The organism is Rhodanobacter sp. GW835-FHT13D09 (genome assembly GCF_058793995.1).
The window spans coordinates 1-55,697 of sequence record NZ_JBXAGL010000002.1 but is presented as its reverse complement, the minus strand read 5'-3'; the positions used below and the strand labels follow the sequence as shown (position 1 = coordinate 55,697).

Sequence of the window (55,697 nt, the reverse complement as noted above, 5' to 3'; positions counted from 1 at the left end):
ATACAGGTTCGCCGCGTAGAAGTCGAACCAGCGGCCGTGGTTGTAGCCGATGCCGCGGCTGGCGCCCTGCTCCGGGTTGCGGTTGTCGTCATGGCCGTAGAACGTCGCCCATTCGCCACTGTCCGGCGGCAGGTCGCGGAACATGAACTCGCGGCCCTCGACATAGCTGCGCCCGCCGTCGGTGATCACCGCGTTGACGCCGAGCGAGAAGAACGCATGGCCGTCAGGCGTCACCAGATGCCAGCGGCCATCCTGCTTCTGCGTGTGGAACCAGCCGGTGCGATCGAAGTCTTGGACGTCCAGACGGCCGCCATACGCATCCAGCCCGGCGCGCTGAAGCGCGGCCGGCTTCGCCTGCACCGCCGCACGCAGCGCGGCATCGGAACCGACCTTCTCCGGCCAGCGGCCGCGGGTGTATTGCCCGTAGCGGTCGACGATGCCGGCGTACGCGTCACGCAACGTGGCCGCACCCGGCGCCACGTCGACGCGGCCGAGCAGCAAGGTCTGCACGGCCTGCGGCGCGGGTACGCCGAGCCGGATCGCGCCGACCTTGCGCAGGTCCAGCGTGCCCTGCACCGTGGTTGCCAGCAGGGTCGGCCGGCCGCGGTCGTCGAACGGCATCGGCGGTCCCACCTGCATGCCTTCGCCGCGCGGCGAGGTCGCCTGCAGCGGAACCACCAACGTCTGCGCCGGCCCGGCCGGCACGCCGACCGTCGCCTGCAGGCGCTGGTCCGCCACACCGTCGATCTCAACCATGAGCGTCACCGCCCACGGCATCGCGTTCTGCACGCGCAGGCGAAACTCGCCCTGGCCCGACCAGTCCCATGCACCGCTCGCCGGCGCGATCACAACCTGCGGCTGCGCCGCCGGCTGGAACGCGTAGCGCTGCTGCGCCACGCCATCGCCGGCGCGTTCGGTACCGCCGATGCGCTGCACATGGTCGAGGCTGATGCGGACCCTGGCATCGGGCGCCGCCAGGTCAGCCACGCCCGGCGCGGTCGAAGCGTGGCAGGCGCCGACGCCGCACACGCAAAGCCAGATCCATACGTGACGTTTCATCATCATCTTCCTCGCGCCAATCAGCTTCGTAGGGCGGACACCGTCCGCCGGTTTCGGGCTTCATGATGCAAGAGCGGCGGACGGTGTCCGCCCTACGAAGCGTAATGCCTTACGCCGGCTGGCGGCGCGCCCAGCGCTGCCAGCCGTAGTACACCGGCACGCCCAGCGCGATGATCAGCAGGCTCATGCCGGCGTCGCCGGGCGCGTGGATCGCGCTGGCCACGATCACGCCGAACACGGTGATCACGAAGATCAGCGGCAGCAGTGGGTAGAACGGGACCCGGTACGGCGCCGGGTCGTCGATGAAGTGCTTGCGGTACCAGAACAGCGTGCCGATGCCGAACACGTGACCCAGCCACTCGCCGACCGTGGTGTAGTTGAGCAGTTGGTTGAAGCTACCCGACAGGGTCAGCACCACCGCCCAGGCACCGAGCAGGGCCAGTGCGATCTGCGGCGCGCGCGTGCGCGCATCGACGCGGCCCGCGGCGCGGAAGAACACGCCGTCCGCGCCCATCGTCTGCAGCACGCGCGCGCCGCCGGCGATCGCGATGCTGCAGTAGCCGAAGGTGGAACAGGCGATGCCCACCGCGATCACGGTGGCACCGTGCGCGCCGAACAGCCGGCGCATCAGGTCCGCCGCCGGCGCCTGGCTGGCGGCGAGGCCGGCGTGGCCCAGGCCCGCCAGGTAGGCGAAGTTGGCCAGCAGGTAGCAGAGCACCACGCCGGCCATGCCCAGGCCCAGCGCGCGCGGCAGCGTGCGCTGCGGGTCGCGCACCTCGCCGGCGAGATCGTTGAGGTAGTGGAAGCCGCCGTAGGTGAACAGCACCGGCAGCAAGGCGCCGACGAACGACCATGGCGACGCCGGGTGGCTGGCCTCCGCCACCGGCGCCAGGCCGAGGCGGCCGTGCGCCAGCACCAGCCCGGCAACCACCAGCAGCGCGATCGCCGCCAGCTTCAGCACGGTGAACACGTTCTGCATCCACGCGCCGGCACGGATGCCAAACAGGTTCACGCCGACGATGAACACGATCGCGCCCACCGCCGCCGGCTTCACGTACAGCTGCGGCAGGCCGACCGCCGTGCAGAAATACTCGGCGAACATGGTGGCCACCGCGGCGACGCTGCCGGGGTAGTTGATCAGCGCCATAGTCCAGCCGAACAGGAACGCCGGCAGCAGCCCGAACGCCTCGCGCAGGTAGACGTAGATGCCGCCCGCCTGCGGCCGCCGCGCGCCCAGCTCGGCGTAGCACAGCACGCCGGCCAGGGTCAGCAGGCCGCCGATCGCCCACAGCATCAGCACCTCCGTGCCCGACGACGTGTTGCGCGCTACCGTGGCCGGGGTGAGGAAGATGCCTGCCCCGATCACGCCGCCGATGACGATCATCGCGGCGTCCCAGGTGTTCAGGCGGCGGGCATAGGCATTGGCGGGTTCGATAGGCATGGCGGCTACCTTGCCATCGTCCGTGCCGTTTCCACCAGTCCCGCCCGGCACATGCCCGGCATGCCGCGCCGCCGCCCGGCAAATTGACAAGCAGGCGACGCGCCGGAAGACTGTCGTGGTCGGCACGGCAGGTGCCACCAGTTTTTGGCGTTACGGCGATGCCGCCGCGCCATCGCCGTCGAGGGGTGCTGCAGCGGACGCCGTCCGCCACGCTCGATGTGCGAATCCGTCGCAAGGGCGCCCTTTCCGCACACTGGAGACGTCGCCATGCCCATTCCCGCCGCCCCTCGCCGGCTCGCCCTCGCCACTTCCGCGGACCATCCATCGGTCCAACCCGACGACGCGCATCTGGCCGCCACGCTGGAGCAGCTCGGCCTGCCGCCGACGGTCTGCGTGTGGAACGACCCGGCGGTGGACTGGTCGGCGTTCGACGCGGTACTGATCCGCACCATCTGGGATTACTTCAAGCACCACGCGGCGTTCCTGCATTGGCTGGACCGGCTCGATGCGCTGGGCGTCCCCACCATCAACGACAGCGCGCTGCTGCGCTGGAACAGCGACAAGCACTACCTGCTCGAACTGGCGCAGCACGGCGTCGCCATCATCCCCACCCGGCTGGCCGATGCCGCCGCGCTGCCTGGCGTGCTGGCGGCGATGCCGGGGCAGCCGGTGGTGATCAAGCCCAGCGTCAGCGGCAGCGCCTGGCACACGCTGCGCGGCACCGCCGGCGACGCGGCGTTCGCCGATGCCGTGGCGCAACTGCCGCACGAACACCACTACCTGGTGCAGCCTTTCGTGCCGGAAATCGTCAACGAGGGCGAATGGTCGCTGCTGTATTTCGCCGGCACATTCGGCCATGCGGTGATCAAGCGCCCGGCCGCGGGCGACTACCGCGTGCAGGGCGAGTACGGCGGCAGCGCCGAGCCGGCGCAGCCCGACGCCGCGATCCTGGCCGCCGCCGATCGAGCGCTGGCCGCGCTGGCGGCGCTCGGCCACGGCAACCACGCCTACCTGCGCGTGGATGGCGTGGTCAGCGGCGGCGACTTCCTGGTGATGGAGCTGGAACTGATCGAGCCGTTCCTGCACCTGGCCAGGCATCCGGCGGCGGCAGAGCGGCTGGCGCGGGAAGTGGCCGCGCGGATCGACCGCCCGCAGGCGACCATGGTGGCCCGTGCACGCTGAGCCGCCGCAGCGGCAAGACGACGCCGCGCGTTCGCCGCCGCACTGGCTGCGCCTGGCCTCGTGGGGCGGTTCGCTGGCGGCATTCGCGCTGGCGGCGTGGCTGCTGCAGCGCTACGTCACCGGGCTGTCGTGGCGCGAGGTGGTGGCCGCCTGGGCGCAGCTGCCGCCGCGGCACATCGCAGCCTCGGTCATCGCTGCGGCGGTCAGCCTGGCGATGCTGGCGCTGTTCGACGTGCTGGCGGCGCGCACGGCGGTGGGCGATCGTGTCTCCGCGCGGCTGGCGGCGTTCGCCGGCGCGGTCACCCAGGGCATCTCGAACACGCTGGGCTTCCATGCGATCACTGGCGCCGCGCTGCGCTACCGCATCTATGCGGCGGTCGGGTTGGGCGCCGGCGACATCGCGCGCATCGTGGCCCTGGCCGGGCTCGGCGTGGGGTTGGGTTTCGCCGTGGTGATCGCCGGCGCGCTGTGCTGGCAGCCGCAGATCACGCAAGGCTGGGGCCGCTGGCCGGGCATGGCGCTGATCCTGCTGCTGCTCGCCCTGCTGGGCTGGCTGGCGCGACCGCGCACGCTCGCGCTGGGGCGGCTGACACTGCCGCTGCCGGGCGCCGCCACCGCGGCGGCGCAGATGCTGATCGGCGGCGTGGAGATGCTGGCCGCGATCAGCGCGCTGTACGTGCTGCTGCCGGCCGGCGCGGCGCCGCCGTTCGTCGATTTCCTGCCGATCTACGTCGGCGCGGTGCTGGCCGGCATCGTGAGTCACGCCCCGGGCGGCCTGGGCGTGTTCGAGACGATCATGCTGGCCTCGTTTCCGCCCGAGGCGCGCGCCGACCTGCTCGCCGCGATGCTGTGCTACCGGCTGACCTACAACCTGCTGCCGTTCGCGCTGGCCAGCGCGGCGCTGGCCGGCTTCGAATGGCGCCTGCGGCGATCGGCGCGGCATCACTGCTGACATCCGCCGACGGCGCACGCCTCTAGAATCGACGCATCGCCCCCATGGTTGTCCGCGTGTCCGCCTCGCCGCGCAAGATCCTCCACGTCGACATGGACGCGTTCTACGCGTCGGTGGAGCAGCGCGACGACCCCTCGCTGCGCGGCAAGCCGGTGGCGGTGGCATGGCGTGGCGCTCGCTCGGTGGTGTGCGCGGCCAGTTACGAGGCGCGCGTGTTCGGCGTGCGCTCGGCGATGCCGGCGATCCGTGCCGAGCGGCTGTGCCCGCAGCTGATCTTCGTGCCGCCGGATTTCACGCGCTACAAGGCGGTGTCGCGGCAGGTACGCGAGATCTTCGCACGGCACACCGGGCTGATCGAGCCGCTGTCGCTGGACGAGGCCTACCTCGACGTCACCGTGACGCGGAGCGGCCTGGGTTCGGCCACCGCCACCGCCGAGGCGATCCGCGCGGCGATCCGCGAGGAGACGCAGTTGACCGCCTCGGCCGGGGTGGCGCCGAACAAGTTCCTGGCCAAGATCGCCTCGGACTTCCGCAAGCCCGACGGCCTGTTCGTGATCCGGCCGCACCAGGTCGAGGCCTTCCTCACCCCGCTGCCGGTGGGCCGCCTGCCCGGCGTGGGCAAAGTGATGGAGGCGAAGCTGGCCGCGCTCGGCATCGCCACCGTGGGCGAACTGCGCGCGTACGCGCAGGCCGAACTGGAGCAGCGCTTCGGCCGCTGGGGCCGCCGCCTGCACGAACTGGCACGCGGCATCGACGAGCATCCGGTGCAGCCAGAACGACCCACCCTGTAGATCTCCGCCGAAGACACCTTCGAGCACGATCTGCTGCTGGAGGAACTCGAACCGCATATCCGCCGGCTGGCCCAGAAGGCCTGGGCGGGTTATCAGCACGAACACGCTCGCGTCGCACGCACGGTGGTGCTGAAACTGAAGACCTCGGACTTCCATACCCTGACCCGCAGCCTCACGCCGGCGCAACGCCCGCAATCCGCCGCCGAACTGGCCGGCATCGCCTGCAGCCTGCGCGAACGCGTCGAACGGCCGGCCGAAAGCCGCTACCGCCTGGTCGGCGTGGGCCTGGCCGGTTTCGTCGATCGCGACAGTTACCAGGCGCAGGCGGACCTGTTCGGCGACGGCTGACGCGATGCACGCGCCGGCGGCGGCTCAGCCGGGCACCGCCGGCGTGACGCGGGTCTCACGCAGCTTCTTGCGCATATCCGCCATTCATCCTGCCGGGCGGACACGGCCCTATCGTGGGCACGCCATGCGCCGCATGGCCATATCAAACAGAGGATACGCCATGACCAAGACCATCACCGCCGTCCTGATTGCCGCCGCGTTTGCCCTGCCGATCTCGTTTGCCGTTGCCGCTCCGCAACACGGTGCAGGTGGCCACACTCCCCCCAGCGCCCCGTCCACGCACATGAACCAGGATATGCATGGCGACGCGGTATCCGATGCAGCGAAGGCGGCGAAGGCCGACGACACCAATGTCGGCAAGGCCGTCAGCCAGGTCGCCAGCGACAAGAACCAGGACGCGCATGGTGATGCCGTGTCCAATGCCGCGCACGAAGCGAAGGCGAACGACACCAACGTCGGCAAGGCCGTCAGCCCGGTCGCCAACGACAAGAACAAGGGCAAGCACGAAGCCAAGGGCCACTCGAAGACCCACCACCACCATCACTGAGCATCCCGCGCTGCTACGCACAGCGAGGGGCCGGATCGCACGATCCAGCCCCTCGGTCTCCTGTCCCATCGTCACGCCATCGCTTCGGCGGCGTGTTCACCCGGAAGGGTGCGGGACGCATCACGCCTGGCGGTCGCGGCCGAAGCGCGGCAGGTTCCAGTGGTAGTGCAACGACGCGAAGCGCAGCCCGAAGCAGAACAGGATCGGCAGCCAGGTCGCCCATACCGCGGGCCATCGCAGGTACTCGCCGACCACCGCCAGCGCCGCGCCGGCGAGTGCGGCCAGCGCGTAGATCTCCTTCTGCAACACGACCGACACACGCGCCAGCAGCATGTCGCGCGCCATGCCGCCGCCGACCGCAGTGACCATGCCTAGCAGGATCGCCACCTCCGCGTTGTGGCCGAACGCCAGCGCCTTGTGCGCGCCGTACACCGCGAACAGGCCCAGCCCCATCGCGTCGAACAGGCGCACCGGGTAAGTCAGCCGTTCCACCCAGCGGTATGCCACGATGGTGAGCACGGCCGCCACGACCGCGGTAAGCAGGTAGCGCCAGTCGGTGAGACCCGCTGGCGGGATCGCGCCGATGCACAGGTCGCGCACGATGCCACCGCCGCAGGCGGTGATATAGGCGATCACCAGGATGCCGAACACGTCGAGGTTGCAGCGCCGCGCCGCGGTCGCGCCGCTGATCGCGAACGCGAACGTGCCGGCCAGGTCCACCACGTTGAACAGCAGTTGCTCGTTCATGCTGCCGACCCGCTTCCTTCATGGCTCGCCGACCCGACGGCGGGCAACCGCCGTCAAATCTAGCCGATCCGCCGCGAGATCGCGAAGAACGCCAGGTTGCCCAACCCGGTCGCGCCGGCCAGCACGGCGATCAGGCCGGGGCTGACCTCGTGCCAGCCGAACCACTGGATCAGGCCGAAGCCGATCGCCAGCGCCACCAGCACGATGCCCCAGCGCAGCGAGGAGTGGCGCCGGCGCTGGTCCTCGTCGCGCAGGATCGAATTGACCAGGTCTTCCGAACCGCCGGCATTGACCATGTGCCGGCGCACCATGGCGTCGACGCAGACCTTGATCGAATAGGCGATGCAGACAAACAGGCTGATCGGGATGAGTTCGCCGAAATTCATGGTGCTCTCCTGGTGAAGGGATGTGATGGTGGCTGTCGGAAAGATGGATACAGCCGCCGCCGCGCCGGTTGCAGCCGTCCACTTGCAACCGCCCGCCGTCTGCGCGTATCCCTTGCCCATGGATGACATCCGCAGCAGCCCCGACCGCGAGCTGGTCGACGCCGTGCTGGCCCACCGGCCGGGCGCGTTCGAACGCCTCGTACGCGAGTACCAGGGGCTGTGCTGGCACATCATCCAGCGCATGGTGCGCAATCCGGAGGACACGCGCGAGCTGTGCCAGGACACCTTCCTGCGCGTGCACCAGTGCCTGCACCAGTACCGCCACGAGTGCGCGTTGAAATCCTGGATCGGGCGCGTGGCGTACACCATCGCGTTGCGCCACCTGCAGCACAAGCGCATTGCGCTGGTCGAACCAGCCGGCGCCGATGACGACTGTTCGCTGGTGGACAACATCGGCGACGGCTTCGACCTGGAAGCCGCCTGCGCGGACGCGGAAACGGCGCGGCACCTGCACGCGGCGATCGAGACGTTGCCGCCGTTGCAGCGCACGCTGTTGACCTTGTACTACCTTGAAGAAATGACCATCCCGGAGATCGCCCGGATCACCGGACTGGCCAGCGGCACCATCAAGAGCCACTTGTTCCGCTCACGTTTGCGCCTGCGCGGCGCGCTCGAAGCGCGGACCGGAGTTGCAGCATGAACCAGCACACCGACGACCCCATCCCTGCCTTCGACGACGACGCGCACGAGCGCGAATGGCTGGCACAGGAACGCGCGATGCGGCGCGAGCGCCTGCAGCTCGACCCCGCCGGCGACGATGCGCGCGGCCGGCGCTACCGCCTGCTCGCACGGGCGCTGCGCGAACCGCTGCCGGAGACGCTGCCGACAGATTTCGCGCAGCAGCTGGCCGCGCGGGTCGCGGCCGCTCCGGCCCGGCGGCCTGTCACCGGCGGTTCGTTCGAATCCGTGCTGACGCTGGCACTGGCCATCGCCCTGGCCGTTGCCGCAGGCGCAGTGGTGGCGATGTACGGCAGCACGTGGCTGCCATCGTTCGCCGCGCTCCTGCCGACCCCGCACGCACCGGCCATCCGCTGGCTGCTGGCGCTGACCGGCTGCCTCGGTGCGTCGTGGCTGCTGGGGCAGTGGCAACGGCACGTGCTGCACGGAAGGACGGACTGAAACGCCTGTTCCTGCGCACGAAACACGAGCCGGCTGCGTAGGGCGGACACTGTCCGCCGGCTCTTCGGGAAGCGACGGGAGCGGCGGGCGGTGCCCGCCCCACGGAGAACCTGCGTTACAGGTCCAGCACGGCATCGAGCCCGCGGTGCAGGCCGAGCAGGCCGGGTACCTTGCGGATCGCCAGCAGCGCGCCGTCCACGTAGGGCTTCGCGCTGCTGCCGGCGTTGTGGCGGATCGTCAGCGTCTGGTCCGGCATGCCGAAGACCGCCTCGGCGCCGATCACGAAACCCGGCAGGCGCAGCGCGTGCACCTGGCTGCCGGCCAGGGTGCCGCCGCGCGTCTCGCGCAGGCCGACGGTGCGCTCCAGCGGCACCTCCAGCTGTGGCTGGCGCACCTTGCCCATGCGCGTGGCCAGCTCGCGCACGGTGCCGCTGGGCGCATCCGGCTTGCCCGCGCTGGCGTAGTCGACGAGCTCCCACTGCGGGATCAGCTTCGCCGCCATCTCGGCGAACTTGATCAGCAGCACCGCGGTGAGCGCGAAGTTGCCGCAGGCCAGCACGCCGCGTTGCCGCTCGCGCGCCAGCGCGTCGATCTGCGCGTAGTCCTCATCGGTGAGGCCCGAGGTGCCGACCACCACGTGCGCGCCGCGTTCCAGCGCGGCGAGGATGTTCGCCTTCGCGCTGTCCGGATGGGTGTACTCGACGAACACGTCGCAGGGCTGCGCCAATGCTTCGGCGGCCGTGGCGAACACCGGCGCCGCCAGCCGCGGTTCGCCCAGCACGTCGCCGAGCAGTTGTCCGGCATGGCGACGCGACACCGCGCCGACCAGGCCGAGATCGTCGGTGGCGACGATACCGCGGGCCAGCTCGGAGCCGGCCCAGCCGGTGGCGCCGGCAAGGCATACCTTCAGCGACATGGCCACCTCCCCGTCAGGCGCACGCCGCACCGGAGCGCGACAGTGCGTTCACTTCTTCTTCGGCAGGTACAGGTCGGTGATGGTGCCTTCGTAGATTTCCGCCGCCATACCGACCGACTCGCCCAGGGTCGGATGCGGGTGGACGGTGAGCGCGATGTCGGCCGCCTCGCTGCCCATCTCGATCGCCAGCGCCAGTTCGGAGATCAGGTCGCCGGCGTGCACGCCGACGATGCCGGCGCCGACGATGCGGTGGGTTTCCTCGTCGAAGATCAGCTTGGTGAAACCCTCGGTGCGGTCGATGCCGATGGCGCGGCCCGAGGCCGCCCACGGGAACTTGCCCACGCCGACCTTCAGCCCCTTTTCCTTCGCCTCGCGCTCGGTCACGCCGACCCAGGCGATTTCCGGGTCGGTGAACGCCACCGACGGGATCACCCGCGCGTCGAAGTGGCGCTTGAGTCCCGCCACCGCTTCGGCGGCGACGTGCGCCTCGTGGGTGGCCTTGTGCGCCAGCATCGGCTGGCCGACCAGGTCGCCGATGGCGAAGATGTGCGGCACGTTGGTGCGCAGCTGCGTGTCGACGTTGATGAAGCCGCGCTCGGTCACCGCCACGCCGGCCTTGTCCGCGCCGATCTTGTTGCCGTTCGGCGAGCGGCCCACCGCGACCAGCACGCGGTCGAACAGCGTGGTCTCGGGAATGCTGTCGCCTTCGTAGCCGACCTCGATGCCCTTCTTGGTGGCCTTTGCGCTGACTACCTTGGTCTTCAGGTGCACGCCCTTGAGCTTGCCGCCCAGGCGCTTGGCCAGCGGCTTGATCAGGTCGGCGTCGGCGCCCGGGATCAGCTGGTCCATGAACTCGACCACGGTCACCGCGCTGCCCAGTGCGGCGTACACGGTGGCCATTTCCAGGCCGATGATGCCGCCGCCGACGACCAGCAGGTTCTTCGGCACGTCCTTCAGTTCCAGTGCGCCGGTGGAATCCATCACGCGCTCGTCGTCCCACGGGAACGCCGGCAGCTTCACCGACTGCGAGCCGGCGGCGATGATCGCGTGCTCGAAGCGGAGCAGCTTCACGCCGTCCTTCGTCTGGACCTCCATCTCATGCGGCGACACGAACGTGCCGCTGCCTTCGACCGTGCGCACCTTGCGCGCCTTGGCCATGCCGGCAAGGCCGCCGGTGAGCTGGCCGACCACCTTGCTCTTGAAGCTGCGCAGCTTGTCGATGTCGATTTTCGGTGCACCGAACGTGACGCCGTGCGCGGCCATCGCTTCGGCCTCGTCGATCACCGCCGCGGCATGCAGCAGCGCCTTGGACGGGATGCAGCCCACGTTGAGGCAGACGCCGCCGAGGCTGGCATAGCGCTCCACCAGCACGGTGTCGACGCCGAGGTCGGCGGCGCGGAACGCGGCGCTGTAGCCGCCGGGGCCGGAGCCGAGCACGACCAGCTTGCATTCGATGTCGGCCTTGCGGCCGGTGCCAGCCGCCGCCTGCGGCATCACATCGCGCCCTCCCCTGCTGGCAGGGGAGGGCGGGGGAGGGGTGGCCGCCGGAACGGCGGCCGTCGTCGGTGCAGCGGCCTTGGGCGCTTCCGCTTTCGCGGCTTCCGCCGGTGCCGCAGCAGCCTCGCCGGCAACCTCCAGCACGGCAATCAGCGCCCCCTCGGAAACCTCATCGCCCACCTTGAGCTTCATTTCCCTGATCACGCCGGCGGCGCTGGAGGGAATCTCCATGGTCGCCTTGTCCGACTCCAGGGTGATCAGGCTCTGCTCCTTCGCCACCGTGTCGCCGGCTTTCACCAGCACCTCGATCACCGGCACGTTGTCGTGGCCGCCGATATCGGGAACCTTGATCTCGATCGTGTTCGCCATCGTCGTCGCCTCCGGTCAGAGCAGCAGCCGGCGGATGTCGCCGAGCTGGTTGGCGAGGAAGCTGGCGAAGCGCGCGGCGAGCGCGCCGTCGATCACCCGGTGGTCGTACGACAGCGACAAGGGCAGGATCAGCCGCGGCGCGAACTCCTTGCCGTTCCACACCGGCCTGGTCACCGACTTGGAGACGCCGAGGATGGCCACTTCCGGCGCGTTGACGATCGGCGTGAAGTAGGTGCCGCCGATGCCGCCGAGCGAGCTGATCGAGAAGCAGCCGCCGGACATCTCGGCCGGGCCGAGCTTCTTGTCGCGTGCCTTCTTCGAGATCTCGGCGAGATCACGGGCCAGGTCGAGCAGGCCCTTCTTGTCGCAATCGCGGATCACCGGCACCACCAGGCCGTCGGGCGTGTCCACCGCGATGCCGATGTGGAAGTACTTCTTCAGGATCAGCTTCTCGCCCGACTCGTCGAGCGAGGCGTTGAACTGCGGGAACGCCTTCAGCGCGGCCACCACCGCCTTGATCTGGAACACCAGCGGGCTGATCTTGAGGTCCCCGCCCTTGTCGGACTTCTGCTCGGCGCCTAGCTGCTTGCGGAACGCCTCCATCTCGGTGATGTCGGCGTCCTCGTGCTGGGTGACGTGCGGGATCATCGCCCAGTTGCGCGCCAGGTTCGCGCCGGAGATCTTCTGGATGCGGGTGAGCGGTTTTTCCTCGATCTCGCCGAACTTGGCGAAGTCGACCTTCGGCCACGGCAGCAGGTTCAGGCCGCCCACCGAGGCGGCGGCGCCGGCCACCGGACGCGCGCCGGAAGCGAGCGCGTGCTTGACGTAGGCGCTGACGTCCTCGCGCTGGATGCGGCCGCCGCGGCCGCTGCCCTTGACCTGCTGGATGTCCACGCCCAGCTCGCGCGCGAAGGCGCGGATCGCCGGGCTGGCGTACGGCGCGTCGCCGGGCATCACGATGCTGGCGTCCATCGGCGGGCGCGCCCGAGGCGGCATGTCGCCCTCGGGCGCGTTGCCCGGCTGCGCGCCCTGGCCGGCGATCGGCGCGGGCTTCGGTTCGGCAGGTACTGGTGCAGGCGCGGGAGCGACCTGGGTCGAAGCTGGGGTCAGGGTCGGGGCGGGCGCCGCTGCGGCGGGCTTGGTGGCGACAGCTTCGGCGGCTGCACCATCGGCCTCGATGACCGCGATCACCGCGCCCTCGGAAACCTCGTCGCCCACCTTCAGCTTCATTTCCTTCACCGTGCCAGCGAACGGCGAAGGCACTTCCATGGTCGCCTTGTCCGATTCCAGCGTGATCAGGCTCTGTTCCTTCTCCACCCGGTCGCCGGCCTTGACCAGCACTTCGATGACGGGAACGTCCGCATGCCCGATATCGGGAACGCGGGCTTCTTTGAGGTCGGCCATGGTGACTCCTGCGGGCGATGGCGTGCCGCTCGGGGATGGCGGCCGCATACAAGAGTTCAATCATAACGAAGGCAGGGCCGATCCGTATGCCCGGATCGTGGGTCGCTGTGCCATTTACCATGCGCATACGTATGCATGACCTTGAGCGCACGCACGAAGCCGCCCCCTTCCCGTAACCTGACCCGCACGACCATGCCGCGCGGCGGCGCAGGAAAACCCCCATGCTGACCATTCGCGACCTGTCGAAGACCTACGCCAACGGCGTGCGGGCGCTGCGCGGCGTGTCGCTGGACATCCCCAGCGGCATGTTCGGCCTGCTCGGCCCGAACGGCGCCGGCAAGTCGTCGCTGATGCGCACGATCGCCACGCTGCAGGATCCGGACGAGGGCACGATCCGGCTGGGCGGGACGGACCTGCTGGCCGACAAGCAGGCCACCCGCCGCCTGCTCGGCTACCTGCCGCAGGAATTCGGCGTCTACCCGAAGGTGTCGGCCGAGGCGATGCTGGAGCACTTCGCCGTGCTCAAGGGCGTCACCGCGAAGGCCGAGCGGCGCGAGCTGGTGGAATCGCTGCTGCGCCAGGTGAACCTGTGGGACGTGCGCAAGCGCAAGCTCGGCACCTACTCCGGCGGCATGCGCCAGCGCTTCGGCATCGCCCAGGCGCTGATCGGCGACCCGCGGCTGGTGATCGTGGACGAACCCACCGCCGGACTCGACCCGGAGGAACGCAACCGCTTCCTCAACCTGCTGGCCGAGATCGGCGAGCGGGTGGTGGTGATCCTGTCCACCCACATCGTGGAGGACGTCACCGGTCTTTGCCCGCGCATGGCGATCATCGGCCAGGGCCAGCTGCTGCTCGCCGGCGAGCCGGTCGAGGCGATCCGCTCGCTCGAAGGCCGCGTCTGGCGACGCACGATCGACAAGGCCGAACTGGATGGCTACCGCGCCCGCATGAACATCCTGTCCACCCGCCTCGCCGGCGGCCGCACCCTGCTGCACGTGCTGGCCGACGCGCTGCCGGAAGAAGGCTTCGAACCCGTCGCGCCCGACCTGGAGGACGTCTACTTCGGCCGCCTGCGCGCGCAGGCCACCGCTCGCGCCGCCTGACGCCATCTTCGAAACACGGACGGGAATGCCGATGTTCTTCGAGATACTTCGTTTCGAACTGCGCCAGCAGCTCAGGGCGCCGCTGTTCTGGATCGTCGCGGTGGTGTTCGGCGCGCTGGCGTTCGCGCTGGCCAGCACCGATGCGGTGATCGTCGGCGGCGCCAGCGGCAACGTGCTGCGCAACGCGCCGCTGGTGACCGCGCGGCTGCTCGGCGTGCTCACCGTGCTCAGCACCTTCCTGGTCACCGTGTTCGTGGCCGGTGCGGCGCTGCGCGATTTCGACCAGCGCACGTCCGAACTGTTCTTCGCCACGCCGATCAGCCGCGGCGCCTACCTCGGTGGCCGCTTCGCCGCCGGCTATCTCGCCGCACTGGCGGTCATGCTGGCCTGCGCGCTGGGCCTGGCCATCGGCGGCCTGATGCCGTGGATCGACGCGGCGCGGCTGGGCCCGGCGAGCTGGCACGGCTACGCGTGGGCGTTCGGCGTGATGGTGGTGCCGGACCTGCTGTTCATCGCCGCGCTGCTGTTCCTGCTCGCCACCACCACGCGCTCGCTGCTGGCCACCTACATCGGCCTGATCGTCTACTTCGTGCTGAACTCCGTGGTCGCCCTGCTGACCCGCGACGTCAACAACCACGTCATCGCCGCCATGCTCGACCCGTTCGGCGGCCGCACCCTGGCCCTGGTCACGCGCTACTGGTCGGCGGACCAGGCCAACCACGAGCTGCCGGCGCTGGGCGGCGTGCTGCTGTTCAACCGCGTGCTGTGGGGCGCGGTGGGCGTGGCCATGCTGGGTGCCGCCGTGGCGCTGTTCCGGCCGAACCGCGAAGGCCTGCAACTGCCGCGGCGCAGGAAGCGGACGGAGCCGCCGATGCTGCGCCCGCAGGCCGGCGCCGCCGCGCTGGCGCTGCCGAAGGTGCGGCTGGCCGACGACCTGCGCGCGCACCTGCTGCAACTGCGCACGCAGTCCGCGTTCGACACCCTGGGCGTGCTGCGCGGGGCGCCGTTCCTGATCATGCTGGCGCTCGGCTTGTTCAACCTGGTCTTCGCGCTGGCGCTGTCCAGCCGGATCTACGGCACCGCCACCTGGCCGGTGACGCACCAGGTGCTGGAGAACGTGCGCGGCGGCTTCCAGTGGCTGCTGTACATCATCATCACGTTCTACGCCGGCGAACTGGTGTGGCGCGAGCGCAGCCAGCGCTCGGCCGAGGTCACGGACGCGTTCCCGGCGCCGGACTGGGTACCGCTGACCGCCAAGCTGGGCGCGCTGCTGGCGGTGATCGCCGCGTTCCTGCTGGTCGGCGCCGTGGTGGGCATCGGCTGGCAGCTCGGCCACGGCTACACGCAGCTGGAACCGGGGCTGTACCTGGCCACGCTGGCGCTGAACGCGATCCCGTTCGTGCTGCTGGCGGTGCTGGCACTGTTCCTGCAGGTGGTCGCCAACAACAAGTTTCTCGGCTACCTGCTGACCATCGTGTGGCTGGTGCTGGGCACGATCGGCTTCGACCTGCTGCACTGGGAGCAGAACCTGTACAACTACGGCAGCGCGCCGGGCCTGCCGTACTCGGACATGAACGGCTTCGGCCATTTCCTCCCGGCCGTGCTGTGGTTTGATTTCTACTGGGGCTGCCTGGCTGTGGCGCTGCTGGTGCTGGCCGCGCTGCTCTGGGTGCGCGGCACGGAGCCTTCGTGGCGCGAACGCCTGCGCGAGGCGCGCGCGCGGCTGCGTGCGATGGCGAAGATCGTGCTGGCCACGGCGCTGCTCGCGTTCCTCGGCAGCGGCTCCTGGATCTACTACAACACCAACGTGCTGAACCGCTTCCAGAGCAGCGTGGCGAAGACGATCCGGCGTGCCGACTACGAGAAGAAGTACGCGAAGTACAAGGACCTGCCGCAGCCGCGCATCACCGCGGTGAAAGCCGACGTGGACATCTTCCCGTACCGGCGCCGGCTGGAGATCCGCGGGCGTTACACCCTGGTCAACAAGCACGACGACCCGATCAGCGAGCTGCACTTGAACTTCGCCGACGGGTTCACCGTGAAGTCGTTGGCGTTCGCGCCGCACGACACGGTCAGCGCGGACAAGGAGCTCGGCTACAGCATCTACCGGCTGAAGACGCCGCTGGCGCCGGGCGCGTCGATGAGCTTCGACTTCGCGCTGGAATATGCCCCGCAGGGCTTCACCAACAGCCCGGAAGGCCAGTTTCTCGCCCACAACGGCAGCTTCTTCAACAACACGGTAATGCCGCAGTTCGGCTACCAGACGCGGACGCAGCTCACCGACCGCAACGACCGCCGCAAGTACGGGCTTTCCGCCGAAGTGCCGCGGATGCCGAAGCTGGGCGACGAGAAGGCACGTGCGAACACCTACATCAGCAACGACGCGGACTGGATCAGCTTCGACACCACCGTCTCCACCGCATCCGACCAGATCGCCATCGCGCCGGGCACGCTGCAGAAGGAGTGGACGGCCAACGGCCGGCGCTATTTCCACTACACAATGACCCAGGACGGCAGGAACCAGCCGATGCTGCCGTTCTTCTCTTACCTGTCGGCGCGCTACACAGTGAAGCACGAGGTGTGGAAGGGCGTGGACATCGCGGTGTACTACAACCCCGCGCACGCCTGGAACGTGGAGCGGATGATCCAGGGCGCGAAGGACGCGCTGGACTACTACGACGCGAACTTCACGCCGTACCAGTTCAGGCAGCTGCGCATCCTGGAGTTCCCGAACTACGCCGGCTTCGCGCAGTCGTTCGCCAACACCATCCCGTACTCCGAGTCGATCGGCTTCATCGCCGACCTGCGCGACAAGAGCAAGATCGACTACGTCTACTACGTCACCGCGCACGAAGTGGCGCACCAGTGGTGGGCGCACCGGGTGATCGGCGCGAACATGCAGGGCTCGACCATGCTCAGCGAATCGCTGGCGCAGTATTCGGCGCTGATGGTGATGAAGCACAAGTACGGCGCCGACCAGATGCACAAGTTCCTGAAATACGAACTGGACGGCTATCTGGCTGGCCGCGCCACCGAGAGACTGGCCGAGGAGCCGCTGGCCAAGGTGGAGAACCAGCAGTACATCCACTACCGGAAAGGCTCGCTGGTGTTCTACGCGCTGCAGGACTACGTCGGCGAAGGCACGCTGAACGCGATGCTGAAGCAGTTCCTGCTCGACAAGGGTTTCCAGCAGCCGCCCTACACCACCTCGCGGGAGTTCATGGACGCACTGGCGAAGGCCGTCGATCCGAAGTGGAAGGGGCTGCTGGACGATTTCTTCTGGAAGATCACCCTGTTCGACAACCGCCTCATCGACGCCAGCGCGAAGCCGCTGCCGGGCGGCAGGTACGAGGTGACCCTGCAGGTGCACGCCGGCAAGGTCCATGTCGACGGCACCGGCAAGGAGACCGCGGCGAAGCCGGATATCCCGATCGAGGTCGGCGTATTCGCCGCCTCGCCCGGCGATGGCAGGGACGGCAAGCCGCTGTACCTGGAGAAGCGCCTGCTGCCCGACGGCGACAGCACGCTCACCGTCACCGTGGACGGCAGGCCCGCGCTGGCCGGCATCGACCCGTACAACGAGCTGATCGACAAGGTCTCCAGCGACAACCGCCGCGCGGTGACGGTGCCGTAGGCTCAGTCGGCCTTCGGCGCACCCCGCACCAGGGTGACTTCCTGCGGACCCGCCGGGACGCTGATCTGCCGCGCATCGATCTGCCGCTTGATCGCGTGCAGCAGGTCGGTCTGCGTGCTCCAGTTGTCGACACTGCGGGTCCAGCCGCGCAGCACCAGGTTCACCGTCTGCGGGACCAGGCCCTCGATCCACACGCCGGGGGCCGGCTCCTTCAGGATCCGCGCGTCCGCAGCCATCAGTTGCGTGATCATCGCCATCACCCGGTCGGTGTCGTCGCGGTAGGCGATGCCGAGCTTCAGCTCGAAGCGCCGCGAGCCCAGGCGGTTGTAGTTGAGGATGACATCGCCGCCGATCTTCGCGTTCGGCAGGATCGCCTCGCGATTGTCCGGCAGGATCAGCTGCGTATGCATCAGATTGATGGCATGCACCGTGCCTTCGCTGCCGCCGGCGCTCACGTAGTCGCCGACCCGGAACGGCCGGAACACCACCAGCAACACGCCCCAGGCCAGATTGCTGAGCGAACCCTGCAGGGCCAGGCCGATCGCCAGCCCGGCGGTGCCGAGCGCGGCGACCATCGGCGCCGAGGGCACACCCAGCACGCCCAGCGCGGTCACCAGCAGCAGCGCAACCAGCACACCGTAGGTGAGGTTGCGCAGGAAGCCGCTGAGCGTGGAATCGAAGTTGGCGCGACCCAGCGCACCCTGCACGACATTGGCCAGCCGGCGCGCCACCCACATGCCGACCAGCAGCACCAGCAGGGCAGCGAGCAGATGCAGACCGATCTGCATCGCCTGGTCGGAGTAGGCAGACATCGCACGAGCCACTGCCGGCGCGACGGAAACATCGGACATGGTCTCGCCTTCCGCAAAAAAACCGGAGGCCAGCCTAGCAGGAGAACCGCGACGACACTGCCGTCGCGGACGCCCCCATGGACGGCTAGAGCCGGCGATCCTCGATCTCGCTGACCCGACCGTCGACGATGGTCACCACCGTCGTGTGGTCGCCGCGGCGGTAACGCCACTGTTCGCCGCCCTGGTGCCTGTCCACCACGCGGACGCCGCCGCGGCGGCCGTGACGACGCGCCTTGGGTGCGTGCGATTTCGACGAGGGCTTGCCCAGCAGCTCGACCACCCGCTCGCGGCTGTCGCCGGCGGCAAGCACCTGGTTGCCGACGCGCAAGGTGCTGGAGGCGTGCGCGGCGGCACTGAACGCGAGCAACGCGATGACGAGACGAATGCGCATGACCTGCTCCCTGGCCTGATTGGAATGGACTGCCTGCAATCGCGGAACCCGCGGATCGCGCTGACGCTCAGAAGCCGGCGCCCGGCTGCGCCAGGTAGTGCATTTCCTCCGGCGTACCGCGGCGATCGAGTGCAGCGTTGCGGTGCGGAAAGCGGCCGAAGCGCGCGATCACCTCGGCATGGCGCCGAGCATAGTCCAGGAAATCCTCGAACAGCTGGCGCTGTTCCGCCGGCACGTCGGCGCACAACGCTTCGAACAGCGCCACCGATCGCTGCTGCAATGCCCGGTCTTCCGCGTGTTCCAGCGGCAGGTAGGCGAATACGCGCCGCAGGGGCGGCAGTTGCCGGTCGTCGCCGCGGGCCAGGCCCGACAGCGCGAGGCGCTGTGCCCTGACGTCCCGTGTCCACGCGCGCGCATCGCCGCGGTACAGGTTGCGCGGGCACTGGTCGAGCAGGATCAGCAGGGCCAACCAACCGGCCGGCGTGGCGGCCCAGTCGTCCAGCCCGCCGGCCGCGGCAGCTGCCGCGGCAGCGCCGAAGCGCATGCGGATCCGCGCGTCGAACGCGGCGTCGGCGGCAAACCAGTGCGCCTGGTTCGCTTCGTCGAACCAGAAATCGAGTACGTCCTGTGCGGTCGTGGGCATCATCGCTCGGATCAATAGCGGGCGGTGCCGGCCAGGCTGTGCATGTCCAGGTGGATGCCGAGCAGGCGCGGCAGTTGCCGCCGCAGGACCAGCGCCGGTGCCGGCGGGGCGATCGCGATGGCGTGTTCGAAACGGTGCAGCAGGTTGCTTTCGCCATGGGCCAGCACGCGCAGCCACGCCTGGTCGCGGCGGCCGGCGGCATGCACCAGCCAGCCGACCAGATGCCGGTGGACGACGCCACGCCAGCTGCCGCGCAGGCAGGCCCGGCCGCCAGCGCGCGACTGCGCCTGCAGGTCGGCGATCAGCAGGTCCAGCGTCCGTGCGTTGTCGCTCAGCACCATGCGCAGGCCCGGTTCGCACACCCTCGCGGCATGCCGGTACAGCTGGCGCAGGTCGATGCTGCGCCGGGTCAGTGCATGGCAGGTGGATGCTTGCGGGCGCCGCGGCATGGCCGCCTCCGGGCGGTGGGTGGCTGGTCGGCGGCCATCCTCGCTCCTGCCTACTTAGCGGGAGATTAACCTGGCACGTTTCGTCGCCGGCCAGTCAGCCGGGGTGGGCTGCGCCGGCACCGGCTCACGGCTGGATCTGCAGCAGATCCAGCGGCCGACCATTGCCGCCGCGCACGCCCTGCTGCAACGACGCCAGCTGCCGGATCGACGGGCACAGCGCCTCGATCTGCGGGCGAAGCGCCTGCAGACGGGCCTGCACGCGCGGCTGCAACCCGGTGGCCAGCGCCGCAGCGCGGTCACGCAGGCTGGCCGCGGCCTGCAGGTCGCCGGCCAGTGCCGCGTTGATCGCCTGCTGGCCGAGGTCGCCAGCCAGCAGCGGCAGCAGGTCGCCGGCGATCTGGTTCATCATCTGGTTGGCGGCATCGCCCTGCCAGTCGCGGGTGCTCTGGCTGACCGAAATGCGGCGTTTCAGCTCGCTCGCATGCGCCGCCAGCCGGCGCTCGAACTCGGCACGGGTGGCGGCATCCAGTTGCATGCCGTCGGCCTCGGCGCGCAGCGCCTGGGCCGCCATGTCCACACCGTTGCGCGCCACCGTGCGCACCCGCGGCGCCAGCGCGCGCAGGTCGCGCTCGAACAACGCCAGCCGGTCCTCGTTCTCCGCGTTCTGCGGCACCACGGCGCCGTCGGTGCGCAGCACCCCGCGCTGCAGCTCGACGTGGAACGGCGCCGGCGTGGTCCGGTCGAACAGCAGGCTGTCGGGTTTCAAGGTGACGTCGTAGCTGCTGCTGGCGTGACAGGTCGTCGCCAGGTCCTGCGCGTGCAGCGAGGTGGCGGCGAGCGGCAGGGCGAGTAGCAACAGCAATCGTGGCAGGCGCATGGATGGCTTCCGGATGAACTTGCCCAGCGATAGCCGACTCCGCCGCAACCGCCGCTGAACTGGCCGCTCAAGGGCGTCGCGGATGGAACTGCGCACGCACCGCCGGGCGGCCCAGCTGCCAGGCCAGCCACAGCAGCAGCGGCAGCGCGGCCGCCTTGAGCGCCAGGCCGACCCGCCAGGTGCGCTCGGCCCGCGCGATCATCCACAGCGCCACCTCGCCCAGCTGCGGTTGCGCCCGCGCATGCTGCCGCGCGATCTCGAAATCGCCGGTGTGCTGCAGCATCAGCACGCCGGTGACCAGCGTCCACGCCGCCAGCAACATGGCCAGCACCTGCATCGTCGGCCGCGCCCATGCCTGGTGCAGGATGCAGCCGGCGCACGCCGCGATCACCACCAGCGCGGCCGCCAGGCAGGCGTATTCGGCGTGCTGCAGGTACTGTACGAATCCCGTCGCGGCGAACAGCAACAGGATCCACACGGCGCTCGTCCACGCCGAGAAGCGCCGCGCCGGGGCGGGGCCGGTGCGCATCGCCAGCGGCATCAGCGGGCCGCCTTCAGGCCGGCCAGGTCGCCCAGCACCTGCGCCGAGTTCTTCTCCGGATCGACGTCCACGTAGACCTTCGCGACCTTGCCCTGCGGGCGGGTCGGGAAAGTGGCGCGCCAGGCGCAGTGCGCGCCCATGCGCGAGGCCGGAACGAGCAGGCAGGAAAGACGACGCATGGCGGTGGCGGCTCCAGTTCGGGGAAAGGAAAACCCAGGGGCAACCGCCGCATTCTACGCGTCGCGACGAAGGAGGGCGCCGGACAGGCACCCTCCCTCGTCGCACCGTGCGTGGATCAGTGCTTGCGAATAGTGAACTTGCCCACCGAAACGCCCAGGTTCACGCCTTCGCCGGTGCCGGACAGCGCCAGCGAGGTAGTGCCCTTGGTCAGCAGTTGCACGGTGCCGCTCTTCACCACACCGGCCTCGGCGCCGGCCTGCACGTAGTCGCCGTAGACGTCGGCGATGCCATGCACCTTGCTGATCTCGCCCTTGCCGTTGTCGATGTGGTACTTGCCGGCGGTGAGGCCGCCGCCGACCACGGCGATCTTCACGTCCGCGCGCTGGCCATTGTCGCAGGTGATCGTGCCACTGCCTTCGGCGTGCTTGTAGAGCAGCGACCAGCCGGACAGGTTGTAGACGAGATCGCATTTCACCGACGCTTCGGCAGCCTGTGCATTGCCCGCCGGCCACGCGGCCATCGCGCCGGCACAGGCCAGGACCAGGGCAGCGATTCCAAAAGTGCGCTTGATCATTGTTGTCTCCTTGAAATCCATGGGATGGCACATGTTGCATGGACAGTGTTCCCTGCACCAACTGAACGCAGCGGTCAGTCGGCGCCGTGTCATTCAGCATCAATACCCCTATGTGACGCATACGTGCACAAAATGGAAAGCGCCTCTTGAAAATCTTGATGTTCCGCTAACAAACTACCGCGCAAACTGAACCCGACCGAACCGCAACCAAGGTGACGCCATGAAATTCCCCATGCTGCTCGTTGCTGGTCTCTCCTTGCTGCTGGCCGGACCGGCCGTGTACGCGCAGGCAGCGGCCACGCCCACAACAACCACGCACCACACCACCAAGCATTCCACCAGGCATCATCCGCGCCATGCCACCTCGAAGTCGCATTCCGGCACGAATGCTGCGGGCAGCGGGGTCGCGCAACCGAAAACGCGCACCGTGTGCGAGGACGTGGTGGTGCAGGACACGCCGAAAGACTCGAACCAGATCGCCGGCATGGCGATCGGTGCGGTCGCCGGCGGCCTGCTCGGCAACCAGATCGGTGGCGGCAAGGGCAGGACGCTGGCCACCGTAGCCGGCGCCGTGGGCGGAGGCTATGCGGGCAAGAAGGTCGAAGAACATCAGCAGGCGAAGAACACCCATACCGAACACCGCTGCCACGAGGTCACCAACTGATTTCGAGCCGCCTGCCCATCCGATTCCCCATCCTGGTTGCAGAGGCCGCATGCCGAAGTACGCACTGGTCGGTTACGACGGCTCCGATGCGTCCCGGCGTGCGTTCCAGTTCGCGATGGAGCTGGCGCATGCCTGCGCCGGCCGGGTGCGAGTGGTGTCGGTACTGCAGGTGACTGAAGGCGGCGCCGATGCTTCCGCCCTGATGATGGCCGATTCCGGCACCCGGCGCATGCAGGAACTGCTGGACGAACTGGCCGCGATCGTGCCGGATACCGCAACCCTGGCCGATGTGGAGCTGATCTACGGCAGCCCCGGCGACGTGCTGCTCAGCCAGGTCGAGCAGCATGGGGTGGACCATATCGTGATCGGCCACACCGAGCGCGGCGCACTGGCGCGCTGGCTGCTCGGCTCGGTGTCCGGCAACGTACTGGCGCGTGCCCATGTGCCGGTGACGGTAGTGCGCTGAAGTGCGGCGGCGCCGTCGTGCGAGTCGGGCCGCGTTAACCCAACGCCGCGCCCGCGTCGTATCCTGTGTCATCTTTCTGTCATGCGGGAAATCCGCTTGAGTTATTCCACCGACCTGCCCTGGACCCTGGAAAGCATCGATCTGGACCGGATCGAGGTCGCGCGCATACGCCACGACGAGGATCTGTTTTTCCTGCTGTGCAGTTCGTCCTTCGTCGAGAGCGGTTCGGACCTGTACACGCAGAACCTGGTCCGCCACTTCGCCGACGACGAGGAACTGGGAACCTGGCTCAGCCAGCACTGGGAACAGGAGGAGCTGCAGCACGGCCGCGCGCTGGCCGCCTACGTCAGGAAGGTCTGGCCGGAATTCGACTGGGACAAGGGCTTCCGGGCGTTCTGGAACGAATACGGCGCGGTGTGCACCGCCGAGCAGCTGGAAACCTGCCGCGGGCTGGAACTGGCCGCGCGCTGCGTGGTGGAAACCGGCACCGCCAGCCTGTACCGCGCGCTCAACGAGATCACCGACGAGCCGGTGCTGAAGCAGCTGACCAACCACATCAAGAGCGACGAAGTCCGCCATTTCAAGTACTTCTACCAGCATTACCGGCTGTATCGCGAGCGCGAGGGCTTCGGCCGCTACAAGGTGTTCCGGGCGATCCTGCGCCGGGTCAACGAGATCAAGAGCGAGGACAGCGATATCGCGCTGCGCCACGTGTTCAACCAGTGCTACCCGCAGCACCAGGGCAACGAAGCCGAGTTCCGCCGCATCAGCGACCGCGCCCAGGGCCTGTTGCGCCGCCACCTTCCTGCCGCGATGACGGTAAAGATGCTGCTCAAGCCGCTGGACCTGCCCGCGCGCCTGCAAAACGCGCTGGAAAAGCCACTGGCGAAGATCACCGAGAAGCTGTTCCTGCACTGATGCTCATGGCGACCCGGCCGGCTGGTCCGTGCGCGCCTTGCTGTCGATCCGCCGCTGCTTCTGCTGCGCGAGCTTGAGACTCTTCACGTCGACCGGGCGGATCCGGGTGATCGTGCAGGGGAAATTGCGCGCCCCGGTGAGCACCTTGTCGAAGCCGACCACCACCTGGCCGACGCTGGAGGTGATCCCGATCGCGTTGACGAATTCCAGGTCATGGCAGCCGCCGAGGTCGAGCAGCCACGCCTCGTTCGGCCGCGTGTAGACGGCCAGCTCGGTATCGCCCAGCGGCTCCCACGTATACAGGTTGGAGAAGCGGAAGCTGCGCACCGGCGCGCCGGCCGCGGCGGCATACGCGGCCTGGCGCTCACCGATCCGCTGCGTGTAGGGCGCGCCGGCGCAGCCGCCGAGCATGGCGGTCAGGGCTGTCGCCAGCAGAACACGTGTCGTGGTGCCCATGTGGTCGGACTCCATCGGTGGGGAGGTACCTACCAGAACGCACGAGACGGCTTTCCGCGTACCGCGCTACTTCTTTTTCTGCTTGCCGACGGCAACCCACCTGGCCGGGTCGAAGCCGGCCACTTCGTAGACCAGCGCCTGCCTCTTCTCGCCGTCGACCAGGGTGACGTCCAGCTCGATCTTCTTGGCCTTGCGCAGCATTGCGATGAAGCCGTTGTCGTCGCGGATCATCAGCGCCGGCTCGCCGGTGGACGGCGCGAATGCCCTGATCCGCACCGGCTTGCCGTCGGCGGTGCCGGCGATGATGCAGTTGCCGCGGCAGACGAAGCCAGGCTTGCTGCCGTACAGGAACACGCTCTGGCCCCACTCGGTGTGCCGGCGCAGCACCAGCCGCACGCGGTCGCCGCTGGCGGGCTGGCTGTTCTCGATGGTGGCGGTGGACTGCGTGCCGCCGGCCATCGGCGCCACCTGGTACAGCCACAGCCCGGCCAGCCGGTTCTTCTCGCTGGCCTCGGTGTAGCGCTGCTCGATCGCCGGCAGGGTCTGCAGCACCTCCTTCGCCGCGGCGCTGTCCGGAAACCGCTTGACGATGTCCCTGCCCATCGACACCGCCATCTCGTCGTTGCGGATGCGCAGCAGCTGGCGGTAGGTGTCGAGGTTGCGCGCCGCGTCGGCCGTCTGGGCCTGGGCCAGCTGCTGCTCCGCCGTCGGTGCCGGCGCGCCGCCCTGTGGCGAGCAGCCGGCCAGCAGCCAGGCGGCGCAGAAAGCCAGCGGGACATAACGGAGAAAAGCGCGATTCATCGGCGACCTGCCAGGCGGGAACAGGCAGCTAGCTTGGAACGATCGGCCGTCTCCGTGCAACCACGCCGGTTCAATCCGTCTGCCCGAAACGTTCGCGCAGCGCAGCGCGCCGCAGTTGGCCGACGGCTTTCCCGAATTCAGTTTTCGCCGGCCATGCTCGAGTCCAGGTGCTCGACCCGTACGATCTGGTCGAGCCAGACGTGCTGGCTCCACTCCGGCACGTCGGGTCGTTCCAGCTGCACGGTGGCATTGATGCCTTCACGCTCGTCGGCATCACGAAACACCTGCACGCTCGGTCGCACGCAGACCACGCCGTCGCAGCTGCTGCCGTCCTTCAACAACAGCACGACATGCCCGTTGGACGGCAATTCGTCGACCAGCGATTCGATCTGCCGGATGCTGGCCGGGTCGGTGTAGACACGTTCCGCCTGTCTGCCCATGGGACTCGCCTCGAACGACGTGATCGGCCGCCACGCTAATCGGCAAGACGGCAAGCGCGCGTCAATCCGCCCGTCCACTGGCTGAACGGCAGGCAGCGTGCCGGACGCCATGCACCGCGCGGTAGCGGCTCCGATCGAGCTGGCTGCAGGGCGGCAGGCAGAAGCCGCCGCGCGGAGGGAACCGGCAGCGGATATGCTTTCACGCCCCGCACGGAGCCGCGCCATGATCGTCACTTCACCGACCGAATTCCTGGAAGCACTTGCCACGCTGGCGCCGTTGCCGGGAGCGGCAGCGACCGCGCGGGCCGCGTTCATGGTGGCGCCGGCCGAATTCGCCCTGGCGCAGGAATCGGCGCGCGACAACCGCTATATGGATCTGGGCCTGGCGGTCGACCCGCTGAAGGCGCTGGCCCAGCACGGCGCGCTGGCGCAGGCGCTACGCGCGGACGTGCCGGTGATCACCTTTCCCGGTGAGCCGGCAACGCCCGACGCGGTGTTTCCGAACAACGTGTTCGCCACCGCGCCGGGACGGCTGATCGTCGGCCGCATGCGCCACCCGGTACGCCAGCGCGAGGCCGCGCGCGCCGACATCCGCAGCTTCTTCGGCGACGTGCTGGGCTACGAGGAGATCGACCTGTCCGGCCGCAGCGACCTGGTCGCCGAACTGACCGGCTCGCTGGTCATCGACCGTGCCCGCGGCATCGGCTACTGCGGCCTCAGCGAGCGCTGCGACCCGGCCGGTGCCGAGGCGATGCACCAGGCGTTCGGCCTGCGCCTGACCTACTGCTTCGAACTGGCCGGGAGCGAGTACCACACCAACGTGGTGCTGACCCTGCTGGCCGGCCGCGCCGCGATCATCGCCGCCGACGGCTTCCGCGACCCGGCCGCGGCACGGGCGATCGCCACCGCCTGTGGCGACCGCGCGGTCTGGCTGAGCACGGCGCAGAAACAGGCCTTCGCCGGCAATGCGATCACCCTCTCCGACCACCGCGTGTGGATGAGCGCCCGCGCCGCCCGTTCGCTCACCGACGCCCAGCGCGAAGCGCTGGCCGGCTTCGGTTTCACGGTGGGCGCGGTGGAACTGGACGAGATCGAGAAGGCCGGCGGCAGCCTGCGTTGCTGCGTGGGCGAGATCTACTGAGATGGTCTGCGTTGCGCGGACGCCATCGCCGGGGCATGCTCGGCGCATGTCAGCGTCGATATCCTGCATACGCCTGTTCCGATTGATCGGACTTGCGATCCTCCTGGCCGCGGCCGGCGCGCGGGCCGCGCCCGTCGCCATGGGCGGGCGCACCTGGGCCAATCCGCTGGACATCGACTACCGCTACAACTACGAGCAGATGAACGAGGGCATCTCGTACCGCACCGGCGCGGACCCCGCGTTCGTGCGCTATGGCGATGCGTACTACCTGTTCCTGACCCTGGCCGACGGCTACTGGCGTTCGACCGACCTGGTGCACTGGCAGTTCGTGCAGCCGGACAGATGGCCGTTCGACGGCCCGGTGGCGCCGGCCACCCTGGTCGCCGACGGCAAGCTGTTCCTGATGTCGTCGGCGATGGAGCCGCGCCCGCTGCTGTACTCGACCGATCCTGCGCATGGCCGCTGGCGGTTCTGGACGCGCCTGCTGCCGGCGGTACCGGGCGCGGTATGGGCCGGGCACGAGAGCGAGATGAAACCGGGTGACCTGCCGCCCGGTCCGTGGGACCCGGGCCTGTTCCGCGACGAGGACGGCAGGACCTATCTGTATTGGGATTCCTCCAACGTCTTTCCGTTGTACGGTGCGCAGATCGACCTGGCGCTGGACCGCGCCGACGAAGGCGAAGGCAAGCGGATGGCCTTCGTCACCAAGCCGGCCGCACTGCTCAAGGCCGATCCCGCCGCGCACGGCTGGGAACGCTTCGGGCAGGATCACGCCAACACCCGCATCGCGCCCTTTGTCGAGGGCGCCTGGATGAACCGCCACGGCGACCGCTACTACCTGCAGTACGCCGCGCCGGGCACCGAGTACAACGTGTACGCCACCGGCGTTTACGTCGGCAGCAACCCGCTGGGACCGTTCACCTACGCGCCATACAACCCGGTCGGCTACAAGCCCGGCGGCTTCGCCACCGGCGCCGGGCACGGCTCCACTTTCCAGGACGCACACGGCAACTGGTGGAACAGCGGCACCATGTGGGTGGGCCTGAACTGGACGTTCGAGCGGCGCATCGAACTGTTCCCCGCCGGCTTCCACGCGGACGGCCAGATGTGGGTCGACACGCGCTTCGGCGATTTCCCGCAGCGCATGCCCGACCATGCGCTGCGCGAGGGCGAAAGCACCTTCACCGGCTGGATGCTGCTGTCGTACCGCAAGTCCGCGCACGCTTCGTCGCAACTGCCCGAGCACCCGCCCTCTGCCGTCACCGACGAGAACCCGCGCACGTTCTGGGCGGCGGCAAGCAACACTCCCGGACAGACGCTCACGCTCGACCTGGGCGGCCCGCGCACGGTGCGCGCCGTGCAGGTGGACTACGCCGACTACCGCTCCGGCCGCTACGGCGACGCACCCGACATCGTCACCCGGTTCCGCCTCGACGGCTCGGCGGACGGCAGGCGATGGACCACCCTGGCCGACCTCTCGCACGAAACCCGCGACCGGCCGAACGCCTATCTCGAACTCGACCATCCGGCACGCATCCGCTACCTGCGCTACGTGCACGGCCACGTCGGCGCACGCACGCTGGCGATCTCCGACCTGCGCGTGTTCGGCAACGCCGATGGCCCGCCGCCGCCGGCACCGGTGCTGGTTTCCGCCCGCCGCCTGGCCGACACCCGCGACGCCGAGATCGTCTGGCAGCCGGTGCCCGGTGCGGTCGGCTACAACGTGCGCTGGGGGCTGGCCGCCGACCGCCTGCACGAGACGTACCAGCGTTTCGCCGACCAGCCGACCCGGCTGACCTTGCGCGCGCTGAGCAAGGGCGTGACGTACGTCGTGGCGGTCGAGGCGTTCGACGAACGCGGAGTTTCGACGCTGTCGCGGGCCGCCACGCTGCAGCCCTGAGAGGTTGTGACTATTCAACCTCGAAGCCCGGCCATGGCGAGGGCATGGATGCCCGAGTTGAGGCAACGCAGGAGCAGTTGCCCGATGGCCGGACGCGGATCGGGCACGCAAGTGCCTGATTCGCGTGAGCGAGTCCGGACATGTGCCGGACTCGCGACGGAAGAAAACCACAGGACGTGGTTTTCTTCACAAGGCCTGAGCTTGCGTGCACCCGCGCAGTGCGCTCTGATGCGCGGATGCTCGTCGTCCATCACCTCAACAACTCGCGTTCGCAACGCATCCTGTGGCTGCTGGAAGAACTCGGCGTGCCATACGAGATCAGGCACTACCAGCGCGATCCGCAGACCATGCTGGCGCCGCCGGCATTGCGCGCGATCCATCCGCTGGGCAAGTCGCCGGTGATCACCGACGGCGAACTCACCCTGGCCGAGTCCGGCGCGATCGTGGAATACCTCGCCGACCGCTACGGTGCGGGCAGGTTGATCCCGGCGCCCGGCACGCCCGAGCGGCTGCGCTGCAATTACTGGCTGCACTACGCCGAAGGCTCGGCGATGCCGCCGCTGCTGCTGAAGCTGGTGTTCCGCAGGATCGAGACGACGCCGATGCCGTTCTTCGCGAAGCCCGTCGCGAAGGGCATCGCGCGCAAGGTACAGGACGGCTTCGTCGACCCGCAGCTGAAACTGCACCTGGATTACCTCGAGGGCGAGCTCGGCAAGAGCGAGTGGTTCGGCGGCGACACGTTCGGCGTCGCCGACATCCAGTTGAGCTTCCCGCTGGAAGCGTTCGCCGCGCGTGGCGGACTGGACGACCATTGCCCGCGGCTGGCCGCCTTCCTGCAGCGCATCCACGCGCGGCCGGCTTACCAGCGCGCGCTGCAGCAGGGCGGCGAATACCGGCTCGGCTGAACGGATCGCGCCGCCACGCGGCGCTGTTTACGCCTCGCTCACGAGGTCGCTGGCAGCCTCGGAAGCCCGCCGAGAGGAGCACACTCCATGCGCAACCACGATATCGAGAGCCGGCTCCACGACGCCGGCGAGCGCGCGGGCGAACAGGCGCGTCGCTACGCCGACGGCGCCGCCGAGCGCGCGCACAGCCTGTTCGAACGGGGCCGCGAGCTGGGTTCACGCTGGAACCGTCACGGCGATTCGTACGGTCGCCGGCTGTCACATGCGGCCGAGGATCTCGCCGACGAGGCGCACTACCAATACCGCCGCCTGCGCCGCCAGGTTAATCGCCACCCGCTGGCCACGGCGGCGATCGTGGCCGGTACGCTCGGGGCGTTCCTGCTGCTGCGCCGCGTGTTCCGCAGCGACGACGAGTGAGCGCCGCGCGCGCCTGAACGCGGTTCGCGCGAACCGGCGCCCTGCCCGCCGCGGTATGCTGGCCATCCGTACGTCAGGGTGGCCGATGCATGCATTCGAGGGACCTCACCTTCCACCACCCGGTGGCGTTCTGGCTCGGCTGCGCCATGGTGATCGCCGGTGTGCTGGCCCACCTGCCGATGCTGGCGATGGCCGCGCCGATGCACTATCGGCTTGCCGGGATGCCAATCGACGACGCCATGCTGGCAGGCATGCTGCTGGTACCGCTCGGCGTGCTGCTGGCCGGTTACGGCCTGATGCCGCGGCTGGAACAGATGCGGCGCACGCTGCATCCCGATCGCGACCCGCTGCCGTTCCACGCCGCCGATCACGTACCGCTCAACCGCGAGCACTGGAAGCTGGTCACCGTATTGACCATCGCGCTGGCGGTGGACGTGATGAAGCCGGCCACGATCGGCTTCGTGATGCCGGGCGTCTCGACGGAATACGGCATCGGCGCCTCGACCGCCGGCCTGCTGGCGCTGTCGGCGCTGACCGGTACCGTGATCGGCTCGGTGGTGTGGGGTCGCCTTGGCGACCTGTTCGGTCGCCGCGCGACGATCCTGCTGTCGGCGCTGATGTTCATGGGCACCTCGATCTGCGGCGCGATGCCGGCGTTCGGCTGGAACCTGGTGATGTGCTTCATGATGGGTGCCGCCGCCGGCGGCATGCTGCCGATCACCTTCACCCTGATGGCGGAGACCATCCCCACCCGGCACCGCGGCTGGCTGCTGGTGGCGCTGGGCGGGGTCGGCACCTCGGCCGGCTACCTGCTCGCCTCCGGCGCCGCGACCCTGATCGAACCCGACTTCGGCTGGCGCGCGCTGTGGCTGCTCAACCTGCCCACCGGCGCGCTGATCATCCTGCTCAACCACTACATTCCCGAATCGCCGCGCTTCCTCGCGCTGACCGGCCTGGAGGATCAGGCGCGCGCCGTGCTGCAGCGGTTCTCGGGCACGGCGGTATCGACGACACCTGCGGCTCCGTCTGTCCACCCCGCGGGCGAAGCGCCCCGGCCCGATCCGCATGCCTCCGCCCGGGTCGGCATGCGCCAGCTGCTGCGGGGAAGGCACGCGGCGATCAGCTGGGGGCTGATGGTATGCGCAGTGGCCTGGGGGCTGGCGAATTTCGGCTTCCTGCTGTGGCTGCCGGCCAACCTGGTCACGCTGGGCATCGACGCGCAGGCCAGCGCCGCGCTGCTGGCGCGCTCGGCGATCCTTGCGCTGCCCGGCATCGGCCTGGTGGTGTGGTTCTACCAGCGCTGGAGCAGCATTCGCACCCTGGTGCTGTTCATCGGACTGACCGCGCTGTCCCTGCTGTTCTTCTTCGCGATCGCGCTGGCCAACCTGCGCTCGGCGACGCTGACCATCGTTGGCACGGTAGCCCTGCTGCTGAGCATCAGCGGAGTGATCGCCACGCTGATCCCGTACGCGGCGGAGATCTACCCGGTGCACCTGCGCAGCACCGGCGCGGGGCTGATCGCCGGGGGCTCGAAGTTCGGCGGCATCCTCGGCGCGCTGATCGGCGTGGCCGGCCTGTTCGAACACTTCATGCTGTCCGCGCTGCTGATCGCGCTGCCGATGATCGCAGCCGCCTGGCTGCTGGCGCGCAGCGGCATCGAGACGCGCGGCCACGGGCTGGAAGCGATCCAGCACGCACTGTCGGAATAGCCGCAAGGGAAAGCCGCCTCACGGCGGCTTTCCCTGACCTTGACGCCGAGGGCCCGATCGCTCAGACCGTCAGCGGGTTCGGTTTGTCCGGGTCGAGCTTGTACTCGCGGATCGCGCGCGCCACGTCCTTGGCGTTGACCTTGCCTTCCTTCGCCAGCGCGGCCAGCGCGGCGTGGGCGATCCAGTAACGGCTGATCTCGAAGAACTCGCGCAGGTGCTCGCGGGTGTCCGAGCGGCCGTAGCCATCGGCGCCCAGCGCGGTGAAGGAGCGGCCCTCGGGCACGAAGGCGCGCACCTGGTCGACCACGCCGCGCACGTATTCGCTGGCGGCGATCACCGGGCCGTCGCGGTCGGCCAGGCACTGCGCGACGTGGGGCACACGCGGCGCCTTGGCTTCCGGGTGCAGGCGATTCCAGCGTTCGCAGTCGAAGCCGTCGCGCGACAACTCGCTGAAGCTGGGGCAGGACCACACGTCGGCCTTCACGCCGAAGTCGGCATCCAGCAGCTCCGCGGCGGCGACCGCCTCGAGCACGGAGCCGCCCGCGGCCATCAACTGCACGCGCGGCGCACTGCTCTTGCCCTTGCCCTTGGCGGCGCCGGCTCCCGAATCCCGGAACAGGTACATGCCCTTGACGATGCCGTCGTAGCAGCCCTCGGGCATGTCCGGGTGGGTGTAGTTCTCGTTGGTGGTGGTGATGTAGTAGAAGACGTCCTGCTGCTCCTCGTACATCTCCTGCACACCGCGATGCAGCAGCACCGCCACCTCGTAGGAGAAGGTGGGGTCGTAGGCGCGGCAGTTGGGCACGGTGCCGGCCATCAGCTGCGAGGCGCAGTCGGAGTGCTGCAGGCCCTCGCCGGGGAAGCTGGCGCCGGCGGTGGCGCCGATCAGGAAGCCGCGCGCGCGCTGGTCGCCGGCGGCCCAGATCAGGTCGCCCACGCGGCGGAAGCCGAAGAACGAGTAGTAGATGAAGAACGGCAGCATCGGCTGGTTGGACACCGAGTAGCTGGTGGCCGCGGCGATCCACGCCGACACGCCGCCGGCCTCGGAGATGCCTTCCTGCAGCACCTGGCCGTCCTGCGCCTCGCGGTAGTACAGCAACTGGTCGGCGTCCTGCGGACGGTACTTCTGGCCGAACGGCGCGTAGATGCCGATCTGGCGGAACATGCCTTCCATGCCGAAGGTGCGCGCCTCGTCGGCCACGATCGGCACCACGCGCGGGCCGAGCTGCTTGTCGCGCAGCAGCAGGTTCATGCCGCGCACCAGCGCCATGGTGTTGGAGATCTCGCGCTCGCCGGTGCCGGCGGTGATCTGCGCGAAGGCAGACAGCTCCGGCGCCTTGCACGGCACGTCGGTGCGGCGGCGGCGCTGCGGCAGGAAGCCGCCCAGCGCACGGCGGCGCTCCTGCATGTATTCCACCTCAGCCGAGTTCGCGCCGGGGTGGTAGTAGGGCACGCTGTCGAGCTTGTCGTCGGCGATCGGGATCTGGAAGCGATCGCGGAAATGGCGCACCGCATCGCCGGTCATCTTCTTCTGCTGGTGGGTGGGGTTCTCCGCCTCGCCCGAGCCGATGCCCATGCCGTAGCCCTTCACCGTCTTGGCCAGGATCACCGTGGGCATGCCCTTGGTGTTCACCGCGGCGTGGTAGGCCGCGTAGACCTTGTGCGGGTCGTGGCCGCCGCGGTTCAGACGCCAGATGTCGTCGTCGCTGAGGTTGGCGACCATCTCGCGGGTCTGCGGGTACTTGCCGAAGAAGTGCTCGCGCGTGTACGCGCCGCCGAACGCCTTGCACGCCTGGTACTCGCCGTCGACCGTTTCCATCATCAGCTTGCGCAGGATGCCGTCCTTGTCGCGCGCCAGCAGCGGATCCCAGTAGCTGCCCCAGATCACCTTGATCGCGTTCCAGCCGGCGCCGCGGAACACGCCTTCGAGCTCCTGGATGATCTTGCCGTTGCCGCGCACCGGACCGTCCAGGCGCTGCAGGTTGCAGTTGATCACGAAGATCAGGTTGTCCAGCCCCTCGCGGCCGGCCAGCGCGATGGCGCCCAGCGACTCGGGCTCGTCCACCTCGCCGTCGCCGAGGAAGCACCACACCTTGCGGTCGGACTTGGGAATCAGGCCGCGGTTTTCCAGATAGCGGAAGAACTGCGCCTGGTAGATCGCCTGGATCGGACCCAGGCCCATCGACACCGTGGGCATCTGCCAGTAGTCGGGCATCAGCCACGGGTGCGGGTAGGAGGTGAGCGAGCGTTCGCCGCCGATCACGTCGGCGCGGAACAGGTCGAGCCGGTCTTCGCTGATGCGGCCCTCGAGGAAGGAGCGCGCGTAGATGCCGGGACTGATGTGGCCCTGGTAGCCGATCAGGTCGCCGGGGTGCTCCGCGCTGGGCGCGCGCCAGAAGTGGTTGAAGCCCACGTCGTAGAGCGTGGCGCTTGAGGCGAAGCTGGCGATGTGGCCACCCAGCGAACCGGGTTTGCGGTTGGTGCGCACCACCATCGCCATCGCATTCCAGCGGATCAGCGAGCGGATGCGCCACTCCATCGCCGGGTCGCCCGGGCTCTTCGCCTCGTTCGCCGGCGCGATGGTGTTGACGTAGGCGGTGGTGGGGTCGAACGGCAGGTGGCCACCCGAGCGGCGGGTAGTGTCGACCATCTGCTCCAGCAGGAAATGCGCGCGCTCGGTGCCGTCGTGATGGATCACCGCGTCGAGCGAGTCGATCCACTCACGTGTTTCGGTGGGATCGATGTCCTGGTTGAGGATGTCGTCGAGTTGATCCATGAGTTTCTCCGCGGCGCCGTTGCAGCGCCCATGCTTGAGGGGGGATACCCCGCCGCCGGGGGATGACGGCGGGATCATTGTCCAAGTCTAGCGGCTGGCCCGGAGGGCCGCCAATGCTGACTCCATGCGGCGGCGCACGGCAACCGGGCCGCCGTCGCCGGACCGGCCACTCCTGACCGGTGACCGGGATGCTCAGCCAGACTGGCGGTTCAGCGCGCGGATCTGCGCCTCGACGCAGGCCACCGCGCTCATGTTCACCACCCGGCGCACGGTCGACTGCGGCATCAGGATGTGCGCCGGCTTGGCCACGCCCATCAGGATCGGCCCGATCACCACGCCGTCGGAGAGCATGCGGGTCATGTTGTAGGCGATGTTGGCCGCGTCCAGGTTGGGGAACACGAACACGTTCGCCTTGCCCTCCAGCCGCGAGTTCGGGAACAGCTTCTCGCGCAGCGAGGGCACCAGCGCCACGTCGGCCTGCATCTCGCCCTCCACCTCCAGTCGCGGTGCGCGGGCGCGGATCAGTTCCAGCGCCTTGCGCATCTTCTTGGCGCCGCAGGTGTCGCGGCTGCCGAAGTTGCCGCCGGACAGCAGCGCGATCTTCGGCGTGATGCCGAACAGCTTCAGCCGGATCGAAGCCTGCAGGGTCGCCTCGGCGATCTGCTCCGGGCAGGGATCGTCCTGCACGTGGGTGTCGAGGTAGAAGAACGTGCCCTTGTCGGTGGACACCGCGGCCATCGCCGACGGCTCGACCACGCCGGCATCCAGGCCGATGATGTCTCGGATGTAGCGCAGCTTGCCCTGGTACTGGCCGACCAGGCCGCAGATCATCGCGTCGGCCTCGCCGCGCTCGACCATCAGCGAGGCGATCGCGGTGGGTCGCGAGCGGACCACCGCCTTGGCCATCGACGGGGTCACCCCGCGGCGCTCCATCAGGCGGTGGTAGTGCTGCCAGTAGGCGTCGAAGCGCGGGTCGCTGTTGATGTTGCAGATCTCGATGTCCACGCCCGGCTTGATGCGCAGGCCGGCGCGCTGGATGCGCTTCTCGATCACTTCCGGGCGGCCGATCAGGATGGGTTTGGCCAGGCCTTCATCGACCACCACCTGCACCGCGCGCAGCACGGTCTCCTCCTCGCCCTCGGCGTAGACCAGCCGGCACGGCGCGGACTTGGCCCGCTCGAACACCGGCTTCATCAGCAGGCCGGTACGGAACACGAAGCTGGTCAGCTGGTCGAGGTAGGCGGCGAAGTCCGCGATCGGCCGCGTCGCCACGCCCGAGTCCATCGCCGCCCGCGCCACCGCCGGCGGCAGCTGCAGCAGCAGGCGCGGGTCGAACGGCTGCGGGATCAGGTAATCCGGGCCGAAGCTGGGCGGCTTGCCGCCGTAGGCACGCGCGCTGACGTCGGACGACTCGCGCCGCGCCAGCGCGGCGATCGCCTTCACGCAGGCGATCTTCATCGGCTCGTTGATCACCGTGGCGCCCACGTCCAGCGCGCCGCGGAACAGATACGGGAAGCACAGCGCGTTGTTGACCTGGTTCGGGTAGTCCGAGCGGCCGGTGGCCATGATGCAGTCCGGCCGCACCGCCTTCGCCTCTTCCGGGGTGATCTCCGGGTTCGGGTTGGCCAGCGCGAAGATGATCGGCCGCGCGGCCATGGTGGCGACCATCTCCGGCTTCAGGATGCCGCCGGCGGACAGGCCGAGGAACACGTCCGCGCCGTCGACGATCTCGGCCAGCGTGCGCGCCTTCGTTTGGCGCGCGTAGCGCTGCTTGTCCGGATCCAGGTCGGAGCGTCCGGTGTGGATCACGCCGTGGCGGTCGAACGCCAGGATATGCTCCGGCTTCACGCCCAGCGCCACCAGCATGTCCAGGCAGGAGATGCCCGCCGCGCCGGCGCCGGTGGTGGCCACGCGGATGTCCCCGATTTTCTTGCCGACCACCACCAGCGCGTTGAGCAGCGCCGCGCCGACGATGATCGAGGTGCCGTGCTGGTCGTCGTGGAACACCGGGATCTTCATCCGCTCGCGCAGCTTGCGTTCGACGATGAAGCACTCCGGCGCCTTGATGTCCTCCAGGTTGATGCCGCCGAAGGTCGGCTCCAGGCTGGCGATGATGTCGACCAGCTTGTCCGGGTCGTTCTCCTGGATCTCGATGTCGAACACGTCGATGCCGGCGAACTTCTGGAACAGCACGCCCTTGCCCTCCATCACCGGCTTGGCCGCCAGCGGCCCGATGTTGCCCAGGCCCAGCACCGCGGTGCCGTTGGTGATCACCGCGACCAGGTTCGAGCGCGCGGTGTACTCGGCCGCCGTGGTCGGGTCCTCGACGATCGCATCGCAGGCCGCGGCGACGCCGGGCGAATAGGCCAGCGACAGGTCGCGCTGGGTCAGCAGCGAGGTGGTCGGGGTGACCTTGATCTTGCCGGGGCGCGGCAGGCGGTGGTACTCGAGGGCGGCGAGGCGCAGTTCTTCGGGAAGGCTCATGGATGCTTTGTTTGCGGGTGGAGGGGGCGGCGAGCGCCTCGACGGGGAATGGCCTGTGATGTTAGCACCGGGGCGGACCTGCCCGGCCGGTGCCTGCGACGCGACGACGCGCCGTCAGCCGCCGTGCAGCAGTTCATCGCCCTGCACCCGGTTCATGTGGATGCCGTTGATGAACACCGAAAACGCCAGCTTGCCGGCCAGTCCGTGCACGTGCTGCATCCACGGCGGCAGCCAGCGCGGCGGCAGGATCGCGCCGGAGGCGAAGTGCGGCTGCAGCGCCACCACGTCGTGCAGGGTCAGCTTGCCGGCGAACAGGTGGCGCAGCAGGTCCATCCGCCGCTGCTTCAGCGCCCAGCGGAAGAACGTGTGCACGGTGAGCAGGCCGGAGAGGTAGACGTTGTCCTTGGCGAACGCCACGCCGCCGCCCGGCGGCACCCCGCGGAACACGCGCTGTGCCGAATGGAAACTGTCCGCCGCGCTCTGTCCGCAGGCGCTGAAATAGCGGTAGACCTCCACGAAATCGGCGCCGTTGAGCGCCATGTCGATCGCCAGGATGCGCAGGCTGATGCGCTTGAGCCGCGCGATGTCGATCGCGCCGGACATCAGTTCAGCGAACACCGCCAGCCCTTCCTGGGTGGCGGTGACCCGCGGCGAAGTGCGCGCCAGCGAGGCCAGCAGCGGCTGCCGGCGACCGTTCAAGGCGGTGAGCGAGTGCACGAACGCCTCGTGCGCCAGCAACTGGTGGCGGTCGTATTCGCTGAAGCAGGTACCACCACGCAGGCGGATGCGGGTGGCGCCGGCGGCCGCCTTCGCGGTCAGTTCGGGATCGACCTCGACCTTGATCGTGCCGGCGCCGAAGAACGCGTCCAGCGTGGCGGCCAGGTCCGCGCGCAGCTCGTCGGCCGGCACATTCACGCTGATGTCGTCGGCCAGCAGGTCCGCGCCGAGTTCGTCGGACAGCTCGACGAAGTAGCGCGCCGCGTCCAGGTTGCTGCGCTGGCTGCCCGGGATGGCGTCGTCCGGGCGTCCATACAGCACGATCGAGGGCGCGGCGAAGCCGCTGGTGCCGACCGACTCCAGCATTTCCGCGGCGATCCGCCACGACTCGGCGGTGCGCCGCAGGTAGTCGCCCAGCGGGTCGATGTCCGCCGCGTCGGCGCCGCCCGCGGCCGCCTCGATCGCCGCCAGTTCGGTGCGCGCCGCGGCCAGGTCCGGCCGCACGTACGCCACCTGCGGCAGCGCGAATCGGCCCTTGCTGTAATCCGCGATCATGCGGTCCTCCAGCGAGGCCGGCCACGCCACGGTCGGCAGGATGCGGATGCCGCGCACCGCCGCCAGCAGCCGCCGGTCGAGCTCGGCGTAGTGCTGCAGCGGCACGTCCGTCGTGGACGCGCTCATCGGCGCATGCCGCGCTTTGCCATGCCCATTCCCGCCGTCATCGCCCTCGATCTCCTGCCGTGCGCTGCCGGACCCGTTCGTTCCGGCAACACGTCGAAATCCCGTGTCTGCGGCCCTGCCGCCGGCTCACTCCCGTTCGTGCCGCCCGCGGTGCGGGTGCGGCCGCTCGATCGGTCGGCCGCCACGCTGGCGGCGCAAACGCGCCTCCAGCGTGGCGGCCTGCTCCTCGCGTTCGTCATGCAGCTTCAGGTAATTGCGCCAGCGCGCCGCGGTCAGCTCGCCATCGTCCAGCGCCGCCTGCACCGCGCAGCCCGGCTCGCTGCCGTGGCCGCAATCGGCGAAGCGGCATTGCTCGGCCAGCAGCTCGATGTCGGCGAACAGATCGAGGTTTTCCTCGCCGGTCAGCTTCAGCTCGCGCATCCCCGGGGTGTCGATCAGGCAACCGCCCGAGGGCAGCTGCAGCAGGGCGCGATGGGTGGTGGTGTGGCGGCCGCGGCTGTCGTGGCTGCGCACCTCGGCGGTGGCCATGCGCGCCGTGCCGAGCAGGGTGTTGGTCAGGGTCGACTTGCCGGCGCCGGAGGAACCCACCAGCACCGCACTGTCGCCCGGCTGCAGGTAGGCCGCCAGCGACGCCACACTGGCCGGGTCCTTGCCGTTCAGCGCATGGATCGGGGTACCCGCGGGCAGCCGCGCGCGCAGGGCCTCGACCTGTGCCGCGGCGTCCTCGCGCACATCCAGCTTGCTCAGCAGCACCACCGGCTGCGCGCCGGAATCCTCGGTCAGCGACAGGTAGCGCTCGATCCGCGCCGGGTTGAAGTCGCCGTCCAGCCCGGTCAGTACCAGCACGTAGTCGATGTTGGTGGCTATCAGCTGCCGTTCGTAGCGCTCGCCGGCGGCCCCCCGCGACAGCACCGTGCGCCGCGGCAGCACGCTGGCGATATGCGGCGGCGTGCCCTCGGCGACCTCGACGAAGTCGCCCACCACCGGCCTCTCGGCCGGGTCGAGGCCACGCTTGAGGAAACGTCCGTCCGGCTGCGCGCCGAACAGGCTCGCGCCGTCGTGCAGCTCGTAGCCGGCGCGATGCTGGGCCACCACCCGGGCCAGGCGCAGGCCGCCGGCCGGCAGGGCCTCGCCGCGCCAGCCGATGCGGCGCAGGCGTTCGATCGTTTCGGCGTCACTCATGGGGAGGGTCGGTCGGCACGGTCCGGTGATTATGCCCTGCCTGAAGATTGCCCGACGATGAACCGGGAACCGGCCCAATTGGTGCTCGCGCTGCACTGCACCACGCTGCTAGCATCAAGCCTCGGGCGGCGCGGCCGCCTGTCGACCTACCTCAAACTTGCAAAGGACACCGGCGTTGGCTCCCATCACCCCCAGTGCGCACCTGGCGGACGTGCGCTACGAAATCCGCGGCGCACTGACCCGGCGCGCGCGCGAGCTGGAGGCCGCCGGCCTCGACATCATCAAGCTCAACATCGGCAACCCCGGCCGCTACGGCTTCGCGGCGCCGGCGCACCTGCGCGAGGCGATCGCCGGCCACCTGCACGACAGCGAGGCCTACGGCCACGAGCAGGGCTTGGAACTGGCCCGCGAGGCCATTGCCGCGCAGCAGCGCGCGCGGGGTGCGCGCGGTGTCGAAGCGGAGCGCATCTTCATCGGCAATGGCGTCAGCGAGCTGATCGACCTCAGCCTGCGCGCCCTGCTGCAGCCCGGCGACGAGGTGCTGCTGCCCAGCCCGGACTACCCGCTGTGGAGCGCCGCCACCATCCTCAACGGCGGCCAGCCGCGCTACTACCGCTGCCTGGCCCGCGACGGCCACCTGCCCGATCCGGACGAGGTCGAGGCGCTGATCAACCCGCGTACCCGCGCGCTGGTGCTGATCAACCCGAACAACCCGACCGGCGCGGTGTACCCGCGCGCGCTGCTGCAGCGGCTGGTGGACATCGCGGCGCGGCACCGGCTGCTGCTGCTGTCCGACGAGATCTACGACGAGATCCTGTACGACGGCGCCAGCTTCCAGCCACTGGCCGAGGTGGCTGGCGAGGTGCCCTGCCTCAGCTTCGGCGGCCTGTCCAAGGTGCACCGCGCCTGCGGTTACCGGGTCGGCTGGGCGAGCCTGTCCGGCAACCCCGCGCACACCGCGGCATACCGCGACGCGTTGCAGCTGCTCGCTGCGCTGCGCCTGTGCGCGAACGTCACCGCGCAGTGGGCGGTGCTGCCGGCGCTGCAGGACGCGCCCACGATCGGCGCCCTTACCGCGCCCGGCGGCCGCCTGCATGAGGCGCGCCGCCTGGTGCTGGAAGGCGTGGCCGCCAGCGACTACCTGGAACTGGCGGCGCCGCAGGGCGCGCTGTACGCGTTCCCGCAGGTACGTGCCGACCGCATCGCCCACTTCGACGACGAGGCCTTCGCGCTGCGCCTGCTGGAGGAAGAGTCGGTGCTGGTGGTGCCGGGCAGCAGCTTCAACGTGCCGTGCAGCCGCCACTTCCGGCTCACCCTGCTGCCGCCGCCGGCGCAGCTGCGCGAAGTGTTCTTGCGCACCGAGCGGGTGCTGGCACGGATGGCGCGCGAGCAGTTGCAGTCGGCCGCAGTCGCCTGATCCCGTGATGCCGGCCACCCTGCCGCGCTTTCTCGCCCTCGGCGACTCGTACACCATCGGCGAGGCGGTGGCCGCGCAGGAAAACTGGCCGTCTACGCTGGCGCGGCGCCTGCACCTGGCCGACATTCCGCTCGACGAGCCGCAGATCGTCGCAGTCACCGGCTGGACCACCGACGAACTGGCGCAAGGCATGGACGCGGCCGCACTGACGCCGCCGTACGACCTGGTGACGCTGCAGATCGGCGTCAACAACGAGTATCGCGGACGCCCGGCCGGGAATTACCGCGACGAGTTCGCCGGCCTGCTGGCGCGCGCGGTCGGGCTGGCCGGCGAGCGCGCCGGCCGCGTGGCGGTGGTGTCGATCCCGGACTGGGGCGTCACCCGCTTCGCCCGCGACCAGGGCCGGGACCCGGCACGCATCGGCGCCGAACTGGACGCCTACAATGCGCTCGCCCGCGCCGAAGCCGAACGCGCCGGCGCCCGTTTCGTCGACATCACCGGCATCTCGCGCCGGCATCCCGCGCTGCTCGCCGCCGATGGCCTGCATCCCTCCGCGGCGCAATACGCCTTGTGGGCGCAGGCGATCGAGCCGGCCGCGCGCGCCGCCCTTCGTTCCTGACCGCAACCGCGCTGCAACCTGTCCGCCATCGCACGGTGACGTGGCGATCGCACACTGGCGCCCCGGGCCACCACCGGGGATCGTGCCATGACCAGCTTCCATTGCCGCAGCGCCTTCATCTCCGACGTGCATCTGGGCACGCCGGACTGCAAGGCCGCCTACCTGCTCGACTTCCTGCGCCGGCTGCGTTGCGAAAAACTTTATCTGGTCGGCGACATCGTCGACCTGGAATCGCTGTCCCGGCGCCACTGGTGGCATGCCGAGCACAGCGCGGTGATCGCGGAAGTGCTGGCGCTGGCGCGCCGCGGGGTCGAGGTGGTCTATATCCCCGGCAACCACGACGCACCCATGCGCAACCTGCACGGGCAGAACTTCGCCGGCGTGCGGATCGAGCTGGACGCCGTGCACGTGGGCGCCGACGGCCGCCGCTACCGGGTCAGCCATGGCGACGAATTCGACCCGGAGCGGATCGGCCGTCGCTGGATGCTGCTGCTCGGCGAGGCGATGCATCGCCTGATCTGCTGGAGCAACCGCCGGCTGCACGCATTGCGGCGGCGGCTGGAACTGCCGTACCTGCCGCTGTCGATCATCGTCAAATCGCACGTGGGCAAGGCGCTGGCGTATATCCGTGCCTACGAGCAGCGCGTCGCCGACGACGCGCAGCGGCGCGGCTTCGACGGCCACATCTGCGGGCACATCCACTTCGGCCACGTGCGCGAGCTGGGCGGCGTGCTCTACCTCAACGACGGCGACTGGGTCGAGCACTGCACCGTACTGGTCGAGGACCACACCGGCGCGATGGAGCTGATCCACTGGAGCGAGCAGTCCACCGCGCTGGGCCGTGCCAGCCGCGAGCGGGTGTGGCCCTCGCCCGCCGCGGTGCTGGCGCTGGCGCCACTGGGTGCGGCGCGGCGCGGCGATCCGGACCCGGGTGAACTGCCTCGCGCCGCCTGAACGGGCGGCCTTGAAGGCCGGCGGGAGCCCCGCATATCGGGGCGGCGTATCATAGCCGTCTTACCTGCCGGAGTTATCCCCATGTCCCTCGACAGCGCCACCCGCGAACGTATCGAAACCTTGCTCAAGGACCACCGCGTGGTGCTGTTCATGAAGGGCAACCGCCAGCAGCCGATGTGCGGCTTCTCGGCGGCGGCCACCAATACGCTGAACGAGCTGCTCCCCGAGTACCACACGGTCAACGTGCTGGACGATCCGGAAATCCGCGAAGGCATCAAGGCCTACGGCGACTGGCCCACCATCCCGCAGCTGTACGTGGAGGGCGAACTGGTCGGCGGCGCCGACATCATCCGCCAGATGTACGGCAGCGGCGAGCTGCACCAGCTGTTCGGCCTCGCCGCGCCGGACCGCACCGCGCCGGAAATCACCATCACCGATGCCGCCGCCGAGGCGATCCGCCAGGGTACCGCGAACGCGCAGGGCGTGGCGCTGCACCTGGAGATCGGCCCCGAGCACAGCGCCGGCTTCCAGCTGGCACCGGCCGGCGAGCACGACATCGTGGCGCACGCCAACGGGCTGGAGATCCATTTCGACCCGGCGAGTGCCCAGCGTGCGAAGGGCATCGTGATCGACTGGGTATCCACCGTGCAGGGCGAGGGCCTGAGCCTGAAGTTCCCCGGCGCGCAGGAGATCAAGCCGCTCAGCGTGCAGCAGCTGAAGGACCGCCTCGCCGCCAACGACCTCGTGCTGATCGACGTGCGCCCCGCCGGCGACCGCGCCATGGCCGCGCCGCTGGCGCAGGCGCGGGTGCTGGAGGAAGAAGGCTACGAGGCCCTCGCCAGCCTGCCGAAGGAGACCGCGCTGGCCTTCATCTGCCACCACGGCATGTCCAGCCGCGCCATGGCCGAGCGCTTCGCCGCGCACGGCTTCGGCAACGTGTACAACGTCGAGGGCGGCATGGACGCGTGGGCGCGCGAGGTGGACCCGAGCGTGCCGCGTTACTGACCATCCGGTTGCCCTGACCCGAAAAGCGCCCCCTGCGGGCGCTTTTTTTCCTGCCCTCCGGAATAAGGCATCGCCACCGCAACAGCGCGTCGGCGGGGTTATCGGAGCCTATAATCGAGGCGGACCCAGCCGCCCGACCAGTGAATCCAGCGATGAGCAACGAGCCACCCGATAGTCCGCTCGCCCACCGTGATCGGGCGCGCTTCCGACTGCAGAATGGCGATGCGGCCCTGGCCGAACAGGACTACGCGCAGTTGCTCGAGGCGGCACCCGGCGACAGCGAGGCCCTGCAATTCCTGGCCGGTCGCCATCTGGCCCGCGGCGAGGCGGACCAGGCCATCGCGCTGCTGGACACGGCCGCACGCGCGCAGCCGGACGATCCGGCCATCCAGCATCAACTGGGGGCCGCACGGATGGCCGGCGGGGACCCCGGCGGGGCGGCCGCCAGCTTGCGCCGCTGCCTGGCGCTTGCACCGGACACCTTCGTGGCGCGCTTGCGTCTGGCGACGGTGCTCGAGCAAGGGGGACAAACCCACGATGCGCTGGTCGCCTACTTCAACGCGATCCAGATCGCCCAGTCCAGGGGGCGCTGGCTCAACGATGCGACGACGGCTCCGGCGCTGCGCGAGACGGTCAGGCACGCCATGGAGTACGTCGACGCGGGGCGGCACCGGCTGTTCGACGAAGTGCTGGAACCGTTGCGGCAGCGCTATGGCCGCGCCGAGTTGCAGCGCGTCGAACAGAGTCTCGCGATCTATCTGGACGAGCGGCCGGCGAACCTGCCGGATCCGCGGCAGCGGCCCAAATTCCTCTATTTCCCGGGAGTGCCGAGCCAGCCGTTCTATCCGCGCGAGCGCTTCCCCTGGCATGCGGAACTGGAAGCCCACGCCGCACTGATCCGCAACGAGCTGCACAGCGTCCTGACGCAGGCACAGGGGATCGAGCCGTTCCTCGGCAAGTTCGACACGGCGCAGCATGCCGATGCCTTCCTGCGCGCCTCCGGCAACCAGGCAGCCGCCTGGGATGCCTACTTCTTCTACCGCCACGGCGACCGCTACGACGCCCAATGCGCGCGCTGCCCGCAGACCGCCGCCTTGCTCGACTCGCTGCCGCTGGTGCGAATCCGCGAACACGCGCCCGAAACACTGTTCTCGGTACTGCGGCCCGGCACGCATATCCTCCCGCACCACGGTGTGACCAATACCCGCCTGGTGACGCATCTGCCGCTGATCGTGCCGCCCGACTGCGCGCTGCGCGTCGGCGGGGAAACCCATGTGTGGCAGCAGGACCGCTGCGTGACCTTCGACGACACCTTCGAGCACGAGGCATGGAACCGCAGCGGCGAGACGCGGGTGGTGCTGATCCTCGACAGCTGGAACCCGGACCTCAGCGAGGCCGAGCGCGCGGCGGTGACCGATCTGGTCGAGGCGATCGGCGACTTCAACCAGGCCAGCGGCGTGCACGCCACGTCGAAACAATGACGACCGTGCCGGGCGCGCGCTTCACGCGTCGCGCGCGGCGAACTTGTCGATCAGCTCCGGCACGAACGGCGCGTAGTCCCGCCAGCGGCCGGCCGAGCGGTGGTAGATCGGCTGCCGCGCCTGCCACATGCTCGCGCTGCTGATCGCCGCGGCAGCGGCCGTTGCATCGCCGGTTTCTCCCGTATCCGGCAGGCCGATGAAGCGGTCGATTCCGGCCAGGGTGGCTTCCGGCTCGCCGACCATCCGCTCGTAATCGACGATGTGGATCGGCAGCGCCAGCGTGCCCTGCCAATGCGCCATCAACCGTTCGCAACCGGCGACGTAACCCGCGATGTCGTCGAAATCGTAGGCGTAGTCATTGTCGCTGTGCGCAAACAGCTGGCTCCAGATCGACAGCGCGTTGTCGCGCCGGTCACGACGGCAATAGATCACCCGCGCCTGCGGAAACAGCATCGCGAGCTGGTCGAGGTAGCGAAAGTTGAGTGGATGCTTGTCGACGTACCAGTGCGCCGGCGCATCGTCCTGGCACAGGTGGGCCAGGTAGATCTGGCGGGCGTGCTCCAGCGCAGCCGGATCCCGCGTCAGTCCCTGCTGGATCAGCCGCTGCGCGAGATGGGCGATGAACGGCAGCTCGCCGCGATTGCGCACCCCGGGCCGGCGGCCAAGCCGATCGGCGACCAGGGTGGTGCCACTGCGCACCATGCCGACGATGAACACCGGCACGCAGCCCGCCGTGGTGGCCATCGCCGTGGGCACCGGCGGCGCCGCGAGCTGCGACTCGACGAAGCGCTGCCACGCGGTGCGCGACCAGGACACCCCTCCTTTTACCAGCGCGTTCGCCTCGCGCAACGCCTGCGCGGCGCGCGCGTAATCGGCGACATCGTCGCAGGCCTTGCCGAGCGCGAACAGGATCGAGGCACGCGCGCGCGGCGTGAGTGCCGGAAGGCGCAGCTGCGACTCGAACAGCGCGAAGTCCGGATGATCCGCATCGGCATAGCGCTGCGTGTTCGACAGTGCCTGCAGGGCAAACCATTCGTTGAGGTTCACGCCGGCGCCCAGCGCCGCCAGGTAATGCGTACGCGCCTTGTCGAAGTGCCCGAGCTCGTGTTCGACGCTGCCGGCCAGCATGTGCAGCGGGGGGCTGGCCACGCCCGACGCGAGCTGCAGTTCGCACAGCTCGGCCGCTTCGGCATGCCGGCCGCACTGCTTGATGAACTGCACGCAATCGAAGACGACCGCCGGCGCGCCAACATGCTGCCGGCCCAGCGCGAGCATCACCGTGCTGGCCGCATCGAGCCGCCCCTGCTCGCGCAGCTGGTGAGCCAGCCGGCGGGCCTGCCCGGGATCGGCAGGAACATCCACGGCCTGCCCGTAAGGGGTACGTTCCTTCATCGCTCAGCGCAGACCATCGCCGCCGCGAATCGACGCCAGCTGCACCGATTGCGGGAACAGCAGGTAGGTCGACAGGATGTACTTGTCGCCCGACAGCGGCGGCCGGCCGGCATGCTGGTACATCCAGTACGGCGGAAACATCAGCAGTCTGCCGGTGCGGGCCTGGACCTTCACGCCGAGGTCGCAGAATTCCGTCTCGCCACCTTCATCCACGTCATTGAGGTACCAGAGGAACACCAGGTAACGGTTGGCGACGTCGCCGATGGAATCAAAGTGCGGCTGGAACGCCTCGCCGCTGCCTGCCACGTAGCGCTTGATGCGCAAGGGCGACAGCAGGGTCGATGTCGGCACCGGAATGGTCAGGCCCAGGCGCCGGTTGTACCGGTCGAGGTATTCGTCGATCTTGCCGTAGAAGAAGCCCTTGAACGCATCGTCCGCCAGCGGCGTGATGTCCAGCTCGGTCCACGAACTGTCCTCCAGGCCTTTGCGCCAGCCCCTGCCGCGCACCACATGCCGCCCGGTCATCTGCCGGAACGAGGCGACCATCTGCTCGCAGAATGCGCTCGGCAGCGACTCGTCGAAGACCTGCACATAGCTGCGCACGTCGGTCAGAGACAGTGACTCCACTTCAGCCGGCATAGCCCCAATGCTCCATGACATTTTTCAGGATGGGCAGCAGCGGGGCAAAGGCATCTTCGTAGCGCCGCCAGCGATTCACCGCACGCTTGTTCGGCGGTTGCGTGACCTGCGAATAGCTGGGCGTGCTGATGAAACCCTTTTGCTGCGCATGCTGGTGGAAATTTCTCAACGGAGCGGCATCGTCGACACCGATGAAGGCGCCGATGCGCTCCACTTCAGCATCGAAGTTGTCGAGCAGGTCCTCGTAGCGCAAGTGCAGCACCCGCGGCTGGAACAGCTTTTCGTGATGGATCCAGAACTGCATGCCATTGACGTAGCCGCGGGCAAGCCGGTCCAGCGACGAGCACATCACCTGGAAACCGGGCGAGCGGAAGTTCTGCATGTAGCAGCTGAGGATCACGTCGCACGGGTGCCGCAGCGCGAGGATGATCGGCGCCTCCGGAAACAGTCGATAGATCAGTGGCAGGTGCAGCAGGTTCAACGGATTCTTGTCGACCAGGCGCTGGCCCGGGGCGAGCGTGACGGCGCGCCCGGCCTGATCCCGGTAGTGCTGCCGCAGGGCCTCGCATTGCCCGGCGTCGAGCTGGCCCAGCGCCTCCGGGTACCGCAACCCGGCTCGCTGCACCTGCTCGGCCACACCCTGCATGAACGGGCGCTCGTCCATCGACGCCAACGCCGGATGTGCATCCAGCATCTGCTCGAGCATGGTGGTGCCGGAGCGCGGGAAGCCGACCACGAAGATCGGCGAAGGGGTTGCCCCGGCGGGTGGCGGCGTCCAGCCGGCAGCCTCGGCCGCGGTCAGCCGGATCAGCGCCGGCGACAGCGGCTGCACGCCCGGCTCGAGCAGCTCCGGAACCAGCTGTGCCGCAGACTCGAGTTGCGTCTCGTGAGCCAGCGCCAGGGCATCCATCGTCGCGCGCGTATCGCCGATCCTGTCGCAGGCCTTGGCCAGCGCGAAGTACAGGTTGCTGCGATGCCGGCGCTCGGCCGTCCGCGCAATCAGCTGTTCAAGCAACGTGCGCGCAGCCGCCGGATCCTGTCCGCGCTGGGCCATCACACCCATCGCGCTGACCACTTCATAGCGGTCGTTCTCGTCCGGCAGCTGCTGCGGATCGGGCAGGCGCGCGAGCAGCTCGCGCGCCTCGTCCAGGCGATTGACGCGCTCATACAGGTGAATCAACCGGGCCTGCGTTCGCGGCCGCTCGCCCGAGATATCCAGTGCCTCGCCAAGCAGCCGCTCGGCGTCGGCGGTGCGCCCCTGCTGGGCGAGCACCCATGCCAGGTCGACGCGCAGATCCTCGTCCAGCGGCGGCCAGCTCCGCCAGTCCGCAAGCAGTTGTTCCACGGCCACGCTGTCGCCGCACTCGTAGCATGCCATCACTGCATAGATGCGCACGGTAAGGTCGCCGGGCTGCCGCCGGGCCGCCTCCACCAGCAGGTCACGGGCCTTCACGTACTCCCCGCGCTCCATGTAGAGCAGGCCAAGATTGCTTTGATTGATACTGTCGTCCGGCGCCAATCGCAAGGCGACCAGGTACGCCTGTTCGGCCTCCGGGAGGCGGCCGATCCCACGCAACACCGTGGCCAGATTGCACCAATGCTCGTCCTGGTCCGGATGCAGCCGGGTCAACCGTTCGTAGATGGCTACCGCGCCCACATGACGTTGCTGCAACTGCAGGGCGATAGCCAGCAACGCCAGCACCGCCTCATCGTCCGGATGCGTTGCGAGCCATAGCTGGCACAGACGCTCCGCGTCCGCCGCAGCGCCCTGTTGCAACGCCGTCGTGATGTCTTCGATGCTGGTTTGTGCCATGACCTAGCCGGTAATGCCCAAGAAAAAACCGCGCGGCTCGCGCCGCGCGGTTTCATTCTAGCGAAGTGCTGTCGACCTAGATCAGAACTTCACCGTCACGCGACCAAAGAAGTAACGGCCGATGGTGTCGTACGTGTTGACGTCCGTGTTCGCGTTCAGCACGTTGTTCTGATAGAACAGCGGCGGCTGCTTGTCGAACACGTTGTCAACACCAAAGTCGAGGCGGGTGTTGTACTGCGGGATCTTGAAGCCCATCGACAGGTTGTTGTAGATCACCGTGGGAATGCGGCGAACCACGTTCGGGATGGACGCATCCGCACTGAAGGCCTCGGTCATGTTGCGCGAGCCGACGTTCAGGGCACCGATATAGCGCATGCTCCACATGATGTTCCACGGACCCATGGCCCAGTTCAGCGAACCCAGACCGCGCCAGCGGGTGTAGTTGCCGTAGCTGTTGTTGTACAGGCCAGCCAGATGGTTGATCACGTCGCCCGTCTGACCCGGCGCGGTGTCGTTGTTGTAACGGGCCAGGTAGGTCGTGTCGAGCGCAAGGGCGAAATCACCGATATTGGTGCCAGCCACGTCGAAGTGCGGAATCCTGTACTTGGCGCTGAAGTCGACACCCTTGGTGTTCAGCGTGCCCAGGTTCACCGTCGGCTGGTTGATGAAGTTGACCTGGCCATCGCTGAAGCGGTGGATGAAGCCGCAGAACGGGCTGCTGTTGTTGGCATAGCAGATCGTGGCGCTGTTCTGCACGCCCAGCGTGGTAATCGTGTCGTTCAGGTTGACACGCCACAGGTCGGCGCTCACCGACAGGCCCGGAATGAAGTGCGGGTCGTAGACGATGCCGAAGTCATACGACTTGCCGTATTCCGGCTTCAGCTGATAGCCCGCGGCCACCGAACCGGAGGACACGCCGGTCGTCTGGCTCAGGCCGGAACCCTTGAACGAGCCGTCCGTCGGCACGTTGGCGCAGGCATTCGGATGGCCACCGGTGTAACCGATGCAGGGATCCTGGAACTGCGGCGCCGAACCTGCTGCACCTGCGTACAGGTCGTTGATGGTCGGTGCACGGAAAACGCCCTGCACCGTACCGCGCAGCAGCACGTCGTCGATCGGCCGCCATTCGATGCCGTATTTTTCGACCGTCTTGCTGCCTGCCGACGAGTAGTTGGAATAGCGCGCACCTACGGTCACGTTCAGCGACTTGGCGAACGGCTGGTCGGCCAGTACCGGCACCAGTGCCTCGAAGTAGGCTTCCTTGTCGTTGAAGCTGCCGCTCAGCGGAGTCGAGCAGGCTTCCTGCGAAATGAAGCAGGTGCCGCCCGCGCCGCTGGTCCGGGCGATGTAGTCGACCTGGTAGTTCTGGTACTCCTTGTCATAGGAGGCGCCCACCGCCAGGGACACTGCGCCCGCCGGCAGGTTGAACAGCTCGCCGCTGGCATTGACTTCCGCGCGACGCGAGGTGGTCAGCGTGTTGTAGTACGGGTTGGCCGCGAAGTTCTTCAGCGTGGCGATCGTCTGCGGATCGTTGACGTTGAAGAGGTTCAGCGGGGTGCAGCCCGACACCGGTGCCGTGGGGGTGCCGCAGGTCACGGTGCCCGTGGCCGGATCCAGGAAGGATGGACCCAGCGCCTGGCGCATGCCGGCGTAGTACACGTAACCCTGGCTGTGCTGCAACTGGCTGACATGGCCGTAGTTGAGGTTGGCGTCCCACTGCCAGGTGGTATCCGCGCCGAAGCTGCCCTTCAGGCCGGCATTCACCTGGTTGGTCTCGGTGGCATAGTTGCCCATGCGCTGGCCGAGCGTGGTGAAGCGCGAGCGGAAGCCCTTGCCCAGCGTGGTGCCATCGGTACCGAAGTTGATGGCCCTTGGCCCCAGCACTCGCGTGCCCCACGGGTTGTAGTAGTTGTCCTTCGAAACCAGCACGCCGTCGCCGAGTGCGTCGAACGGCAGCGGCGCGATCGCGAAATGCGAGGTCGTCTTGTTGTAGAAGAAGTCCAGGTGGGCCTGGATGTTGTCGGTGAGCTGGTAGTTCGCCAACGCGAACGCGTTGGTGCGCTCCTGCGGAGTCTGGACCAGGTTCAGCGCCTGGTAGTTGTACGCATCCGTCTTGGAGTTGTACTTGCGGTAATCACTGCGTGAGGTCACGCCCATCACACCCTTGTTCAGGGTGACGGTGCCATCCAGAGCAGCTCCCGTTCTCAGCTGGCCCTGCGGGGTACGGCTCGAGCCGGCGTTGAACACGGAGCCCGACGACAGGTAGGTGGCGAACTTCGAGAAGTCGCGATCGGCCGAGGAAATCTGGTCGAACTTGTTGTACTCGAGGCCGGCGGTGATATTGCCCTTGTCCGAGGCGGTGCCGAAGATGGCCGAGAAGCCACGGCGGGCGCCGTCATTGCGGTCCGACTCGCCGTAGTTGGCGCTGATCTCCGCACCCTGGAAGTTCTGGCGCAGGATGAAGTTGACCACGCCGCCGATCGCGTCCGAACCGTAGGTCGCCGAAGCGCCGTCCTTCAGGATTTCCACGCGCTCGACCATGCTGGCCGGGATGGCATTGATGTCGTTGCGCGCAATGCGGTGACCGTTCACCAGGATCAGCGTGCGCTGGGAACCCAGGCCGCGCAGCGAGACGGTCGACGCGCCGTCACCGCCACCGTTGTTCACCTGCGGGTTGGTCGCTGCACCGGCCACGGCCGGGATCGACTGCAGCAGATCGCCCATGGTCAGCTTGCCGCTGCTCTCGATCTGCGCGCGGTCGATGATGTGCACCGGGTTGGCGGTTTCCAGATCGACGCGACGGATGCGCGAGCCGGTGACCACCACCGTCTGCAGCGTCTGCGCCTTTTTCTGGCTGGGCTGGTTGGCCGTGTCCTGCGTCTGCGTGCCCGCATCCTGCGCGAAAGCGGTGGTGGATACGCCCACCGCGATGACAGCACCCAGCGAAAGACCGAGACGGACCGCCGAAGAAAGTTTCTTGACCCCAAGTTTCATGAAAGCACCCTCCGAGTAATTATTTAATGCGTCGGTAAAACTCAATTCCCACAAAGCGATTGCGAGTCGACGTGGCCTTGGCTCTCGATTCCTGGTGAGTGCCGAACCATGGGAACTCCCGATCCGGGCCGATACTAACAGGGAAATAACACAGCGAGAACACGACAACCCCGCCATGACCAGCACCGCTGAAGACACCGGAAATGCGCTACGGCTGGCTCGTCGACCCCTCAGCCCGCTCCATGTGTGATCCGTCTTTATTACGCTTCATTTACGCATTGTCAACAAATTTTCCATGGCGAGAACTTGCGGATCAATCCGCGTCTGTTCGAAAATAGTTGCGGTTGCTACCATGGATACCGCACGCCAGTGACCCTCGGCGCCAGCAATAACTTGCGATCTGGCGCGGGATCGACTCCCGCAGTCGACGGCCCACCTCCAGGCTGCCGTCGCACGGTCTATTCGTTCTCCCCGTCCGCCTCGAAGCGCAGGTGCTTCACGCTGCGGCCGTTACGGCGCACCAATTTGAGTGCCTCGATGCCGATGCGGATGTGCGCCTCGACGAATGCCGAGGTGATCCGGCGGTCGCTGGCCTCGGTCTTCACGCCTTCCGGGATCATCGGCTGGTCGGAAACCAGCAGCAGCGCGCCGCACGGGATGCGGTTGGCGAAGCCGGCGGCGAAGATGGTCGCGGTTTCCATGTCCACCGCCATGCAGCGGGTACGCCGCAGGTAGTCCTTGAACGTGTCGTCGTGTTCCCACACGCGCCGGTTGGTGGTGTACACCGTGCCGGTCCAGTAGTCGTGGCCGAGGTCGCGGATCATGGTGGAGACCGCGCGCTGCAGCTGGAACGCCGGCAACGCCGGCACCTCCGGCAGCAGGTAGTCGTTGCTGGTGCCCTCGCCGCGGATCGCCGCGATCGGCAGCACCAGGTCGCCGAGCTGGTTCTTCTTCTTGACCCCGCCGCACTTGCCGAGGAACAGCGCGGCCTTCGGTCCGATCGCGCTGAGCAGGTCCATCATGGTGGCGGCGTTGGGGCTGCCCATGCCGAAGTTGATCAGGGTGATGCCGTCGGCGGTGGCGCTCGGCATCGGCCGGTCGCGCCCCTGCACCTCCACGCCGTGCCATTGCGCGAACAACTCCACGTAATGGCCGAAGTTGGTCAGCAGGATGTGCTCGCCGAACTGCTCGAGCGGCACGCCGGTGTAGCGCGGCAACCAGTTGGAGACGATTTCCTGTTTGCTTTTCATGGATGCTGCAATACCTGATGGGATGGCCGGCGACGCCACGCCGGCGGAAGGCCGGACACATGCGGCGGTCATTCTAGGGCCGGACCACGCGCGATGCCCTCGGCAGCCCGGCGCCAGCGGCACTTTTTCCTGTGATCGCCGTCATTTGTGACATGTTATGTTGCACTTGCCATTCATGACGGGGGGAAACGTATGCGGATGGGCCTGGCAATCGACGCGGCCTGCGACCTGTCGCAGGCGTTCCTGCAACAGCACCATGTTGCGGTGATGCCGATCTCCGTGCGGGTGGACGGCGAAGTCTTCATGGACGACCGCAAACCGGCCGAGATCCAGCGCTTCATCGACCGCCGCCTGGGCAGCCGCAGCCACTCGGCGGAAACCGAGCCGTGTCCGGTGGAAGAGGTGCAGAAGCTGTTCCTGGAGAAGCTGGTGCTGGAACAGGACTGCGTGTTCTGCCTGACCATCACCGCCACCCGCAGCCCGATCAACGAGCACGTCAACAAGGCCAGTTTCGCGATCCTCAAGAACTACCGGCAGGTGCGCGAGCAGGCCGGCGTGCCCGGCCCGTTCATGATGCGCGTGATCGACACCCGCAATATCTTCGCCGGCGCCGCACCGCTGGTGTACGAGGCGGCGCGGCTGATCGCGGCCGACGAGGCGCCGGGGGTGATCCGCGAGCGGCTCACCCACCTCGCCAACCATACCTACGGCTACATGCTGCCGCGCGACCTCTACTACCTGCGCGCCCGCGCCAAGAAGAAGAACGACCGCAGCGTCGGCCTGGTCAGCGCGATGCTGGGTTCGGCGCTGGACATCAAGCCGATCCTGCGCTGCTTCCGCGGCGAGACCGGCCCGGTCGGCAAGGTACGCGGCTTCGAGCAGGGCGCCGAAGCGCTGTTCGGCTATACCGCACAACGCGTACGCGCCGGCCTGCTGGTGCCGATGGTTTGCGTCAGCTACGGCGGCGACCTCGAGGTGCTGCCGCACCTGCCCGGCTACACCGAACTGCGCGTCGTCTGCGCGGAGCACGGCGTCGAGGTGATGGAGGCGCCGATGAGCATCACCGGCATGGTCAACGTGGGCGAAGGCGCGGTGACGGTCGGCTTCGCCGCCGAGGAGCACGAGGCGGAGTTCTGACTGGCGGCGAGCCGCCCGGCGTTCAGAACCCGTAGTTGAGGAACCCGCCGTCCACCGCCAGCACCTGGCCGGTGATGTAGCTGGCCGCCGGCAGACACAGGAAGGCGATCGCCGCGGCCACTTCCTCCGGCTCGCCGATCCGCTTCAGCGGGGTACGCTCGAGCACCTCGTCCAGGTAGTCGGCATCGGCCAGCGCCGGATCGGTGCGCTGGGTGCGGATGTACCACGGCGCCACCGCGTTGACACGGATGCCGTCCACCGCCCACTCGGCGGCCAGGTTGCGGGTGAGCTGGTGCAGCGCCGCCTTGCTCATGCCGTAGGGCGCGCCGGTGCGCACGTGGGTGACGCCCGACACCGAACCCACGTTGACGATCGCCGCATTCGCATGCTGCACCAGCTGCGGATGCGCCAGCCGGCACATCTCGAAGGCGGAGAACAGGTTCTGCTCGAAGATCGCGCGGTAGTCCTCCTCGCGATAGTCCAGCGTGGCGCCGGGCTGGTTGCCGCCGGCGTTGTTCACCAGCAGCGACACCGGCGCGCCGAGGTCGGCGATCCAGTCGAACACCGCCAGGCGCTCCTCCGCGTCGACCAGGTCGGCACCGAACGCCAGCACCTCGACGTCGGCGAACTCGTCGGCCAGCTCCACCCGCACCTGCTCGAGATAATCCTCGTCGCGCGCCACCAGCAGCAGGTCGGCGCCGCGCCCGGCCAGCTCCCGCGCGGTGGCGTAGCCGATGCCCTTGCTGGCGCCGGTGACCAGGGCGGTGTGGCCGTGCAGTTGCCAGGTGTCGAGGCGGCTGTCCATGCGCGCAGCTTAAAGCGTCGATCACGCCGCGCCTAGGCGGCGCCTTGCCTGCGGCGGGGCATGGCGGGACACTCGGCAGGTCGATACTGCGCGAGAACCGTCATGAAACCGCTGCCGCTCCTGCTCTGTGTCCTTGCCCTCGGCGCCTGCTCCGGCAAGCCGCCGGAACCCCAGGCCAAGCCGGCGACCGCCGACACCGCCACGCCGTTCGACGCGATGAAGAAGGCCGAGCAGCGTGCGAAGGACGTGCAGAAGACGGTCGACCAGCACGCCGAGGAGCAGCGCAAGCAGATCGAGGCGCAAACGCAATAGGCCCCTCGTGCACGACAGCACATCGTAATCGCGTGGACTCGCCCCCGCGCATTCAGGCATCGAGGTGCCAGTGGTGGTGAGCTAGTGGACCGTAACGTTTAAATAGGAAGTATCATGGAGTCCTCGGAGGGCACCATGAACTTAACCGAAACTGAAAT

50 protein-coding genes, 1 pseudogene and 1 riboswitch (1 of these 52 running past the window's edge) are annotated in these 55,697 nt (G+C 68.6%); of the genes and pseudogenes, 23 read left to right on the top strand and 28 right to left on the bottom strand.

Annotation, left to right across the window (positions count from 1 at the left end; genetic code table 11):
• Window positions 1-1,059 carry the 5' portion of a beta-agarase gene (locus AC1Q5A_RS03095; protein WP_492698221.1) on the bottom strand. 1,077 nt of this gene lie to the left of the window's left edge, so the window shows 1,059 of its 2,136 coding nt (coding positions 1-1,059); its start codon is at window positions 1,057-1,059; its stop codon lies beyond the left edge, outside the window.
• 109 nt (window positions 1,060-1,168) lie between these two features.
• Window positions 1,169-2,500, bottom strand: a complete 1,332-nt coding sequence (locus tag AC1Q5A_RS03090; RefSeq protein WP_492698219.1) for an APC family permease — start codon at window positions 2,498-2,500, stop codon at window positions 1,169-1,171.
• Between the two features lie 174 nt (window positions 2,501-2,674).
• A riboswitch (S-adenosyl-L-homocysteine riboswitch) is annotated at window positions 2,675-2,750 on the top strand.
• A gap of 17 nt (window positions 2,751-2,767) precedes the next feature.
• Here AC1Q5A_RS03090 and AC1Q5A_RS03085 point away from each other — a divergent pair.
• From AC1Q5A_RS03085 to AC1Q5A_RS03070, 4 genes and pseudogenes are all read left to right on the top strand, one after another.
• Window positions 2,768-3,682 (top strand): ATP-grasp domain-containing protein, encoded by a 915-nt coding sequence (locus tag AC1Q5A_RS03085; protein WP_492698217.1) that lies wholly within the window; start codon window positions 2,768-2,770, stop codon window positions 3,680-3,682.
• Window positions 3,672-4,634 carry a UPF0104 family protein gene (locus AC1Q5A_RS03080; RefSeq protein ID WP_492698215.1) on the top strand — a complete coding sequence of 321 codons (963 nt, stop codon included), beginning with the start codon at window positions 3,672-3,674 and terminating at the stop codon, window positions 4,632-4,634. Before AC1Q5A_RS03085 ends, AC1Q5A_RS03080 begins: the two co-directional genes overlap by 11 nt.
• 44 nt (window positions 4,635-4,678) lie before the next feature.
• Window positions 4,679-5,773 (top strand): annotated as a pseudogene (gene dinB, locus AC1Q5A_RS03075) (DNA polymerase IV).
• A 160-nt stretch (window positions 5,774-5,933) separates the two neighbouring features.
• Window positions 5,934-6,320, top strand: a complete 387-nt coding sequence (locus tag AC1Q5A_RS03070) for a hypothetical protein (RefSeq protein ID WP_492698213.1) — start codon at window positions 5,934-5,936, stop codon at window positions 6,318-6,320.
• A 120-nt stretch (window positions 6,321-6,440) separates the two neighbouring features.
• Here the strand turns inward: AC1Q5A_RS03070 and AC1Q5A_RS03065 are convergent, their stop codons facing one another.
• Together AC1Q5A_RS03065 and AC1Q5A_RS03060 are read right to left on the bottom strand one after the other, a co-directional pair.
• A complete protein-coding gene (locus tag AC1Q5A_RS03065) occupies window positions 6,441-7,067 on the bottom strand; it encodes a trimeric intracellular cation channel family protein (protein WP_492698211.1) in 627 nt (208 codons plus the stop codon).
• Between the two features lie 59 nt (window positions 7,068-7,126).
• Window positions 7,127-7,453, bottom strand: coding sequence for a hypothetical protein (locus AC1Q5A_RS03060; protein ID WP_492698209.1), 327 nt, complete (start codon window positions 7,451-7,453; stop codon window positions 7,127-7,129).
• A gap of 118 nt (window positions 7,454-7,571) precedes the next feature.
• On the opposite strand from AC1Q5A_RS03060, the gene AC1Q5A_RS03055 reads away from it, so the two are divergent.
• Both AC1Q5A_RS03055 and AC1Q5A_RS03050 read left to right on the top strand, forming a co-directional pair.
• Window positions 7,572-8,153 carry an RNA polymerase sigma factor gene (locus AC1Q5A_RS03055; protein ID WP_492698207.1) on the top strand — a complete coding sequence of 194 codons (582 nt, stop codon included), beginning with the start codon at window positions 7,572-7,574 and terminating at the stop codon, window positions 8,151-8,153.
• The gene (locus AC1Q5A_RS03050; RefSeq protein WP_492698205.1) at window positions 8,150-8,632 is read left to right on the top strand and encodes a hypothetical protein; all 483 of its coding nucleotides are present in this window, start codon (window positions 8,150-8,152) and stop codon (window positions 8,630-8,632) included. Before AC1Q5A_RS03055 ends, AC1Q5A_RS03050 begins: the two co-directional genes overlap by 4 nt.
• A 115-nt stretch (window positions 8,633-8,747) precedes the next feature.
• On the opposite strand, the gene dapB is transcribed toward AC1Q5A_RS03050, so the two are convergent.
• From dapB to aceF, 3 genes are read right to left on the bottom strand one after another with little or no spacing between them, the layout of a single operon-like run.
• Complete coding sequence (gene dapB, locus AC1Q5A_RS03045) at window positions 8,748-9,548, bottom strand: 4-hydroxy-tetrahydrodipicolinate reductase (protein ID WP_492698203.1); 801 nt, start codon at window positions 9,546-9,548, stop codon at window positions 8,748-8,750.
• A 48-nt stretch (window positions 9,549-9,596) separates the two neighbouring features.
• Window positions 9,597-11,414: a dihydrolipoyl dehydrogenase gene (lpdA, locus tag AC1Q5A_RS03040; RefSeq protein WP_492698202.1), complete on the bottom strand. Its 1,818-nt coding sequence runs from the start codon at window positions 11,412-11,414 to the stop codon at window positions 9,597-9,599.
• A 15-nt stretch (window positions 11,415-11,429) separates the two neighbouring features.
• Window positions 11,430-12,866: a dihydrolipoyllysine-residue acetyltransferase gene (gene aceF, locus AC1Q5A_RS03035; protein WP_492698200.1), complete on the bottom strand. Its 1,437-nt coding sequence runs from the start codon at window positions 12,864-12,866 to the stop codon at window positions 11,430-11,432.
• Between the two features lie 173 nt (window positions 12,867-13,039).
• Between aceF and AC1Q5A_RS03030 the strand changes: the two genes are divergently transcribed.
• A complete protein-coding gene (locus AC1Q5A_RS03030) occupies window positions 13,040-13,924 on the top strand; it encodes an ABC transporter ATP-binding protein (RefSeq protein WP_492698198.1) in 885 nt (294 codons plus the stop codon).
• Between the two features lie 31 nt (window positions 13,925-13,955).
• Entirely contained in the window at window positions 13,956-17,558 is a 3,603-nt protein-coding gene (locus tag AC1Q5A_RS03025; protein WP_492698196.1) for an ABC transporter permease/M1 family aminopeptidase, read from the top strand.
• A gap of 2 nt (window positions 17,559-17,560) precedes the next feature.
• Here the strand turns inward: AC1Q5A_RS03025 and AC1Q5A_RS03020 are convergent, their stop codons facing one another.
• The 8 genes from AC1Q5A_RS03020 to AC1Q5A_RS02985 all read right to left on the bottom strand — a co-directional run bounded on the left by AC1Q5A_RS03020 (window position 17,561) and on the right by AC1Q5A_RS02985 (window position 22,064).
• Window positions 17,561-18,409 (bottom strand): mechanosensitive ion channel family protein, encoded by an 849-nt coding sequence (locus tag AC1Q5A_RS03020; protein ID WP_492698194.1) that lies wholly within the window; start codon window positions 18,407-18,409, stop codon window positions 17,561-17,563.
• 85 nt (window positions 18,410-18,494) lie between these two features.
• The gene (locus AC1Q5A_RS03015; protein ID WP_492698192.1) at window positions 18,495-18,800 is read right to left on the bottom strand and encodes a DUF2845 domain-containing protein; all 306 of its coding nucleotides are present in this window, start codon (window positions 18,798-18,800) and stop codon (window positions 18,495-18,497) included.
• Window positions 18,801-18,867: 67 nt separating this feature from the next.
• Window positions 18,868-19,443, bottom strand: a complete 576-nt coding sequence (locus tag AC1Q5A_RS03010) for a DUF924 family protein (RefSeq protein ID WP_492698190.1) — start codon at window positions 19,441-19,443, stop codon at window positions 18,868-18,870.
• An 11-nt stretch (window positions 19,444-19,454) separates the two neighbouring features.
• Entirely contained in the window at window positions 19,455-19,892 is a 438-nt protein-coding gene (locus tag AC1Q5A_RS03005) for a DUF2383 domain-containing protein (protein ID WP_492698188.1), read from the bottom strand.
• 124 nt (window positions 19,893-20,016) lie between these two features.
• The gene (locus AC1Q5A_RS03000; protein WP_492698186.1) at window positions 20,017-20,769 is read right to left on the bottom strand and encodes a DUF2884 family protein; all 753 of its coding nucleotides are present in this window, start codon (window positions 20,767-20,769) and stop codon (window positions 20,017-20,019) included.
• 67 nt (window positions 20,770-20,836) lie between these two features.
• Window positions 20,837-21,310 carry a hypothetical protein gene (locus tag AC1Q5A_RS02995; RefSeq protein WP_492698184.1) on the bottom strand — a complete coding sequence of 158 codons (474 nt, stop codon included), beginning with the start codon at window positions 21,308-21,310 and terminating at the stop codon, window positions 20,837-20,839.
• The gene (locus AC1Q5A_RS02990) at window positions 21,310-21,489 is read right to left on the bottom strand and encodes a hypothetical protein (RefSeq protein ID WP_492698182.1); all 180 of its coding nucleotides are present in this window, start codon (window positions 21,487-21,489) and stop codon (window positions 21,310-21,312) included. The genes AC1Q5A_RS02995 and AC1Q5A_RS02990 overlap by 1 nt, the downstream gene beginning before the upstream one ends.
• A 116-nt stretch (window positions 21,490-21,605) precedes the next feature.
• Window positions 21,606-22,064, bottom strand: coding sequence for a hypothetical protein (locus AC1Q5A_RS02985; RefSeq protein ID WP_492698180.1), 459 nt, complete (start codon window positions 22,062-22,064; stop codon window positions 21,606-21,608).
• 220 nt (window positions 22,065-22,284) lie between these two features.
• Here AC1Q5A_RS02985 and AC1Q5A_RS02980 point away from each other — a divergent pair, with 220 nt between their 5' ends.
• The 3 genes from AC1Q5A_RS02980 to AC1Q5A_RS02970 all read left to right on the top strand — a co-directional run bounded on the left by AC1Q5A_RS02980 (window position 22,285) and on the right by AC1Q5A_RS02970 (window position 24,112).
• Window positions 22,285-22,728, top strand: a complete 444-nt coding sequence (locus AC1Q5A_RS02980) for a glycine zipper 2TM domain-containing protein (RefSeq protein ID WP_492698178.1) — start codon at window positions 22,285-22,287, stop codon at window positions 22,726-22,728.
• A gap of 49 nt (window positions 22,729-22,777) precedes the next feature.
• Window positions 22,778-23,194 carry a universal stress protein gene (locus AC1Q5A_RS02975; protein ID WP_492698176.1) on the top strand — a complete coding sequence of 139 codons (417 nt, stop codon included), beginning with the start codon at window positions 22,778-22,780 and terminating at the stop codon, window positions 23,192-23,194.
• A 96-nt stretch (window positions 23,195-23,290) separates the two neighbouring features.
• Window positions 23,291-24,112 (top strand): ferritin-like domain-containing protein, encoded by an 822-nt coding sequence (locus AC1Q5A_RS02970; protein WP_492698174.1) that lies wholly within the window; start codon window positions 23,291-23,293, stop codon window positions 24,110-24,112.
• Between the two features lie 3 nt (window positions 24,113-24,115).
• Here AC1Q5A_RS02970 and AC1Q5A_RS02965 read toward each other — a convergent pair whose 3' ends face one another.
• From AC1Q5A_RS02965 to AC1Q5A_RS02955, 3 genes are all read right to left on the bottom strand, one after another.
• Complete coding sequence (locus AC1Q5A_RS02965) at window positions 24,116-24,568, bottom strand: DUF6491 family protein (RefSeq protein ID WP_492698172.1); 453 nt, start codon at window positions 24,566-24,568, stop codon at window positions 24,116-24,118.
• A gap of 66 nt (window positions 24,569-24,634) precedes the next feature.
• The gene (locus AC1Q5A_RS02960) at window positions 24,635-25,369 is read right to left on the bottom strand and encodes a hypothetical protein (RefSeq protein WP_492698170.1); all 735 of its coding nucleotides are present in this window, start codon (window positions 25,367-25,369) and stop codon (window positions 24,635-24,637) included.
• Between the two features lie 137 nt (window positions 25,370-25,506).
• A complete protein-coding gene (locus AC1Q5A_RS02955; protein ID WP_492698168.1) occupies window positions 25,507-25,809 on the bottom strand; it encodes a DUF3247 family protein in 303 nt (100 codons plus the stop codon).
• A gap of 223 nt (window positions 25,810-26,032) precedes the next feature.
• Here AC1Q5A_RS02955 and AC1Q5A_RS02950 point away from each other — a divergent pair, with 223 nt between their 5' ends.
• The 5 genes from AC1Q5A_RS02950 to AC1Q5A_RS02930 all read left to right on the top strand — a co-directional run bounded on the left by AC1Q5A_RS02950 (window position 26,033) and on the right by AC1Q5A_RS02930 (window position 31,881).
• The gene (locus tag AC1Q5A_RS02950) at window positions 26,033-26,950 is read left to right on the top strand and encodes an arginine deiminase-related protein (RefSeq protein WP_492698166.1); all 918 of its coding nucleotides are present in this window, start codon (window positions 26,033-26,035) and stop codon (window positions 26,948-26,950) included.
• A gap of 139 nt (window positions 26,951-27,089) precedes the next feature.
• On the top strand, window positions 27,090-28,850 hold the full coding sequence (locus AC1Q5A_RS02945) for a family 43 glycosylhydrolase (protein WP_492698164.1): 1,761 nt from the start codon (window positions 27,090-27,092) through the stop codon (window positions 28,848-28,850).
• 236 nt (window positions 28,851-29,086) lie between these two features.
• Entirely contained in the window at window positions 29,087-29,755 is a 669-nt protein-coding gene (locus tag AC1Q5A_RS02940; protein ID WP_492698162.1) for a glutathione S-transferase family protein, read from the top strand.
• 87 nt (window positions 29,756-29,842) lie between these two features.
• Entirely contained in the window at window positions 29,843-30,172 is a 330-nt protein-coding gene (locus AC1Q5A_RS02935) for a hypothetical protein (protein ID WP_492698160.1), read from the top strand.
• An 89-nt stretch (window positions 30,173-30,261) separates the two neighbouring features.
• Window positions 30,262-31,881, top strand: coding sequence for an MFS transporter (locus tag AC1Q5A_RS02930; protein WP_492698158.1), 1,620 nt, complete (start codon window positions 30,262-30,264; stop codon window positions 31,879-31,881).
• Between the two features lie 61 nt (window positions 31,882-31,942).
• Here AC1Q5A_RS02930 and aceE read toward each other — a convergent pair whose 3' ends face one another.
• The 4 genes from aceE to rsgA all read right to left on the bottom strand — a co-directional run bounded on the left by aceE (window position 31,943) and on the right by rsgA (window position 39,721).
• Window positions 31,943-34,657 (bottom strand): pyruvate dehydrogenase (acetyl-transferring), homodimeric type, encoded by a 2,715-nt coding sequence (aceE, locus tag AC1Q5A_RS02925; RefSeq protein ID WP_492698157.1) that lies wholly within the window; start codon window positions 34,655-34,657, stop codon window positions 31,943-31,945.
• Between the two features lie 192 nt (window positions 34,658-34,849).
• Complete coding sequence (locus AC1Q5A_RS02920; protein ID WP_492698155.1) at window positions 34,850-37,141, bottom strand: NADP-dependent malic enzyme; 2,292 nt, start codon at window positions 37,139-37,141, stop codon at window positions 34,850-34,852.
• A 114-nt stretch (window positions 37,142-37,255) separates the two neighbouring features.
• Complete coding sequence (locus AC1Q5A_RS02915) at window positions 37,256-38,539, bottom strand: peptidase MATCAP family protein (protein WP_492698153.1); 1,284 nt, start codon at window positions 38,537-38,539, stop codon at window positions 37,256-37,258.
• Window positions 38,540-38,665: 126 nt separating this feature from the next.
• Complete coding sequence (rsgA, locus tag AC1Q5A_RS02910) at window positions 38,666-39,721, bottom strand: ribosome small subunit-dependent GTPase A (protein ID WP_492698151.1); 1,056 nt, start codon at window positions 39,719-39,721, stop codon at window positions 38,666-38,668.
• 175 nt (window positions 39,722-39,896) lie between these two features.
• On the opposite strand from rsgA, the gene AC1Q5A_RS02905 reads away from it, so the two are divergent.
• The 5 genes from AC1Q5A_RS02905 (at window position 39,897) to AC1Q5A_RS02885 (ending at window position 45,197) form a co-directional block, all read left to right on the top strand.
• Window positions 39,897-41,138 carry an aminotransferase class I/II-fold pyridoxal phosphate-dependent enzyme gene (locus AC1Q5A_RS02905; protein WP_492698148.1) on the top strand — a complete coding sequence of 414 codons (1,242 nt, stop codon included), beginning with the start codon at window positions 39,897-39,899 and terminating at the stop codon, window positions 41,136-41,138.
• A gap of 7 nt (window positions 41,139-41,145) precedes the next feature.
• The gene (locus AC1Q5A_RS02900; protein WP_492698146.1) at window positions 41,146-41,757 is read left to right on the top strand and encodes a GDSL-type esterase/lipase family protein; all 612 of its coding nucleotides are present in this window, start codon (window positions 41,146-41,148) and stop codon (window positions 41,755-41,757) included.
• An 87-nt stretch (window positions 41,758-41,844) separates the two neighbouring features.
• Window positions 41,845-42,711 (top strand): UDP-2,3-diacylglucosamine diphosphatase, encoded by an 867-nt coding sequence (locus tag AC1Q5A_RS02895; protein WP_492698144.1) that lies wholly within the window; start codon window positions 41,845-41,847, stop codon window positions 42,709-42,711.
• Between the two features lie 81 nt (window positions 42,712-42,792).
• Window positions 42,793-43,716 carry a Grx4 family monothiol glutaredoxin gene (gene grxD, locus AC1Q5A_RS02890; protein WP_492698142.1) on the top strand — a complete coding sequence of 308 codons (924 nt, stop codon included), beginning with the start codon at window positions 42,793-42,795 and terminating at the stop codon, window positions 43,714-43,716.
• A 152-nt stretch (window positions 43,717-43,868) separates the two neighbouring features.
• Window positions 43,869-45,197, top strand: a complete 1,329-nt coding sequence (locus AC1Q5A_RS02885; RefSeq protein WP_492698140.1) for an aspartyl/asparaginyl beta-hydroxylase domain-containing protein — start codon at window positions 43,869-43,871, stop codon at window positions 45,195-45,197.
• A 21-nt stretch (window positions 45,198-45,218) separates the two neighbouring features.
• Here AC1Q5A_RS02885 and AC1Q5A_RS02880 read toward each other — a convergent pair whose 3' ends face one another.
• The 5 genes from AC1Q5A_RS02880 to AC1Q5A_RS02860 all read right to left on the bottom strand — a co-directional run bounded on the left by AC1Q5A_RS02880 (window position 45,219) and on the right by AC1Q5A_RS02860 (window position 53,285).
• A complete protein-coding gene (locus AC1Q5A_RS02880) occupies window positions 45,219-46,589 on the bottom strand; it encodes a sulfotransferase family protein (RefSeq protein ID WP_492698139.1) in 1,371 nt (456 codons plus the stop codon).
• Between the two features lie 3 nt (window positions 46,590-46,592).
• On the bottom strand, window positions 46,593-47,216 hold the full coding sequence (locus tag AC1Q5A_RS02875) for a 2OG-Fe(II) oxygenase (RefSeq protein ID WP_492698137.1): 624 nt from the start codon (window positions 47,214-47,216) through the stop codon (window positions 46,593-46,595).
• Between the two features lies 1 nt (window position 47,217).
• Entirely contained in the window at window positions 47,218-49,041 is a 1,824-nt protein-coding gene (locus tag AC1Q5A_RS02870) for a tetratricopeptide repeat-containing sulfotransferase family protein (protein ID WP_492698134.1), read from the bottom strand.
• 81 nt (window positions 49,042-49,122) lie between these two features.
• Window positions 49,123-52,035: a TonB-dependent receptor domain-containing protein gene (locus tag AC1Q5A_RS02865; protein ID WP_492698132.1), complete on the bottom strand. Its 2,913-nt coding sequence runs from the start codon at window positions 52,033-52,035 to the stop codon at window positions 49,123-49,125.
• 458 nt (window positions 52,036-52,493) lie between these two features.
• Entirely contained in the window at window positions 52,494-53,285 is a 792-nt protein-coding gene (locus AC1Q5A_RS02860) for an AMP nucleosidase (protein WP_492698130.1), read from the bottom strand.
• 192 nt (window positions 53,286-53,477) lie between these two features.
• Here AC1Q5A_RS02860 and AC1Q5A_RS02855 point away from each other — a divergent pair, with 192 nt between their 5' ends.
• Window positions 53,478-54,422, top strand: a complete 945-nt coding sequence (locus tag AC1Q5A_RS02855; protein ID WP_492698128.1) for a DegV family protein — start codon at window positions 53,478-53,480, stop codon at window positions 54,420-54,422.
• A 22-nt stretch (window positions 54,423-54,444) separates the two neighbouring features.
• Here AC1Q5A_RS02855 and AC1Q5A_RS02850 read toward each other — a convergent pair whose 3' ends face one another.
• Window positions 54,445-55,227, bottom strand: coding sequence for an SDR family oxidoreductase (locus AC1Q5A_RS02850; RefSeq protein ID WP_492698124.1), 783 nt, complete (start codon window positions 55,225-55,227; stop codon window positions 54,445-54,447).
• Window positions 55,228-55,329: 102 nt separating this feature from the next.
• Between AC1Q5A_RS02850 and AC1Q5A_RS02845 the strand changes: the two genes are divergently transcribed.
• On the top strand, window positions 55,330-55,539 hold the full coding sequence (locus AC1Q5A_RS02845; protein ID WP_492698121.1) for a hypothetical protein: 210 nt from the start codon (window positions 55,330-55,332) through the stop codon (window positions 55,537-55,539).
• Window positions 55,540-55,697 lie beyond the last annotated feature (158 nt).

Excerpts from the sequence above, each read along its gene's own strand:
- AC1Q5A_RS02935 (WP_492698160.1), top strand. The coding sequence starts at position 29,843 with ATGCGCAACCACGATATCGAGAGCCGGCTCCACGACGCCGGCGAGCGC.
- AC1Q5A_RS03000 (WP_492698186.1), bottom strand. The coding sequence starts at position 20,769 with ATGCGCCTGCCACGATTGCTGTTGCTACTCGCCCTGCCGCTCGCCGCC.
- AC1Q5A_RS03055 (WP_492698207.1), top strand. The coding sequence starts at position 7,572 with ATGGATGACATCCGCAGCAGCCCCGACCGCGAGCTGGTCGACGCCGTG.
- AC1Q5A_RS02995 (WP_492698184.1), bottom strand. The coding sequence starts at position 21,310 with ATGCCGCTGGCGATGCGCACCGGCCCCGCCCCGGCGCGGCGCTTCTCG.
- AC1Q5A_RS03020 (WP_492698194.1), bottom strand. The coding sequence starts at position 18,409 with ATGTCCGATGTTTCCGTCGCGCCGGCAGTGGCTCGTGCGATGTCTGCC.
- aceE (WP_492698157.1), bottom strand. The coding sequence starts at position 34,657 with ATGGATCAACTCGACGACATCCTCAACCAGGACATCGATCCCACCGAA.
- AC1Q5A_RS02855 (WP_492698128.1), top strand. The coding sequence starts at position 53,478 with ATGCGGATGGGCCTGGCAATCGACGCGGCCTGCGACCTGTCGCAGGCG.
- AC1Q5A_RS02920 (WP_492698155.1), bottom strand. The coding sequence starts at position 37,141 with ATGAGCCTTCCCGAAGAACTGCGCCTCGCCGCCCTCGAGTACCACCGC.
- AC1Q5A_RS03060 (WP_492698209.1), bottom strand. The coding sequence starts at position 7,453 with ATGAATTTCGGCGAACTCATCCCGATCAGCCTGTTTGTCTGCATCGCC.
- rsgA (WP_492698151.1), bottom strand. The coding sequence starts at position 39,721 with ATGAGTGACGCCGAAACGATCGAACGCCTGCGCCGCATCGGCTGGCGC.
- AC1Q5A_RS03065 (WP_492698211.1), bottom strand. The coding sequence starts at position 7,067 with ATGAACGAGCAACTGCTGTTCAACGTGGTGGACCTGGCCGGCACGTTC.
- aceF (WP_492698200.1), bottom strand. The coding sequence starts at position 12,866 with ATGCGGCCGCCATCCCCGAGCGGCACGCCATCGCCCGCAGGAGTCACC.
- AC1Q5A_RS02915 (WP_492698153.1), bottom strand. The coding sequence starts at position 38,539 with ATGAGCGCGTCCACGACGGACGTGCCGCTGCAGCACTACGCCGAGCTC.
- AC1Q5A_RS02985 (WP_492698180.1), bottom strand. The coding sequence starts at position 22,064 with ATGATCAAGCGCACTTTTGGAATCGCTGCCCTGGTCCTGGCCTGTGCC.
- dapB (WP_492698203.1), bottom strand. The coding sequence starts at position 9,548 with ATGTCGCTGAAGGTATGCCTTGCCGGCGCCACCGGCTGGGCCGGCTCC.
- AC1Q5A_RS02950 (WP_492698166.1), top strand. The coding sequence starts at position 26,033 with ATGATCGTCACTTCACCGACCGAATTCCTGGAAGCACTTGCCACGCTG.
- AC1Q5A_RS02965 (WP_492698172.1), bottom strand. The coding sequence starts at position 24,568 with ATGGGCACCACGACACGTGTTCTGCTGGCGACAGCCCTGACCGCCATG.
- AC1Q5A_RS02860 (WP_492698130.1), bottom strand. The coding sequence starts at position 53,285 with ATGAAAAGCAAACAGGAAATCGTCTCCAACTGGTTGCCGCGCTACACC.
- AC1Q5A_RS02930 (WP_492698158.1), top strand. The coding sequence starts at position 30,262 with ATGCATTCGAGGGACCTCACCTTCCACCACCCGGTGGCGTTCTGGCTC.
- AC1Q5A_RS03010 (WP_492698190.1), bottom strand. The coding sequence starts at position 19,443 with ATGCCCACGACCGCACAGGACGTACTCGATTTCTGGTTCGACGAAGCG.
- AC1Q5A_RS03025 (WP_492698196.1), top strand. The coding sequence starts at position 13,956 with ATGTTCTTCGAGATACTTCGTTTCGAACTGCGCCAGCAGCTCAGGGCG.
- lpdA (WP_492698202.1), bottom strand. The coding sequence starts at position 11,414 with ATGGCGAACACGATCGAGATCAAGGTTCCCGATATCGGCGGCCACGAC.
- AC1Q5A_RS02980 (WP_492698178.1), top strand. The coding sequence starts at position 22,285 with ATGAAATTCCCCATGCTGCTCGTTGCTGGTCTCTCCTTGCTGCTGGCC.
- grxD (WP_492698142.1), top strand. The coding sequence starts at position 42,793 with ATGTCCCTCGACAGCGCCACCCGCGAACGTATCGAAACCTTGCTCAAG.
- AC1Q5A_RS03070 (WP_492698213.1), top strand. The coding sequence starts at position 5,934 with ATGACCAAGACCATCACCGCCGTCCTGATTGCCGCCGCGTTTGCCCTG.
- AC1Q5A_RS02960 (WP_492698170.1), bottom strand. The coding sequence starts at position 25,369 with ATGAATCGCGCTTTTCTCCGTTATGTCCCGCTGGCTTTCTGCGCCGCC.
- AC1Q5A_RS02880 (WP_492698139.1), bottom strand. The coding sequence starts at position 46,589 with ATGAAGGAACGTACCCCTTACGGGCAGGCCGTGGATGTTCCTGCCGAT.
- AC1Q5A_RS02955 (WP_492698168.1), bottom strand. The coding sequence starts at position 25,809 with ATGGGCAGACAGGCGGAACGTGTCTACACCGACCCGGCCAGCATCCGG.
- AC1Q5A_RS02975 (WP_492698176.1), top strand. The coding sequence starts at position 22,778 with ATGCCGAAGTACGCACTGGTCGGTTACGACGGCTCCGATGCGTCCCGG.
- AC1Q5A_RS02895 (WP_492698144.1), top strand. The coding sequence starts at position 41,845 with ATGACCAGCTTCCATTGCCGCAGCGCCTTCATCTCCGACGTGCATCTG.
- AC1Q5A_RS02885 (WP_492698140.1), top strand. The coding sequence starts at position 43,869 with ATGAGCAACGAGCCACCCGATAGTCCGCTCGCCCACCGTGATCGGGCG.
- AC1Q5A_RS02990 (WP_492698182.1), bottom strand. The coding sequence starts at position 21,489 with ATGCGTCGTCTTTCCTGCCTGCTCGTTCCGGCCTCGCGCATGGGCGCG.
- AC1Q5A_RS02845 (WP_492698121.1), top strand. The coding sequence starts at position 55,330 with ATGAAACCGCTGCCGCTCCTGCTCTGTGTCCTTGCCCTCGGCGCCTGC.
- AC1Q5A_RS03050 (WP_492698205.1), top strand. The coding sequence starts at position 8,150 with ATGAACCAGCACACCGACGACCCCATCCCTGCCTTCGACGACGACGCG.
- AC1Q5A_RS03085 (WP_492698217.1), top strand. The coding sequence starts at position 2,768 with ATGCCCATTCCCGCCGCCCCTCGCCGGCTCGCCCTCGCCACTTCCGCG.
- AC1Q5A_RS03090 (WP_492698219.1), bottom strand. The coding sequence starts at position 2,500 with ATGCCTATCGAACCCGCCAATGCCTATGCCCGCCGCCTGAACACCTGG.
- AC1Q5A_RS03015 (WP_492698192.1), bottom strand. The coding sequence starts at position 18,800 with ATGCGCATTCGTCTCGTCATCGCGTTGCTCGCGTTCAGTGCCGCCGCG.
- AC1Q5A_RS02945 (WP_492698164.1), top strand. The coding sequence starts at position 27,090 with ATGGGCGGGCGCACCTGGGCCAATCCGCTGGACATCGACTACCGCTAC.
- AC1Q5A_RS03005 (WP_492698188.1), bottom strand. The coding sequence starts at position 19,892 with ATGCCGCGGCGCCCGCAAGCATCCACCTGCCATGCACTGACCCGGCGC.
- AC1Q5A_RS02900 (WP_492698146.1), top strand. The coding sequence starts at position 41,146 with ATGCCGGCCACCCTGCCGCGCTTTCTCGCCCTCGGCGACTCGTACACC.
- AC1Q5A_RS02850 (WP_492698124.1), bottom strand. The coding sequence starts at position 55,227 with ATGGACAGCCGCCTCGACACCTGGCAACTGCACGGCCACACCGCCCTG.
- AC1Q5A_RS02940 (WP_492698162.1), top strand. The coding sequence starts at position 29,087 with ATGCTCGTCGTCCATCACCTCAACAACTCGCGTTCGCAACGCATCCTG.
- AC1Q5A_RS03030 (WP_492698198.1), top strand. The coding sequence starts at position 13,040 with ATGCTGACCATTCGCGACCTGTCGAAGACCTACGCCAACGGCGTGCGG.
- AC1Q5A_RS02870 (WP_492698134.1), bottom strand. The coding sequence starts at position 49,041 with ATGGCACAAACCAGCATCGAAGACATCACGACGGCGTTGCAACAGGGC.
- AC1Q5A_RS02865 (WP_492698132.1), bottom strand. The coding sequence starts at position 52,035 with ATGAAACTTGGGGTCAAGAAACTTTCTTCGGCGGTCCGTCTCGGTCTT.